Source organism: Nocardia sp. NPDC057272 (assembly GCF_042668615.1).
Lineage (GTDB): Bacteria > Actinomycetota > Actinomycetes > Mycobacteriales > Mycobacteriaceae > Nocardia.
Genome location: NZ_JBHUYK010000032.1, coordinates 1 through 54,971, shown reverse-complemented (window position 1 = coordinate 54,971; position 54,971 = coordinate 1). Strand labels below are relative to the sequence as shown.

Sequence of the window (54,971 nt, the reverse complement as noted above, 5' to 3'; positions counted from 1 at the left end):
ACTGAGTCAGACCGCGCCCGGAAATCCCAGCTGCCGCCAGGCCTCGTACACCGACACCGCCGCCGCGTTCGACAGGTTCATCGACCGTCGACCCGGCAGCATCGGAATGCGCACCTGCTCGGTGATCTGCGGATCGGCCAGTACTTCCGCGGGCAGACCGGTGGGCTCGGTGCCGAACAGCAGCGCGTCGTCGTCTCGATAGGCGATATCGGTGAAACGCGTGGTGGCCTGGGTGGTGAAGGCGAACACGCGGCCGGGCCGGATCGCCGCGAACGCCGTCGCCAGGTCGGGATGCACGGTCACCACCGCGAGGTCGTGGTAGTCCAGTCCGGCCCGGCGCAGCTTGGACTCCGAGAGGTCGAATCCGAGCGGTTCGATCAGGTGTAGCGCGCAGCCGGTCCCCGCGGCCAACCGGATCGCGTTGCCGGTATTGGGCGGAATCACGGGCTCGTGAAAGATCAGGTGCAGCACAGCGGACCACTCTGTCATGCGCCACCCCGTCCGCGCGCAGGCGGTATCTGGAACAATCGGGCTCGTGAACGAGGCGGAGACGACCGGCAAGCACCGGGTCGCGCGGTTGAGCGCGGGGGAGCAGTACCTGCGCAGTCATCTGCCGATGACCGTGGTGACCGCGCTGATCGTGATCGCGGTCGGCTTCGTCGCGTGGGATCGGTGGCGCCGCGGCGCGCTGATCTTCGGCAGCGCCGCCCTGGTGGCCGCCGCGTTCCGGCTGTGCCTGCCGACCGTGCAGGTGGGGTTGCTCGCCGTGCGCAGCCGCCCGTTCGACGTGGCCGCGCTCACCGCGCTCGGCAGCGCCATCGTCTTCCTGGCCGCCACGATCAACACCCTCGGCGTCAGCTGACGACGAAGGCCGACCACGGCATCGTTGACGTGGCCGGCCTCGACACCCCCGGATGTGGTGTCGTTCAGGCGGTTTCGGGGACTTTCGGTTCCCAGAGGCTGCGATGCCCCTGGCTGCCGTACAGGGCGCGCGCCCGTTCGGGCGTGATCGTCACCGGGTCGACCGGCACCGGCGCGGCGGCGTGCGCGGCGAAGACCTGCCCGGTCATCGGGGCGATGAACGGGGCAGCCTTGACGATCACCCAGTTGTCGCGCCGGGCGGCGACCCAGGCGATCACCTTCGCGGGAATCCGCACCGCGAGGTCGACCACGCGGGGCACCCGGTACCGGCCGAGCCTGCGCATCCACATCGGCAGCGTCGGGATGCTGGCCAGCGAGAGCAGCCTGCTCCCGATCGCGTATCCCCAGCCTTTGCTCGGCGGCGTCCACATCAGATAGTGCATGCCTTCGATGGCGCGCTCGGTGACGCACAGCTGCGGCCGGACTCGCTCGTAGTAGGCACGCACCTCCTCGCGCGAGCGCGGGACGTCCGCGGGCTTGCAGGTCTGCAATTCGGCGGCGATCGCGCATTCGGCCCAGAAGCGCCGCTCCTCCTCGGGGCTCAGCGGGCCGGGTCCGTACATCTCATAGGCTTTGAGCACCGAGTGCCAGCCGGTGATGTGGATCCACAGCTGGGTTTCCGGGCTGTTGGCGCTGTAGCGCTTGCCGCTGATCGGTTCGATGCCCGTCATCGGCGCGTGCACCTTCATCAGGTGCTCGGCGGCCTGGATGGCGGTGCGGCCATCGCCGACCGCGACGAGCACGAAGTACAGCAGGGTGTGGTCGAGCCGCGTGCGTGGGTTGCTGTAGATCCCCTGCGAATCGGCGACGGCGGCGGTGAGGAACGGATCGAAGTGTTCCAGGGCGACCGCGCGCTGGAATCCGATCAGGGCGGTCGGCGACGCCCAGACCTTCCAGCTGGGGGAGTCGGGTCCGAAGAAGCCGTAGTCGTCGCGGCGCAGGGAAGTGGGGTCGAAGGCCATTGCACGTGCTCCTTTGCAAGTGAATACAACACCACCGTAGCAATGGTGTGTGATGAATACAACGGCTGCGTAGGAATTGCGCTGACAAGTCGGCCGCGGGGTATCGTCCAGGGAGAGAAAGGCAGGTGGGCGTGTGACCGCGACGCAGGACCGACGACCGCGGCGCCGCTATGCCCCGCGGCTGCCGCCGCAGGAACGCCGGGCGCAACTGCTCGACGCCGCGTTCGCCGTGCTGGGCCGGGTGGAACTGCACGAGTTGAGCATGGAGGCGGTCGCGCAGGAGGCCGGGGTCGGAAAACCGGTGCTCTACACCGTGTTCAAAACCCGCGCCGAACTGGTCGAAGCGCTGCTGGAACGCGAAAGTGAACGCGGACTGGAACAGATCGCCGACACGCTGCCCGACGACCTGCTCGGCGCCGATCCGGTCGCCGTCGCCTCGTCGACGGTGGAAGCGTTCGTCGGTGTGGCACTGGCGAATCCGACGCGCTGGCGGCTGATCCTCGCCACGCCCGCGAGCGCCCCCGGCGAATACCGCGCGGCTCTTCGCACGTCGCGGGCCGATATCCTGGCGCGCGCGGAATCTCTTGTCCGCATGGGCATTTCGCTGTCACCGCGCTGGTCGGGCATGGATGCCGAACTGCTCGCGAACTCGACCCTGACCGTCGCCGAAATGCTCGGCAGGCTGGCCGTCAGCGAGCCGGAAGAGTATCCGCGCGAACGGCTTCAGGCCTACGTTCGCTCGATCGTCACCCTGCTGACCGGACCCTGACGGCTCAGCGGTTCTCCCGCGCCAAGCGCATTGTCTCGGTGAGCAGCTTCGACACCGCGGCCGCCTCGGTGAGGAACCCGTCGTGCCCGTCGCGTGAATGCACGATCTCCAGACCCGCGCAGCCCGGCAGCCCTTCGGCCAGCTCGGCCTGGGTGTGCAAGGGGTACAGGCGATCCGAGTCGACTCCGCCGACCACGCACGGCACCGATGTCGAGGCCAGCGCGGCAGCGATACCGCCGCGCCCGCGACCCACATCGTGGCGGTTCATGGCCTCGCTGAGCAGCACGTAGGTGGCCGGATCGAACCGCTGGACCAGCTTGTCGGCCTGGTGCTCGAGATAGCTCTGTACCGCGTAGCGCCCACCGGTCCATGGGTCTTCGTCGCCCTGGGGCTTGTTGGTGAAGCGGTGGTCGAGTTCGCCCTCGGTGCGGTAGGTCAGGTGCGCGATGCGCCGGGCCAGTCCCATGCCGGTCATCGGCGCGCGGCCGGTGCCGTGATAGTTGCCGCCCTGCCAGTCGGGATCGGCCGCGATGACGGCCATCTGGGTGGTCTGGGTACCGATCTGATCGGCGGTGGCGCGGGCGCCCACGGCCAGCACGAGCGCGGCGCTGACCCGCTCGGGCAGGCCGATGATCCACTCGAGCACCCGCATGCCACCCATCGAGCCGCCGACGACAGCGCCGAGCCGCTCGATCCCGAGCACCTCGAACAACTGCGCTTCGGCCTTTACCTGGTCACGGATGGTCAGCTCGGGAAACCGTGCGCCCCAAGGCTTTCCGTCGGAGGCGAGCGAGGACGGGCCGGTGCTGCCCTTGCAGCCGCCCAGCACGTTGGTCGCGATCACACACCACTCGTCGGTGTCGATCGGCGCGCCGGGCCCGACCATGCCCTCCCACCAGCCGGGCGCCCCGTCGGGCCCACCGACGACATGGGAGTCGCCGGTGAGCGCGTGTTCGACGAGCACCACATTGTCCAGCGTGGGCGAGAGCTCGCCCCAGCGTTGCACCGCCAGCCGCACATCGGGGACGACGGCGCCGTTCTCCAGCGCCACATCCCCGATGGCGACCACGCCGACGCGCCCGTCCGGCGGTGGCAGCAGGGCCACCCCGGTTCCGGGTCGGGCGATCGGCGATTCGGTGCTCACAGTCACGTCGTCGCCGCCGCGAACCCGGCCCGCAGATCGGCCAGAATGTCGTCGATTCCCTCGATGCCCACCGCGAGCCTGACCAGGCCGGGAGTGACGCCGGCCGCCAGCTGCTCGTCGGGCGTCAACTGCGAGTGCGTGGTCGACGCCGGGTGAATCACGAGTGAACGCACATCACCGATGTTAGCTACATGGCTGTGCAGGCTGAGCGCGTCCACGAACTTCTTGCCCGCATCGACACCGCCGGCCAGCTCGAAGGCCACGATCGCGCCCGCTCCCTTCGGCGCCAGCTCTTTGGCTCGCGCGTGCCAGGGCGAGGACTCGAGGCCCGCGTAGAACACCGCGTCGACGCCCGGCTGCTCGGCGACGAACTTCGCGACCGCCTCGGCATTGCTGACATGCCGTTCGACCCGCAGGCTCAGCGTCTCGATGCCCTGGGCGATGAGGAACGCGTTGAACGGCGAGACCGCGGCACCCAGATCGCGCAGCAACTGCACGCGAGCCTTCAGCGCGAACGCGGGCGCGCCCAGATCGGCGAATACCGCACCGTGGTAGCTGGGGTCGGGCTCGGTGAAGCCGGGGAAGCGCGCGTTGCCGTCGGCGTCGCGCACGGTCCAGTCGAAGGTGCCGCCGTCGACGATCACGCCCGCCACGGCCGCACCGTGACCACCCAGGTACTTCGTCGCCGAATGCACGACGATGTCGGCGCCGTGGGCCAGCGGCTGGATCAGGTAGGGGGTCGCGACGGTGTTGTCCACGATCAGCGGAAGGCCGTTCGCGTGCGCGACACCGGCGATACCGGGAATGTCGAACACCGCGCTGCTCGGGTTGGCGATGGTCTCGCCGTAGAACGCCTTGGTGTTCGGCTGGATCGCGGCTTCCCACTGCGCGAGGTCATCGGGATCCTCGACGAACGAGACCGTGATGCCCAGCTTGGGCAGCGAGTAGTGGAAGAGGTTGTAGGTGCCGCCGTAGAGGTGCGGGCTGGACACGATGTGGTCGCCCGCGCTCGCCAGGTTCAGGATCGCGTAGGTCTCCGCGGCCTGGCCCGAGGCCAGCAGCAGCGCCGCGACGCCACCTTCGAGCGCGGCCACGCGCTGCTCCACCGCGTCCTGGGTGGGGTTCATGATCCGGGTGTAGATGTTGCCCGGCTCGGCGAGACCGAACAGCGCGGCGGCGTGATCGGTGTCGCGGAAGGTGTAGGAGGTGGTCTGGTAGATCGGCAGGGCCCGCGCGTTGGTGCTCGCGTCGGGGGCCTGGCCCGCGTGGACCTGCTTGGTCTCGAAGGACCAGTTCTCGGGCAGGGAAGAGTCAGTCATGTCGTGCTCCAAATGGGTGTCAGCCGGGGGATCTCGTCAACTGGGTCGGATCGACTGGCAACAACACATGGGGGCCTCCTGCAGTGCGCGCTTGCTCTCGACTTTCGAGAGCCCGGTCATCACCCGGAGCACCCCACCGCAGCTGGAGGGTTGCCGACCAGCGAGCCGGGGCTTGGCGCTGGTACTCATGACCTTGCCGTCATGTTAACCGGAGATCTCCCGCGGGCGGAAACTTCCCCCGCATTTCCCGCCGAAGATCACTCGTTGGACGGTGTGCCGAAGCCTGGCGTGTCGTCCACCGGTGCGCCACAGACCTGCCGCAAGCCGTGGTAGGCGCGCAGCACGGCGTCCCGAGTGACCCGGACAGCTACCGCCGGTGACCCACTCAGCAAGGCTTGTTCGGTGTCGGCGACGGAGAGGTGGCACAGCATCTGCCAGATCCCGGCCACCAGCTTCACCGTGAAGTCGTCCGGTGACGTGCCCATCCGTTGCGCGAGCTCGGTGCACACCGCGACGTTCTTCTTCTCCGCGTATTCCAGCGCGCGCGCGTTGACCGACTGGCTGGTGCGCATGATGCGCTGCATCTGCAGGAATTGGCGGATGAACCGGATGCCGTCCGCGTCCGCCTCGGCCTGGACCACCGTCAGGTAGGCGCCACACAGTGCCTGGAGTTCGTTGCCGGTGTTCGGCTGGGAGCGCAGCGCGACGGCGACGGAGACCCCGAAGTCGTCGATCGGGGCCAGCACGATGTCTTCCTTGAGCGCGAAGTACCGGTTGACGGTGCGTGGGGACACATCGGCACCCGCGGCGATCTGCTCGACCGTCGTCGCGTCGAACCCTTGGCTGTCGCACAGGTCGAGTCCGACCGCCACGATCGCGGCCTTGGTCTGGAGCTTCTTGCGCTCGCGCAGGCCCAGCGGCGCGCCGGCAGCCGGTTCGGTCGTCCGGTCGGCGCTGATCGGAGTGGTCGAGTCCAGCATTCCCTCAGCCTACCGTGTCGGCGGCTCTATCTGTCCAAGTAGGCCAATTGGCGCATTCAGACATTTTTCTCTTGACGTCAATTGTCTTGCAGTGCCAGGATTGGTCCACGCCAATCGAGCGACGAGGAGTCCTGGTGACCGGCACCGAGATAATGACGAAACATGTTGATCAACAACAGAATTCGATGCGGTGGTGGGCGTTGGTCGTGCTCTCCGCCGCCCAGCTGATGGTGGTGCTCGACGCCACCGTGATCACGATCGCCCTGCCCTATGCCCAGCGCGACCTGGGGATCAGCGATGGCGACAAACAGTGGGCGCTCACCGCGTACACGCTCATCTTCGGCGGCCTACTGCTGCTCGGCGGACGGATGGCCGACTACCTGGGCCGCCGCCGGATCTTCCTGGTCGGCCTGGTCGGCTTCGCCGCCGCCTCGGCGCTGGCCGGGCTCGCGCAGACCGGGCCGCAGTTGTTCATCGGCCGAGGTCTACAGGGTGCGTTCGCCGCGCTGCTCGCCCCCGCGGCCTTGTCGCTGCTGTCGGTGATCTTCACCGATGTGCAGGAGCGGGCCCGCGCGTTCGCGGTCTTCGCCGGCATCACCGCCGGTGGCATCGCGTTCGGGCTGATCGTCGGCGGCGCGCTCACCGAGTTCGCGTCGTGGCGATGGACGCTGCTGATGAACACGCCGATCGCGCTCATCGCGGTAGCCGGTGCGGTGGCGGTGATCGCGCGCGATATCCCGGTGCCGAGAACCGGCGGCTACGACCTGCCCGGCGCCGTCACCGTGACATTCGGCTTGGTGTCGATCGTCTACGGATTCAGTCGCGCCGCCGAACACGGTTGGCTGGCTGGCAGCACGCTCGGCCTGCTCGGGGCGGGCTTCGCCTTGCTCATCGCGTTCGTTTTCATCGAGGCGCGCTCGGCGAATCCGCTGTTGCCACTGCGCATTCCGGGTGAGATCAATCGGGGCGGCGCCCTGCTGGCCGCGCTGCTGATCCCGATCGCGATGTTCGCGATGTTCTTGTTCCTGAGCTTCTACTACCAGAACACCCTGGGTTATTCGCCGCTGAAGGCCGGCATCGCGTTCCTGCCGTTCCCCGTGGGCATCGGGATCGCGGCGGGCATCACCAGTTCGTTGATGCCCAAGTTCGGGCCGCGTCCGCTCATGGTGGTCGGCGCGCTGCTCGGTGTCGTCGGACTGCTGTGGCTGGCGCAACTGAGTTACGGCGACGGGTACGCACTGAGCGTGCTGCCCGCGCAGCTGCTGATGGCGCTCGGGATGGGCCCGCTGTTCGTCGGGATGCAGGCCGTCGCGCTGCATCAGGTCGACGCCGAGGACTCCGGCGTCGCCAGCGCCCTGCTCAATGCCGCCCAGCAGGTCGGCGGCGCCGTCGGCACCGCCCTGCTGACCACGCTGTCGGTGCAGGCCGCCGAGAACTACGTCACCGACAACCCGACCGTCGACCACCTGATCGAACGCGCCTCGATCTACAGCTACGACGTCGCGTTCTATATCGGCGCCGGCTTCTTCCTCGCCGCCGCCGTGGTGATCGCGGTGATGGTCCGCGACAAGCCGGAGAACCTGATCGAAGGCGACGAACACGCGGCCGCGGTACCGATCGCGGTCTGACCTGGTGAACCGGGCCCGCGCCACCGTTCTCGGTGCGCGGGCCCCGCCGTGTTACTACTCAGTAGCCGGTCAAGGCCCGATCGGGTGCCGACGTGCGGCCGGAGCGGAGTAGCTTCGAGGAGTCCCGCACAGCGGGCCCTCCCATCGCGGTGAGGTGGGGGACAGCAGTACGCTCGTCTTGTTTGCACCACACGTCCCGCAGACAACGCGGGGCATATACGTTGTCTGTTGGAACTGCTGGGGTCCGCTCACAAGCGTGTTCGCCTAGCCGTGCAATAAGGGCACCCACCGAGGAGGACACGAAGATCCATGTCCAAGATCAAGGTTGAAGGCACCGTTGTAGAACTCGACGGCGACGAGATGACCCGGATCATCTGGCAGTTCATCAAGGACAAGCTGATCCATCCCTATCTCGACGTGAATCTCGAGTACTACGACCTCGGCATCGAGTACCGCGACAAGACAGACGACCAGGTCACCGTCGACGCGGCCAATGCCATCAAGAAGTACGGCGTCGGCGTGAAATGCGCCACCATCACCCCCGACGAAGCGCGGGTGAAAGAGTTCGGCCTCAAGAAGATGTGGCGCTCGCCCAACGGCACCATCCGTAACATCCTGGGTGGCACCATCTTCCGCGCGCCGATCATCATCTCCAACGTGCCCCGCCTGGTGCCCGGCTGGACCAAGCCGATCATCATCGGCCGTCACGCCTTCGGCGACCAGTACCGCGCCACCGACTTCAAGGTCTACGAGGCGGGCACCGTCACGCTGACCTTCACCCCGGAAGACGGCAGCGAGCCGATCGTCCACGAGGTCGTGAAGATGCCCGAGGACGGCGGCGTCGTCATGGGTATGTACAACTTCAAGAAGTCCATCGAGGACTTCGCGCGGGCCTCGTTCAACTACGGCCTGCAGCAGAACTACCCGGTGTACCTCTCCACGAAGAACACCATCCTCAAGGCTTACGACGGCATGTTCAAAGACACCTTCCAGGAAGTCTTCGACGCCGAGTTCAAGGCCGAGTTCGACGCGGCGGGCCTCACCTACGAGCACCGCCTGATCGACGACATGGTCGCCTCCTCCATGAAATGGGAGGGCGGCTACGTCTGGGCCTGCAAGAACTACGACGGCGACGTGCAGTCCGACACCGTGGCCCAGGGCTTCGGCTCGCTCGGCCTGATGACCTCGGTGCTGCTCACCCCGGACGGCAAGACCTGTGAGGCCGAGGCCGCGCACGGCACGGTCACCCGGCACTACCGCCAGCACCAGCAGGGCAAGCCGACCTCGACCAACCCGATCGCGTCGATCTTCGCCTGGACCCGTGGTCTCGAACACCGCGGCAAGCTGGACAACACCCCCGAGGTGATCGGCTTCGCGCAGGCGCTCGAGGACGTGGTCATCAAGACCGTCGAGGGTGGCCAGATGACGAAGGACCTCGCCGCGCTCGTCGGCGGCGACCAGGGTTACCTGAGCACCGAGGAATTCCTCGGCGCGCTGGACGTCAACCTGGCTCGTGCTCTGAAGTGATGTAGCCCCGGTTCGCGACCGCGAACCCGCACGGCTGTAAGAAAGCGCTCGCATCGAATCCGATGCGAGCGCTTTTGCGTCCGTACCCGGCGGTTGTTCCCACGGTGGGGTAACTCACGCTCGTTTCGGGTAGCTAAAGGGTAGTCGTGGCCGTTGCATGGAAGCGTGACTTCTTCCACTGCAGCCCCCGATCGCCTCGATGTGCCACGCACCAGCTGGCATGTCCCGGCGATGCTCGCGTTGGCGCTGGGTGGATTCGGGATCGGGACCACCGAGTTCGTGACCATGGGGTTGCTGCCCGATATCGCGCGGGCCTTCGATATCTCCGAGCCGTCGGCCGGGCACGCGGTGTCGGCGTACGCGCTGGGCGTCGTGGTCGGTGCGCCGTTGATCGCCGCGTTGTGCGCGCGGGTGGCGCGCAAGAAGTTGCTGATCGTGTTGATGGTCGCGTTCACCATCGGCAATATCGGGACCGTGCTCGCGCCGACCTTCGGCACGCTCGTGCTCGCGCGGTTCGTGTCCGGTCTGCCGCACGGCGCGTACTTCGGCGTCGCCTCGCTGGCCGCCGCCACGCTCGCACCCGTGGGGCAGCGAGCCAAGGCCGTGGCCGCGGTGATGCTCGGGCTCAGCGTGGCGAATGTGATCGGGGTGCCGGGCGCGACCTGGCTCGGTCAGCACCTGGGCTGGCGTGACGCCTATGTGGTCGTCGCCGTGATCGGCGTGGCGACGGTGGCCGCGCTGTGGCGCTATGTCCCCGCGCTGACCAGCATGAAGATCACCAACCCGATGACCGAACTCGGTGCGCTGCGACGCCCGCAGGTGCTGCTCACCCTGGCTGTGGGCGCGATCGGCTTCGGCGGCATGTTCGCGGTCTACACCTACATCGCCACCACCATGACCGATGTCGCGGGCATGCCCATCGGCGCGGTGCCGATCGTGCTGGCGCTGTTCGGTCTCGGCATGATCGTGGGCAATATCGGCGGCGGCATCCTCGCCGACCGTGGCGTCGACCGCTCGATCTTCGTCGCCATGATCGCGATGGTCGTGATCCTGGCCGGATTCGTCCTGGCGGCGCACAACCCCGTCACCGCCGCGATCGGCGCCTTCCTCGTCGGCGCCTCGGGCGCGGCCCTGGCCCCCGGCCTCCAAACCCGCCTCATGGACGTAGCCGCCGACGCCCAAACCCTCGCCGCCGCCCTCAACCACGCCGCCTTGAACATGGCCAACGCCGCGGGCGCCTGGCTCGGCGGCCTCGTCATCGCCGCGGGCCTCGGCTACACCGCCCCGGCCGTGGTCGGCGCCCTGCTGGCCGTCGCCGGTGTCCTCCTGTTCACCCTCACGGTTTTCCTGCAACGCCGGTCGGCGCGTAACACGCCGTAACCGATTGGTGCCCTTGCGCACCTCGTCCTACGTTGCCCACATGCCGAGCCACCTGCACGAGGGTTTGCTTGACCTGTTCCGCACGGATCTCCTGCTCGCCCCGTCGTTGCTGGCTGAGGAGTTCAGGATCCCGCTGCCCGGCTTGTCGCAGATGCGGGCTGAGCCGTGCGACTTCACTGACGTCGGGCCCAAGGAGTTCCGCGGTGACTTGGCCCTCAGCACCCACGACGATCGGGACATCCCGGTACTCGGTGTGTGCGTCGAGGTGCAGTTGTCCAAGGCGGACGTGCGTCGCTGGAAATGGCCGGTCTACCTGACCACCCTGCGATCGCGGCTGTGTTGCCCGGTAGTGCTGTTGGTGGTGACGCCCAGCAGAGCAGTCGCGAAGTGGGCCGAGCAGCCGATCGAGCTCGATACAGTCGGATCGGTCATCCAACCGCTGGTGCTGGGCCCGGACCGTTTCCCGGTCGTCACCGATCCGGTCGAGGCCGGAAAGTGCCCCGAGCGCGCGACGCTGTCGGCGATCGCCCACGGCGCAGGTCCGCATATGGAGGAAGTCCTTGCCGCGTTCCTGGCCGGGCTGATGAAAACCGACGATGAACATGCCAAAATGTATCTTGATCTGGTCGACGACGCGTTGACCGTCGCCGCAAGCCGACGCTTGGAGGAACTGATGGAGAGCTCGCCTCAATATCGCGGCCGCATCGCTACCAAGTACATGGCTAAGGGGCGAGAGGAGGGCCTCGCGGAGGTGGACGCGAAGGTCGCCGAGACTGCTGCGCACGCGGTGCTCACCGTGCTGACTGCCCGCGGGCTCGAGCTGTCCGCCGCGCAGCGCGCGCTGCTCGCCGCGTGTACCGATCTCGACCAGCTCGACGCATGGTTGACGCAGGCGGTCACCGCCACTCGTACCGACGAACTCTTCGGCTGACGCGCGACCGTCCCTACCTCAGTGGTCTAGTTGGCGGGCCGGGCCCAGCCGACGCTGAGTTGGACGGCTCGTTGCCAGCGTTCGTATTCTTCCTCGCGGATTCGACGGTCCGGCGACGGTATCCATTGGGCGGCGACCTTCCAATTGCGGCGTAGGCCTTGGAGATCGGGCCAGTAGCCGACGGCCAGACCCGCTGCGTAGGCGGCGCCGAGGGAGACTGTTTCGGTGACCAGCGGGCGCATGACCGGTGTGTCGAGGACGTCGGCGATGATCTGCATGAGCAGGTTGTTGGAGGCCATGCCGCCTGCTACCCGCAGGGACTTCGCCTGGAGGCCGGCGTCGGCGTTCATGGCTTCGACCACGTCGCGGGTCTGCCAGGCGGTGGCCTCCAGGACGGCGCGGGCCAGGTGGCCCTTGGTGACGTAGGAGGTCAGGCCGATGAGCAGGCCACGGGCATCGCTGCGCCAGTGCGGGGCGTAGAGGCCGGAGAAGGCGGGGACCAGGTAGCAGCCGCCGTTGTCGTCGACTGTGCTTGCGAGAGTTTCGATCTCGGGTGCGGTGGCGATCAGGCCGACGATATCGCGCAGCCACTGGACGAGAGATCCGGTGACCGCGATGGGCCCTTCGAGGGCGTAGACCGGTTCGGCGCCGACCTGGTAGCCGATGGTGGTGAGCAGGCCGTGCCGGGAGCGGATCAGTTCGGTGCCGGTGTTCATCATGAGGAAGCCGCCGGTGCCGTAGGTGCATTCGGTTTCGCCAGGGGCGAAGCAGGTTTGGCCGAACAGCGCCGCGTGCTGGTCGCCGAGGGCCGCGCCGATCCGGACGCCGGGGACGACGGTGCGGGCGGTGCCGAAATCGCCCGTCGACGGTTCGATGCGGGGCAGCATGGCGGGCGGAATGTCGAAGAACCGCAGCAGTTCCGCGTCCCACTGGCGGGTGGCGAGGTTCATCAGCAGGGTGCGTCCCGCGTTGGTCACGTCGGTGACGTGTTCGGCGCCGCCGGTCAGGTTCCAGATGAGCCAGGATTCCATGGTGCCGAAGAGAACGTCGCCGCGTTCGGCTCTTGCGCGAAGACCGTCGACATTGTCGAGGAGCCAGCGCAGGCGTGGTGCGGCGAAGTAGGTGGCCAACGGGAGCCCGCTCAACTCGGGAATACGCTGTGCCCCGGGCAATTCCTTCAGCTGCTCGACCAGCTCTTCGGTGCGCACGTCCTGCCAGACGATGGCCAGCCGCACCGGCAGCCCGGTGCGCCGATCCCACACCACGGTGGTCTCGCGCTGATTGGCGATGCCGATCGCGGCCACCTGGTCGACAGTGATCCCGGCATCGCGCAGTGCCGCGGGCACGATCCGCTCCACCGTCCGCCAGATCTCGAGCGCGTCCTGCTCCACCCACCCCGACTTGGGATAGTGCTGGCGATGGGTCCGCTGTGCCATGCCTGCCAGCCGGGCGTGCTGATCGAAGACGATGCACCGGCTCGAGGTGGTGCCCTGATCGATGGCGAGCACGAAGCGTGGGGTCATCGTCGTCTGCTCTCGTTGTCGGCCGCGGAGTATCGGTCGGTGGAGGTGGCGCTCGCGAAAGTACCGGCCCGGTTCATCGCGCTGCCGTCAGGTCGCGGTGCACGGCGAGAGCGGCGGCGCGAACCTGCTCGATCGCGGCCGCGCGCACCTGTAACCGGTTGTCGCACAGCCGATCCGTCGGCCCGGTGATGCCGATGGCCGCGACGACGAGGCCGCCTCTGGCCCGAATGGGCGCGGCGATCCCCGCTTCGCCCGAGCGGTGCTCGTCGACTTCGTCCGCCCAGCCCCGTCGGCGAACCTCGGCGATCACCCGGTCGAGCGCGTCGCGTTCGGTGATCGTCCGGTGGGTGAAACCCTGGAGCGCACCGGCTTGCGCCGCGGCGTCGTAAGCGAGCAGCACCTTGCCCAGCGCGGTCGCGTGGGCGGGAAGTACTTCGCCCACCGCCAGCGCCTGCTCGCTGTTGTCGGGCCGGAAGACGTGGTGGATCACCGTGATTCCGGTATCGCGCGCCACGGCGATGCGCACCGATTCCCCGGAACGGGAGGCCAGCGCGTCGGCCCGGTGGATCGCCCGTGAGCGCAACTCGTTCACGTCGAGCCGATCGGTTCCGAGCTCGCCGATCGCGGGGCCGAGCAGGTACTTGCCGGTGAGCGCGTCCTGGTCGACGAACCCGACCCCGAGCAGCGTCCGCAGGATGCCGTGCGCGGTGGGTTTGGCCAGGTCGAGCGCGGTCGCGATCTCGCCGACACCCAGTGGCCCCGGTCCACGCGCCAGCAACCGCAGCACGGCGGCGGCGCGTTCGATCGACTGGATCGGGCCAGGCATGGGCCCGAACCTACCACCGTTCAGCATTGTCGAACGGTGCTTGTGGTGCCCGCGTGCCCGCGTTCCTAGCGTGGGTTTCGGGCACAGGTGCCCGATCGGCGGACTCGACGACGAGGTCCGGGAAGGCGAGAAGATGAACCGGTACGTGGGCGCGATCGACCAGGGCACGACGTCGACGCGATTCATGGTTTTCGACCACAAGGGCACCGTGGTCGCCCGCCACCAGCTCGAACACTCGCAGATCATGCCGCGCCCCGGCTGGGTCGAACACAATCCGGACGAGATCTGGGAACGCACCCGCACCGTCGTCAAGACCGCCCTCTCGCTCGCCGATCTCACGGCCGACGACCTCGCCGCCATCGGCGTGACCAACCAGCGAGAGACCACCGTGGTCTGGAACCGCCACACCGGCCGCCCCTACGGCAACGCCATCGTCTGGCAGGACACCCGCACCGACCGCATCATCGCCGACCTCGACGCCGCCGGGCACAGCGCGCTCATCCGCGAGAAGACCGGCCTGCCGCCCGCGCCGTACTTCTCCGGCGGCAAGCTGAAGTGGATCCTGGACAACATCGCGGGCGTGCGCGCCGATGCCGAGCGCGGTGACGCCCTGTTCGGCACCCTCGACAGCTGGCTGATCTGGAACCTCACCGGCGGCGTGCACGTCACCGACCCGACCAATGCCTCGCGCACCATGCTGATGGATCTCGAAACCCTCGACTGGGACGACGACCTCCTCGCGATCTTCGGCATCCCGCGCGCCATGCTGCCCACCATCGCGCCGTCGGCGAACCCGCGACTGTTCGGGACGACGAAGCCCGACGGCCCGTTCAAAGGCTCGGTGCCCATCGCGGGCGTGCTCGGCGATCAGCAGGCCGCCGGCGTCGGGCAGGTGTGTTTCCAGCCCGGCGAGGCCAAGAACACCTATGGCACAGGCAATTTCCTGATGCTCAACACCGGCACGGAGATCGTGCGCTCGAACCACGGCTTGATCACCACCGTCGCCTATCAGTTCGGCGACGACAAGCCCGCCTACGCGCTGGAGGGGTCGATCGCCGTCACCGGGTCGGCGGTGCAGTGGTTGCGCGACCAGATGGGCATCATCGCGGGTGCGGCGCAGATCGAAGACCTCGCCGGGCAGGTGGCCGATTCCGGCGGCGTGTACTTCGTGCCGGCCTTCTCCGGACTGTTCGCGCCGTACTGGCGACCCGATGCCCGCGGCGCGGTCGTCGGCCTGTCGCGCTACAGCAACAACGCCCACCTGGCGAGGGCCACCCTGGAATCCATCGCCTACCAGACCCGCGACGTGGTCGAGGCCATGCAGCGCGACGCCGGTGTCCGACTGGCGACGCTGCGGGTGGACGGCGGCGTCACTGTGAACCAGCTGGCCATGCAGATCCAGGCCGACCTGCTCGGCGTCCCGGTCTCGCGCCCGGTCGTCGCCGAGACCACCGCGCTCGGCGCCGCCTACGCAGCCGGACTTGCTGTGGGCTTCTGGAGCGGCACCGGCGAACTGCTCGACAACTGGTCCGAAGACGTCCGCTGGTACCCCTCCTGGTCCGCGGAGCAACGCGAACACGGCTACCGCCGCTGGCTCAAGGCCGTCGAACGCACCCTCGACTGGGCCGAAATCTGAGTCACCCCCGATACTTTCGAGAAGGAGATCATCGTGTCTGTGCAACTGGACCCCACCTACCGTGAGCAGGCTGTCGGCACGCTCGACACCGCCGAGGTCGATGTCCTGGTCATCGGTGGTGGCGTCACCGGCGCCGGCGCCGCACTCGACGCCGCCTCGCGCGGCCTGTCCGTAACCCTGGTCGAGGCACGCGATTTCGCGGCGGGCACCTCTAGCCGTTCCTCCAAGCTCATCCACGGCGGCCTGCGCTACCTGGAGCAGATGGACTTCGCGTTGGTGCGCGAGGCGCTCAAAGAGCGTGGGCTGTTGCTGAATACGCTCGCGCCGCATCTGGTGCACCCGGTGCCGTTCCTGTTCCCGCTCCAGCACCGGGTGTGGGAGCGCGCCTACATCGGCGCCGGCATCGCCCTCTACGACACGCTCGGTGGCGCGCGTACCGTTCCGATGCACAAGCACCTGACCCGTTCCGGCGCACTGGAACTCGCGCCCGCGCTGCGTGACGACGCGCTGACCGGCGCCATCCGCTACTACGACGCCCAGGTCGACGACGCCCGCCACACGATGATGATCGCCAGGACCGCCGCCGAGAACGGCGCCACGGTGCTGACCCGCACCAAGGTGATCGGGCTGGAACGTGACGGGGAGAAGGTCGTCGGTGCGCGGGTCGAAGACCTGGAAACCGGTCTGACACACACCATTCGGGCCCGTACCGTGATCAGCGCGACCGGCGTCTGGACCGACGACATGATCAAGATGACCGGCGTGGACTTCCCGTTCCACGTCCAGATGTCGAAGGGCGTGCACATCCTCGTGCCGCGCGACCGGCTGAACCTGCACACCGGCATGATCATGCGCACCGAGAAGTCGGTCCTGTTCGTCATCCCGTGGGCCGAACACTGGATCATCGGCACCACCGACACCGAATGGGCGCTGGACAAGAACCACCCGACGGCCACCGCCGCCGACGTGCAATACATTCTCGACCACGTCAACGCGCTGCTGCGTGAGCCGCTGACCAGGGCAGACATCGTCGGCACCTACGCCGGCCTTCGGCCGCTGATGACCGGCGCCACGAAGGAGACCGCGAAGCTCTCGCGCGAACACGCCGTCGCCGAACCCGCGCCGGGCCTGTTCGTGATCGCGGGCGGCAAGTACACGACCTACCGGGTGATGGCCGCCGATGTCGTCGACGCCGCCGCCGCGCGCCTCGGCGGGGAGATCCCCGCCTCCGCTACCGCGCAGTTGCCGATCGTCGGCGCGGCAGGCTACTTCGACATGCTCGCCGAGGTGACCGACCTGTCGGTGTCACAGCGACTGCCCGTCGACGTGGTCGAGCACCTGCTGGGCCGCTACGGCTCCCTGAGCACCGATATCTTCGGCCTCATCGCCGCCGACCCCGCCCTGCGCCACCCGATTCCGGGCGCCTCGGACTACATCGCCGCCGAGATCGTCTACGCCGTCACCCACGAGGGCGCCCTGCATCTCGACGACATCCTCACCCGCCGCACCCGGATCTCGATCGAAGTTCCCGATCGCGGTCTCGCCGCCGCACCGGAAGTCGCCCGCCTGATCGCACCGCTGCTCGGCTGGAACGAGGAGACCACCAACGCCGAGATCAACCGCTACTACGACCGGGTCCACGCGGAGCTGGCCGCCAACGAAGCGGGCGACGACGCCGCCGCCAACGCCGCCAGACTGGTCGCAGCCCGCTGAAACTCCGCCGACAGCACCGCGGCACCGCAGCCCTCGCACGCGCGAAGGAGTGCGTCACCGCGGTGCTGTGGCGCATCGGCCAGGCGAACGTAGTCGCCGATCCTCGACCTCCGTGCCGCGTGGTGGCTAGCGTGGGCACATGGAATCGCGAATCACCCCCCGACGAACCCCGGCGCTGTCGTGAGCCGGGGCACCATCCTGATCACCGGCGCCAGCTCCGGGCTCGGCGCCGAGATGGCGCGCCAGTTCGCCGCGCTCGGGTACGACCTGGGCCTGTGTGCTCGCCGGACCGAGCGTCTCGACGAACTGCGTACGCAGATCCTCGCCGAGCACCCCGACCGTGTCGTGTCGGTGAAGCAACTCGATGTCACCGATGACACAGCGGTGTTCACCGTCTTCGACGAGTTCGCCGAGGAATTCGGCACCGTCGACCGCGTGATCGTCAACGCGGGCCTGGGTAAGGGCGCGCCGCTGGGCACCGGCCATCACAAGGCCAATCGCGAGACCGCGGTGGTGAACTTCCTTGCCGCCCTGGCCCAGAGTGAGGCGGCGTTGAAGATCTTCCGCGCGCAGGGTCGCGGTCACCTGGTGATGATCTCCTCGATTTCCGGCCTGCGCGGCATGCCCAAGACGCTCACCACCTACGCGGCGACCAAAGCGGGCGTCGCGGCGCTGGCCGAAGGCGTTCGCGCGGAGGCGATTCCGGGCGTGGACGTCTCGGTGATCTATCCCGGCTACATCCGCTCGGAGATGAACGATCGCGTCAAGCATCAGCCGAAGTTCATGGTGGACACCGAAACCGGCGTGCACGCCATGGTCGCCGCGATCGAGAAGCGCCGGGCCAACGCCTATGTGCCCGGCTGGCCATGGGTGCCACTGGGCTTCGCGCTGCGCGTCCTGCCGCTGCCGGTTGTCCGAAGATTGATCTGAAACCAGCCCCGCACCCCCGACCTCGAGGAGGGGCCGCCGCGCAGCGGCGGTTCGCGGCCGTCCCGTCGATCAGGTGCCGTTGCGTAGGCGACGAAGGAGCAAGCAACGGTGCCTGATCGACGGGACACAAGGGGCCGCGAACGCGAGCGCGCCAGCGCTCCGATATCACTGCCTGGGGAGCAGGTGCCTGCCGTCCTTGTCCGTGGACAGCGCCAGCGAGCTGATGTACTGGATCTCGCCCTCGGGACCCGGCACCGCCGAGGCGATCATGTCCGGGCGCTCGAAGTCCATGCCGGTGACGTGGCACGTGAGCAGGTCGCCCGACGGGTTGCCGTGTTCGTCGAACATCGGCGCCTCGATGCCGTCGTCGGCGCGTCGCAGATAATACTTGCCCTTGGTGGCGATCGCGGTGAGGGGGGTCGCGATAAAGGCGACCAGCACCGCGACCAGCGGCGAGTACGGCTTCAGCAGCTCACCGAACAGGCCGAAGAAGGTCATGATCGACAGCACCGCCGACAGCCCGAAGCCGACCAGACCCACCGGGTTGAAGTCGTAGAGCATGCCGCGCCGGAACTCCGGCACCTTCGGCGAGATCTTCAGCAGGTACTTGTTCACCGCGATATCGGTGGCCACGGTGACGATCCAGGCGATGCCGCAGTTGGCGTAGAAGCCGAGGATGTTGTTGAGGAAGTCGAACATGTTCGCTTCCATCAGCACCAGTGCGACGGCGAGGTTGACCACCAGGAACACCAGCCGACCCGGGTAGGTCTTGGTGACACGGGTGTAGGAGTTGGTCCAGGCCAGCGAGCCTGAGTAGGCGTTGGTCACGTTGATCTTGACCTGGCTGATGACCACCAGCACCACGGCCAGCGTCATGGCCAGCCACCCCGGCACCATGTCCTTGTAGATCTCCAGGAACTGGTGCACCGGCTGGTTGGCGATGCCCTGCGCGGCGGGCAGGTTCGCGATCAGGTACACCGCGAGGAACAGGCCGACAACCTGCTTGGCCGCGCCGAACAGCACCCAGCCGGGACCGGCGAGCAGCATCCAGCCCCACCACTTGGCCCGGTTCTCCGGAGTACGCGGCGGCATGAAGCGCAGGTAGTCGATCTGCTCGGCGATCTGGGCGATCAGCGACAGGCACACACCGGCGGCCAGCAGCGCGCCCGACACGCTCACGCCCTCACCGTTCTCGCCGCCGTAGGCGAAGAACGAACCCACCGAATCGGGGTGGCGCACCAGCAGGAAGCCGAACGGCGCCACCATCAGCAGCAGCCACAGGGGCGTGGTCCACACCTGGAGTTTGGCCAGGGTGTTCATCCCGTAGATGACCAGCGGGAAGATGATGATCGTGGAGGCGAGATAGCCGAGCCACAGCGGAATTCCGAGGCCTAATAACAGGCCCTGCGCCATGATCGAACCTTCGAGCGCGAAGAAGATGAAAGTGAACGACGCGAACACGATATTGGTGATCACGGAGCCGTAGTAGCCGAATCCGCTGCCGCGCGTGATCAGGTCGAGATCGATGTTGTAGCGAGCCGCGTAATAGGCGAGCGGAAATCCGGTGAGCATCACGACCACGGCGAAGATACCGATGCCGATCAGGGCGTTTCCGGTGCCGTGGGCGATGCCGATATTCGCGCCGATCGCGAAATCGGCGAGGTAGGCGATGCCGCCGAGTGCGGAGATGCCGACGACGGCGGGGCTCCATTTGCGGTAGCTCCGCGGGGCGAAACGCAGCGTGTAGTCCTCGAGTGTTTCTTTGGCGGCAGTATCTGCTCCGGCCATTTCCCTCTCTCCTTCATCCGCTGCCGCACGTAACCGGCGACTCACAGACGGTCCTGCATAGATGTAGACGCGAATTTTCCGATCCGTTACGCCGCTGTTACGCGGGCAGATGGTGACCGGGGTCACCGAAACGGCTCCGCAAAAACAAGCACGCGTGTATGTTTTTGGACGGAGCGAGCGTCAGGAGACGGCAGTGTTCGAATGGTCCGAGACCGATCTGATGATCCGCGACGCCGTGCGGGCGTTCATCGACAAGGAGGTCCGGCCGAACCTCGATGCCCTCGACAGCGGTGAGATGCTGCCGTATCCGATCCTGCGCAAGCTGTTCAGCCAGTTCGGGATCGATGCGATGGGCGAGGACGCCGTCGCGAAGATGCTCGCCAAGGAAGCGGCGGGTCCGAGCGAAGGTGGCAAGAAGCCGGGCAGCCCGTTCGGCGATCAGCAGTCGATGATGGCGGTGCTGATCAGTGAATTGTCCGGCGTCTGTATGGGTCTGGTGTCCGCCCTCGGCGTGAGCATCGGCCTCGGCGCCACCACCATCATGTCGAGGGGCACCCTCGCGCAGAAGCAGCGCTGGCTGGCCGACATCGTCACCCTGCGCAAGGTGGCGTCCTGGGCGATCACCGAACCCGATTCCGGCTCGGACGCGTTCGGCGGCATGAAGACTCGCGTCGAACGCGACGGTGAGGACTACATCCTCAACGGCCAGAAGACCTTCATCACCAACGGGCCGTGCGCCGACGTGATGATCGTCTACGCCAAGCTCGACGAGGGTGACGGCGCCGGCAAACGCGACCGCAAGGTGCTCACGTTCGTGCTCGACAAGGGCATGGAAGGCCTCACCCAGGGCAAGCCGTTCAAGAAGATGGGCCTGCACTCCTCACCCACCGGCGAGTTGTTCTTCGACAATGTCCGGCTCGGCAAGGACCGGCTGCTCGGCGAGACCGAGGAACACCAGGGCGGTGACGGAAGAGAAAGCGCCAGAGCCAGTTTCACCGCCGAGCGGATCGGCGTCGGGTTCATGGCGCTGGGCGTGATCGACGAATGTCACCGGCTCTGTGTCGATTACGCGCGCAATCGCACGTTGTGGGGGCAGGAGATCGGGCGCTTCCAGCTGATCCAGCTCAAGCTGGCCAAGATGGAAGTGGCGCGAATCAATGTGCAGAACATGGTGTTCAACGTGCTCGAGCGCGCTCGCGCGGGCAAGCCACCGAGCCTCGCCGAGGCCTCGGCGATGAAGCTGTACTGCTCCGAGGCCGCCACCGAGGTGGCGATGGAGGCCGTGCAGTTGTTCGGCGGCAACGGCTATATGAGCGAATACCGGGTCGAGCAGCTGGCCCGTGACGCGAAGTCGCTGATGATCTACGCGGGCAGCAACGAGATCCAGGTGACCCACATCGCGAAGGGTCTGCTCGGGAAGTGAACCGGCCCCGGCCGCGAACAGTGTTGTCGCGGCCGGGATCTCGTCACACGGCGCGCAGGTGTCCGCGGCTGGCGTAGATGTGCTCGGCGATCAGCGTGGCGATCCGGTCCGGCGCCTCCAGCATCGGCACATGCCCCACCCCGTGCACCAGGATCCGATCCGCCGACTCGGGCAGTTCGCGCAGGTAGTGGGTGGCGTACACGCTGTTGGGGATGATCCGGTCGTACTCGGCGAGCAGCATCCGCACCGGGGTGCTCAGCTCACCCAGGTCGTCCATGCCCGGCGCCCGCAGGCTGCCGAGGATCAGCGGGATCATCGCGTCACAGTGCAGGACCGCGGTGAGCGTGGTCGCGAGGTCGCGGCGGGCGACGGCGCCGGTGTGCTTGGTGACCAGCAATGCGGCCACCTGCTGCACCAGTGGGTTGTTGATCGCCACACCGCCGAGGCGCTTGCCGATCTCGATGAAGGGAATCATCGACGTGAACTTGATGCCGACCCTGACCTGGCTCAGCGACGGCGACGCCCAACCCCCCGCCGCGGCGATCGTGGTGAGCGTGCGAGCCCGGCCGCGTCGAGCGAGCTCGAGTCCCACCCAGCCACCGAGCGAATTGCCCGCGATGTGACAGGTTCGCCAGCCCAGCTCGTCGAGCTGGTCCTCGATCTGATCGGCCAGGGCGTACACATCCAGTGCCCACCCTTCGACCTTCGGACCACCCCAGTGCCCGGCGAACGCGGGCGCGTACACCTCGCAATGTGCCGACATCCGCTGCGCGACCTGCTCCCAGCAGTGTGGCGACAGCAGGAATCCGTGCAAAAGCAAGACCGGGTCGCCGGACCCGATGTGCAACGCCGCGACGGGCGTGGGGCGGGCGGTGGACTTGGCGGTGCGTGACGTCATCGTCATCACCCCTTCCTGGACGACGGTGTCCGGGGGAGCATCCCTGCCTGCATTGTACGGTCGTACGGTGCCGATAATCCTCTCGACTGTGAACGTTAACGGGGTCCGTGCCGCTTCGACCAAGGGCATGACAGCCTGGTTGGCGGCGACCGAAGCCGACATCGTCTGCCTACAGGAGACCAGGGCGACCGATGCGCAGACCGCGACGGCGTTGGCCCCCGCGCTCGACACGGGTTGGGTGCTCTCCCATGCCGAGCCGGAATCCAAGGGTCGCGCGGGCGTGGGAATCCTGTCGCGGCGCGCGCCCGATGCCGTGCGCGTCGGGTTCGGCAGCACCGAGTTCGCGGCGTCGGGCCGCTATATCGAAGCCGATTTCGACGACGTCACCGTGGCGAGCGTCTACGTGCACTCGGGGGAGGAGAACACCCCCAAGCAGGACGAGAAGTACCGGTTCATGGCCGAGCTCGGCGCGTACCTGAAGTCGCGCACCGGCGAGTTCGTGGTGAGCGGCGACTGGAACATCGCCCCCGCCGAGGTCGACCTGAAGAACTGGAAGGGCAACCAGAAGTCGGCGGGCTTCCTGCCCGAGGAGCGCGCCTGGATCGCCGAACTGCTCGCCGCGGGCTACGTCGACGTGGTGCGCGCCCTGCATCCCGACGTCGCCGGCCCCTACAGCTGGTGGTCCTACCGCGGCCGCGCCTTCGACAACGACTCCGGCTGGCGCATCGATTACCAGCTGGCCCTCGGTGAGCTGACCGGTCGCGCCAAGCAGGCCGTCGTCGAACGGGCTGACGCCTACGACCAGCGGTGGTCCGACCACGCGCCCGTTACTGTCCAGTATCGATGAAACTCTCACGCAAGACTCTCAGCCTGCTCGGTGGGCTCGTCCTAGTCCTGGCGGCCATCGGCCTCACCGTGTTCGGCGGTCGCGGTAGCGACAGCACCACCGTCACGTCGACCACGCGTGCCGTCGCCGGGATCACCACCACCGCGTCCGCGCCGAAGCCTGGTCCGCCCGCCGGGAATTCGTCGGCCTCGCCGGTCACCAAGACCGCGGGTGTGCCCGACCGTGCCTATGTCACCCTCGTCGAGATCGACGCGGGGCGTTGGCCCGGTTCGGCCAACGCGCAGGGCACCAAGGGCGGCGAGCAGTTCATGAACCGGGGAACCAAACTGCCGCCCAAGGATTCGGCGGGCAATCCGGTGAAATACCAGGAGTGGGATGTGAATCCCAAGCAGCGCAATCGCGGTCGCGACGCCGAACGTATCGTCACCGGCAGCGACGGTTCGGCCTGGTACACCGGCGACCACTACGAAACCTTCACGAGGATGCGCTGATGACTCCGCGAATGACGCTGTCGCAGTTCCTTGCTCGCCCCACCCCCGAAGCACCGGCCGCGACCACGCCGCCGGTGCTCGGTGCGCTGCCGGTGGACGCCAACCAGTTCAGCGGCGTCCGCTACGACGCCCCCGCCGACTACCGCGTGCGCGAACTGCGCGGCACCAAGATGCGCACCATGGCAGAGCTGTTCGACGAGTTCGCCGCCGCCTTCCAGTTCCCGTACTACTTCGGCGCCAACAAGGACGCCTTCGACGAATGCCTGCGCGACCTCGACGATTTCGTGGGCGACGCCCCGGGCTATGTCGCGGTGATCCGTACCGCTGACGACATGCTCGGCGAGCAACCCGCCGAACGCGCCTGGTTCGACGCCACCATGCGCGACTGCGCTGCCTATTGGGCGCGCCGCGATGTCGTGTTCCGCGTGGTTCTGCAAGGCGACGCGGACACCTTCGGCGCGGTCGGACTGACCGACTGACGCGAATCCGCGTCCACGGTGGACGACGGTCCGCTGGATCGGCGCACCGGTGCCCGGGTTTCGATGCCACTGCTATTGGTGTCTGTCGCAGTCTGATCAGTCCGCTTACTGTCTTCGCCGTGCGGCCACCCGAGGCTGCCGGCAAGGAGAACCTGATGAAGCGAATACTGTTGAGCGCGAGTATTTTCGGCGCGATCATCGCGGCGGCCACCGGTCCGGCGACAGCTGATGCCGTGGCGGGCGCCGACACCGCGCAGGCGAAGATTCAGCTGGTCGCCGAGGCGTCCCCGGGATCGAGCGACCTGGTCGGCAACCTGCTGCGCGCGCTGTCGAGCGGTTCCGCCGCGGAATGCGACGGCGTCATGCTCGATGTGTGCGTGCCCCTTCCGTCCCAGCCTGCGAACGGTGCGCAGATCGCGGACAGCGGTTCCGGTACCGGCTCGGTGCAAAACGTGGACATCCAGTTCTGGCGCCTGATCGGCTGGCTGAGCAACGGGTCGTCGGAGCCGTGCACCGGCGCGTGCTTCCCCCTGTAGCGGGATCGTTCAGCGGTAACGACCGGCGAGGTCGTCGCCGAGCAGGACGAAAACGTCGGTGATCTGGTCGATCAGTTCCTCGCGGGTGAGATCGAGGTCTCCCGCGAGCCAGGTCGTGAGGGTCTGGGTCAGGCCGCCGACCAGGTAGATCGCCCGGAAGTCGACCAGGTTCTGTGGGACGTCGCCGCCGTAGAAGCCGGTGCCCTCGGCGGCGACCAGCCGGGCGAACGCCCGCACCGTCCTGGCAGTACGGGCGCGAAGCTCCGGGGTGGCCATCCCGGCGATCAGCGCGGCCCTGGCCTTGCGCGGGTCGTCGGTGAGCACCGAGATGCCCGCGTCGATCGCGGCGTGGGCCTGGACGCGGCTGTCGGCGGGCGCGGTGGCCAGTGCGGTCGCGATCGCCGCGGTGAGTTCGTCGGCGATGCGGTCGAGCAGGGCTTCCAGGACGTCGTCGCGCTTGTCGAAACTCTCGTAGTAGTACCGCTCGTTCAGGCCCGCGCGCGCACAGAGGCCGGCGACGGTGAGTTTGGCATCGGCGGCGACCAGATCCAGCGCCGCGTCCAGCAGTGCGGTCCGCCGCTGGGATTGCCGATCCTGCGCCGAAACGCCACCGTATGTCCGTTGTGCTGCCACAGCGTCCATTGTGCGTGCTGCCGTCCACTCGCGCTGTTTTGGTAGAGACTCTTGCCAGAATATCAATTCTGGAGGATTCTATTGCCAGATGCACTCGACGAGGAGGCGCAACATGGCCACACGGCAGGGCGAACCCGGATATTTCGCCGACGATTCGATGATCCGGCGGGTGATGAGCAAGCGCGCGGTCGGTCTCACCTACGGCGTGCGGGCGCTGGTGATCGGCGCGGTGCATCCGCTGCTGTTCGTCGGCACCAGTGAACACACCGCGCATCGGGAAACCCCCTACACCCGCCTGGCCATCACCGGAGCCCTGTTCGAAGCGGTGTTCCTCGGCAGCTTGGCCGAGGCCGATCGCGCGCTGGCCTTCACCCGGCGCAAGCACGACGCGGTGGTCGGCACCCTGCCCGAAGACGCGGGCGCCCACCATCCGGCCGGCACCGCCTACGCGGCCCACGATCCGCACCTGATGTTCATGACCATGGCCTTCACCTTCGATTCGGCCGAGGTGATGTACGACCGCCTCGTCCGCGAACTCACGGCCACCGAGCGCGAAGACCTCTACCAGGACTACGTCCGGTGGGGCGAACTGTTCGGCATGCCGCGCGACGCCGCACCCGCCGACTACCCGGCCTTCCGTCGCTACTTCGACAGCTATCTGAACTCGACCGAACTGTTCCTCACCGATGAGGCCGAACTGGTCGGCTCCTATCTCGCGGGCCACCGCAAGGCGTACCGGCTGCGCCCACCGGCCGAACAGGTCGGGACCGCGCTGTATCTGCTGGTCCAGGGCAGTCTTCCGCCGCGGATCCGGCAGATGTACGGCATCGAGTGGGGGATCTCCGACGAACTGGCCCACCGCGCGCTGTGCCGCAGCATCCGCACCGCCCATGTCGTCCCGCCGCTGGCGCCCCGGGTTCTGGCGGGCACGCTCGCTGGGCCCAGCGCCCCGTCCTATCAGCTACTCGCCCGTCGCGAACAGCGCATGGTCAAGACGGGCCACCCGAGCATGCCCGGTGTCGATCCGCGCAACTGGGTGCAGCGAAATTCCGCTTGAGTGCCATGGAAAGATCGGGGGCATGTCCAGTCCTGCCCCGGCCGAGACGGCCGAACGTAAGCAGCGGGTGCTGTCGGGCATCCAGCCCACCAGCGACTCCTTCCACCTCGGCAACTACCTGGGTGCGCTGCAGTACTGGGTGACGATGCAGGACGAGTACGACGCGCTGTACTTCATTCCGGATATGCACGCGATCACCGTCAGCCAGGATCCCAAGGCGCTGCGGGCGCGCACCAAGTCCGCCGCCGCCCAGCTGCTCGCGCTCGGCATCGACCCCGCCAAGTCCACGCTGTTCGTGCAGAGTCAGGTGCCCGAGCACGCCGAGCTGTCATGGGTGTTGAGCTGCATCACCGGTTTCGGTGAAGCGGGCCGGATGACCCAGTTCAAGGACAAGTCGGTCAAGCAGGGCGCCGAGAACGCGACCGTCGGCCTGTTCACCTACCCGGTGCTGATGGCCGCCGACATCCTGCTCTACCGCCCGCACCAGGTGCCGGTCGGCGAGGACCAGCGTCAGCATCTCGAGTTGACCCGGAACCTGGCCCAGCGCTTCAACACTCGCTACAAGAAGACCTTCGTCGTGCCGGAACCCCACATCGTCAAGGGCACCGCGAAGATCTTCGATCTGCAGGACCCGACCTCGAAGATGAGCAAGTCGGCCTCCAGCGACGCCGGGCTGATCAACCTGCTCGACGACCCGAAGGTCACCGCCAAGCGGGTGCGTTCGGCGGTCACCGACACCGGACGCGAGATCCGCTACGACCCGGAGAACAAGGCGGGCGTGAGCAACCTGCTGGTGATCCTGAGCTCGCTGCGCGAAACCCCGATCGTCGACCTCGAGGTGAATTTCGAGGGTAAGGGCTACGGTGATCTCAAGGCCGAGGTGGCCGACGCGCTGGTCGAATTCGTGACACCCGTGCAGAAGAAGGTGCAGGAATACCTGTCCGATCAGGCAGAACTGGACCGGATTCTGGCCGCGGGTGCCGAGCGGGCGCGTGAGATCGCAGGCAACACACTTGCTCAGGTGTACGACCGGGTTGGCTTCCTCGCTCGCTGACCCGTTGCGCACCTGAGGTTTTCGCTGAAGGGGCGCGTGTCATGCAGTTGATCGACAACATCTCGACAGCCGTCGAGAAGCAGATCGGGCGCAGGCCCTGGCTGGATCATCTGGTCAGGGCCGGTGGGCGGTTCCAGAGCCAGCGCGGTGACTTCTTCGCGGCTGGCATCACGTATTTCACTGTGCTGTCGCTGTTTCCGCTGCTGATGGTGGCTTTCTCGGTGGCCGGTTTCATTCTGGCCGGACACCCCGACCTGCTGACCGAGTTGCAGGACAAGGTCGTCGAGAAGATTCCCAGCTCCTTCGGCACCCAGATCAACGACCTCATCGAACAGGCGATCAATTCCCGCGGCACGGTCGGCGTCATCGGCTTGCTGGTCGGGCTCTATACCGGGCTCGGCTGGATCGCCAACCTGCGGGCCGCGCTCACCGAGCAGTGGGCCAGTCACAGCCCCGACAAGCCGTGGTGGCTGGCCAAACTGTCGGATATCGGTGCGTTGATCGGTCTCGGCTTGGCCTTCGTGGTGTCGCTCGGTTTGTCGGCGGTCTCGGCGAGCGGGTTGGGCAAAGGGGTGCTCGAGCTGCTGGGGGCGGATCATCTGCCCGGGGCGGGTCTGGTGTTGCGGCTGGTTTCCATCGCGCTCGGATTGCTCGCGTCGTGGGCGGTGTTCGCGTGGATGATCGCGCGGCTGCCGCGCGAGCCGGTGTCGTTGCGCAGCGCGGCGCGGGCGGCGGTGCTGGCGGCGGTGGCCTTCGAGATCTTCAAGATCATCGCTGCGATCTATCTGCGGACGGTGCTGTCCAGCCCGGTGGGGGCGACGTTCGGGTCGATCATCGGCCTGATGGTCTTCAGCTACATGTCCTATCGGATCCTGCTGTTCGCGACGGCGTGGGCGGCGACGTCGTCGGACAACGAGCGTGCTGCCGCGGTCGAGCCGCCGGACGCGGTGGTCATCCGGCCTCGGGTGGTCGAGCACGGGATGTCGACTGGCGCCGGCGCCGCCTACTTCGGGGCGGGAGCTGTGGCGGCGCTCGCCTTGATGCTGGCCGGTAAACGGCGGTAGCGCCCGGCTTTCGGTGTCAGCGCCTGCGCCGGAAAGCCCTGCGCGCCCAGAGCAGCAGCACGAGGATCAGCACCGGGCCGCCGATCAGGGTGGCGATGCGGGCGCCCTGGTGTGCCGGTCGGACCGGGTCGGCCTGGGTACCGTCGGCGCGCGGTGGGGGTGACGCCAGGGGGACGCTGGGTTGCACTGCCTCGCTGCCTGATTCGGGCAGCTTGCCGATCCTGGCGTCGGTGTCGAGGGCGAAACCGTAGTCCAGCAGTCGTGCGGCCTGCTCCCAGGGCCGGATCGGGCGCACGTCGGCCTTGAGCAGGGTGACGACCAGGCGATGGCCGTCGCGTTCGGCGGCGGCGACGAAGGTTTGACGGGCGTCGTCGGTGAATCCGGTCTTGCCGCCGATCGCGCCCGCGTAGTTGTAGAGCAGCTGGTTGTCGTTGGCGATCGGGAAGCCGGGGTGGTCTGCTTTGTCAAAGTTGTCGTCGGGGATCTTGGGGTCGGCGGGGAATCCGGGGAAGTCCACCTGCTCGGTGTGGATCAGTTCGGCGAACAGCGGGATGTTCATCGCCTCGCGGAACAGCACCGACAGGTCGTAGGCCGAGGTACTCATGCCGGGTCCGTCGAGGCCGGACGGGGTTGCGGCGCGAGTATCCAACGCGCGCAACGACTTCGCCACCTCGTTCATCTTCGCCACGGCCGCCTTGTCGCCGCCGAGCTGGGTGGCTATGGCGTGCGCGGCGTCGTTGCCCGAGCACATGATCAGGGCCTGCATGAGCTGGCGGTTGGTGTAGCGGCCACCGGGTCCGATGCCGACCCTGGTGCCGTCGACATCGGCGTCGGCCTGGGTGCCGACCACGACCTTGTCCAGATCCAGGCTGCGCAGCGCGACGATGGCCAGGGCGACCTTGATGGTGCTGGCGGGGCGGTAGCGACCGTGCGGATCCTTGGCGGCGAGCACGCGACCGGTGTCGAGGTCGGAGACCATCCACGCGGTCGCCGAGATCTCGGCGGGCACCGGGGGTGCGCCGTCGGGCACGAGCACGCCGCAATCGCCCATCCGCTGACCGCCGATGGCGGGGGAGGGGACGGGGAGCTGGGTCGGTGTCGGCTCGCCGGGCGCAGGCACCTCCGAGGTGTCGATCGGCGCGGGCGGCTGCGTCTTCTGTGGGCAGTCGTCGGTGTTCGGCGTGGTGAACGGGGGTGTGGTGGTCGTACTCGAGCCGCCGACCGGTGGCCCGTCGGTGGCGGGGACGGCGAAGGCGGGAGCGCCTGCGAGTGCGGTGACGGTGACGGCAGCACCGAGAAGGCATGCGGCGCGCAGGCCGACTTCACGAATCCTCATCGCCTCGCAGCCTAATAGTCGCTGCGGTGACGCGTTCGCCGGTCCACGAGCTGACAGGTCTGGACTGGACAGGGTATTGACATGAACTCTCAAATGAGAGTTACTATCAAAAAGTAGTAGCTATCATTTTGGAGGAGATATGCGGACGGAAGACACCCGCCGCTGGCTCGCGCTCGGCGCGCTTGCCGTGGCGATGCTCACCATCGGACTCGACGTCACCGTGCTCACGGTCGCCATCCCGACGCTCGCGGTGGACCTGGATGCGAATACCGCTGCGCTGCAATGGTTCAGCAGCGCTTACACGCTGGCACTGGCCGCGCTGATGCTGCCCGCGGGCGCGCTCGGCGACCGGTACGGACGCAAGAAGATCCTGCTGGCCGCGCTGGTGCTGTTCGGTGTGGCCTCGGTGGGCTGCGCGTTCGCCGCCTCCGCCGGCCAGCTGATCGTGGCGCGGGTGGTGCTCGGCGTCGCCGCCGCCGCGCTGGTGCCGCTGTCGATGTCGGTGCTGCCGGTGCTGTTCACCGAGCCCGCCGAGCGGCAACGCGCGCTGACGATCTGGGTCACCTCGACCGCCATCGGCCTGCCGCTGGGCCCGATCCTCGGCGGCTGGCTGCTGCAGCACTTCTGGTGGGGTTCGGTGTTCCTGATCAATGTGCCGCTGGTCGTCATCGGAGCGTTGGCCGTGGCCACACTGGTGCCGGAATCGCGCAGTGACAGCGTTTTTCGCGTCGATCTCCTCGGCGCGCTGCTCTCGGCGGCGGGCATGCTCGGGCTGACCTACGGTTTCATCCGGATCGGCGAACGCGGCTGGGGCGACCTGCTCGGCTGGCTCGTCGTCGCGGCCGGGGCGGCGACGCTGGCCGTGTTCCTGTGGTGGCAACGCCGCACCGAGCATCCGCTGATCGACCTCGCGCTGTTCGCCGCACCCGGCTTCCGCTGGGGCACCGCGATCTCGATCCTGGTCAGCTTCGCCATGTTCGGCATGTTCTTCACCGTCCCGCAGTACTTCCAGGCCGTGCTCGGCGTCGACGCGCTTGGCAGCGGGCTGCGGCTGCTGCCCTTGATCGGTGGGCTCGTGATCGGCAGCAGACTGGTCGACGTGGCGCTGCCCCGGCTGGGCGTGCGGGTGGTGATCACCGCCGGACTGCTCGTGCTCGCGAGTGGCCTCGGACTGGGCGCGTTCACCACGGTCGAGAGCGGCTACTGGCTCACGGCGCTGTGGACGACGGTGCTCGGCGCCGGGATGGGCATGGTGATGCCCGCCGCGGTCGGTCTGGCGATGGGCGAGCTGACCGCGCAACGCTCGGGCTCGGGTTCGGCACTGCTGCAAGCCCTTCGGCAGGCGGGCGGCACCATCGGCGTCGCGGTGCTCGGTACCGTGCTGGCCACCCGGTACCGGGCCGACCTCGGCGCGCTCGACCGCGCGCCGATCTCCGACGGTGTCAACGCGGGTGTGGCGGTCGCGCGGGAGACCGGTGATCCGGCGATGCTGGCGCAGGTCCAGCAGGCCTTCGTGGCGGGCATGGACACCATGCTCGGGCTGTGCGCGGCGGTGTGCCTGATCGCCGGACTCGGCACCGCGCTGTGGCTACGGCAACAGACGGCACCGGCGACCGACGCGGATGCGGCAGAATCGATCCATGTCGGTTGAGATGTCGCTGCGCGAGCGGAAGAAGGAGCGGACCCGCCGAACCATCAGGGTCGAGGCGTTCCGGCTGTTCCGGGAACAGGGCTACACCGAGACCACGGTGGAGCAGATCGCGGCGGCGGCCGAGGTATCCCCGAGCACCTTCTTCCGCTACTTCCCCACCAAGGAACAGCTGGTCATCGCCGACGACCAGGATGCGGTGATGATCGAGGAGATGGCCTCGCTCCCGCGCGGCCTGAACCCGGTCACCGCCATCCGCAACGCGACCATGGCCGTGTTCGGCCGGATGTCGCCCGCCGATCTCGCCTTCGAACAGGAACGCCAGGCGTTGCTGTTCCATGTGCCGGAACTGCGCTCGGCCATCGGTCTGGAATTTCTGCGCAGTATCGAACTCGCCGCCCAGATGCTGGCCGACTACACCGGCCGGTCCGCCGACGACTTCGAAGTGCGGGTGGCCGCGGGCGCGATGATCGGCTCCATGCTCGCCATCGCGCCCGCCACCCCGATGAACGTCACCAACGTCAGTGACGCGCTGGCATTCCTGCAAGCAGGGCTGCCGTTCGGGGAGAAGGCCTGATCACTCCGGCTTGCCGTGCTGCACGGGGCAGCCGTGTGCCAGCGGGCCCAGCAGCTTGTTGTTGTCGTAGAAGTGCTCCAGCTCGAGGATGCGCAGGTCCTCGCTGACGCGGGCGATGGTCACACCGAACATCTCGATCTGCTCACCGGTGGGCTGGTGGCCCTTGTACTCGCCCTCGAACTTGCCCCAGTGCCGCCAGCGGAAGCTCACCGACGGCGGACCCGACAGTACTTCCTGGACCTCCCAGAAGAAGCCGCCAGGGAAAGCGGTGTGGAAGATGTGGTGCGAGGAATCGAAGGTCTCGTTCTCGGCGTCGTAGTAGGGGTTGTCGCCGATCAGGATGTTGTAGCTGCCGATACGAGCGAACTCCTCGGCGTCCTGCCACGCTCCGCCGTTGACCCGGCCGCGATACTGGTCGGCCACCACCGACAGCCACGTCGCGGGGTCGGCCTTGTGCGAGACCTCCATCTCGAAGACCTTCACCAGGTCCTCGACGATCGCCTCGAGCGAACCGGGCGCGTGCTCGACGCTGCGCTCGCGCGGGATCACCTCGTGGCTCAGTTCGTAGTCGGGAACATTGCCGCGCCATTCCTCCGGCGCCGCGGCGGCGATCACGGCTTCCCGGCCCTGTAGCCACAGGGGCGCTTCCGGTTCCGGGTTCTGCTCGGCCTGCGTATCTGTCGCGTCCACAGTCATTTTCGGTCTACCCGACCCTTTCAAAAAGCTCGAAGAACGGGTCGAAGGTAACAGTCGCGCATCGGTCGCGCGTGTCGGGTCCCAACAAGTGAGAAACACAAAATGTTGAACTGTGTTCTGTAGCAACGTTTTCGGAGATAGCTATGAAACAGCCTGGGTGGGGTGACCGAGCCTGGCCGGCGTTTCGTCATCCATGGTCGCGAAGAATTCGCCGAGCACGCCGACGATCTGGTCCACCGAATCCGCACAGAACAGCACCGGCTGGTAATGGGTGATGTCGTAGGCGATGGTGCCCATCTCCGCGACATCGAGCGGACGGAGCCGGGCATGCCGGAATTCGTCGATCTCGCCATAGGACGACAGCAGTCCGGCGCCGTAACAACGGATTTCGTCGTTCTCCCTGACCACGCCGAACTCGAGCGAGAACCAGAAGACGTCGGCGAGGAATTTCAGCGCGCTGTCGGTCTCCAGCCGCGCCACCGCGGCGCCGACCGTCTCGTACAGCGCCGCGAAACGCGGGCTGGCGATCTGGTTGGCGTGGCCGATGATCTCGTGGATCGCGTCGGGTTCCGGGGTGTACAGCGGGGCGGAATGATGGCGGATGTACTGGGTGGAGTGGAAGGTGCGCTCGGCGAAGGAACCGAAGAATTCGCGCAGCGGGACGAGGCCGGCGGCGGGCACGTACCGAAAGCCCGACAGGGGGGTGAGCAGCCGTGACACCTCGTCGAGTTGCGGGATGTGATCGTGCGGGAGAGCGAGGTTGCCTGCTGCCTCCCTGACCTCACGGCAGGCATAGACCTCGTGCTTGCGGGCCAGCTCGGCCGAGGCGATCCGCCACACCCGCTGCTCGTCATCGGTGTAGTCGATGTGGGGTACGGGGGCGCCGGGGGAGTAGTCGAGTGCGAGCGCGGCGATGGCGTTGCGGCGCGCGCGGTAGTGCTCGTCGTGCACGCCGGGGTGGTCATCGCTCAGATGCACCGTCACATCGCCGTCACGCTCGCGCGTCACCGGCGAGTAGAGCTGGGCCTCGGTGAACATGACTCCAGGCAATCACCGCATTCCCGTCACGACAACAACCACGCCGGCAACTACGCAAACTGCACAGTTGCAGGGGTGGTCGCTGTCGGATTCCGGCGGTGAACTGTGTTTTCTGTGTGCTTGCTGTCCGATGCCGACGGCCGCTGTGTGGACTTGCGAACGCGTGGTTTCGGTAACGACGCGGTGAATTAGCGGACGAGCCGAGCCGCCATCACGCAAGATTGCGATCGTAGAAGAGGAGGATGCGTGCGCAACCTGCGAATAGATCTCGATCAGCGCCTGCTGGCCGCTGCCGCCGACATCATGGGCACCGCCGACAGCAATGCCACCGTCAACGAGGCGCTGCGCCGCATCGTGGTGCACGAACGCCAGCTACGCAATTTGGAACGGCTGATGGCCGATTCGGTTTTCAGCGCGGAGCCCACCTAGCGGGTGGATCCGGGTTCGGGTTTCGTCACCCACGTGGTGGCCGAGGGGTAGCCCGGACTTGTCGGTACCCCCTGCGATCATCGGCAGTCAGTCACCGATCCGCAGGGGGAAACGATGTCGGTTCCGATCGCGAGTTTGCCTGTCGCCCAACGTCCGCGCGAGCGGCTGCTCCTGCTCGGCCCGCACGCGCTCAGCGACGGCGAGCTGCTGGCGCTGCTGCTCGGCCAGGGGACTCGCGGCCGATCCGCGTTGGAGGTCGCCGCCCAATTGATCGGCGACTACGGCGGATTGGCCGAACTCTCCGCCGCTCGCCCTGAAGAACTGGCCGCCCGCGCGGGCATCGGCCCGGCCAAAGCAGCCACGGTCGTCGCGGCTTTCCACCTCGGCACCCGCTCACGCACGCCCACCGATTCGCTACCTCAGCTCACCACGCCCGAAGACATCGCGGCAGCGGCGATCCCGCTCTTCGCGGGCGCCCGGGTGGAGCGACTTCTCGTGCTCGTCTGCGACACCCAGAACCGCCTGCGCCACCGGGCTTTCGTCGCCGAGGGCGCCATCGACCACGTAGCCGTCCCCGTCCGGGAAATCCTCAACACCGTCCTGCGCCACGACGGCCGAGCTTTCGCCGTGGTCCACAACCACCCCTCTGGCGATCCCGCCCCCAGCCCCGACGATCGCCGAGCCAGCACCCTGCTCCACCAAGCGGCCCGCACGGTAGGTCTGCGCTACCTCGACCACATCGTGGTCGCGGGCGAAACCTGGTCCACCGCGCCACCTCTGCCTTGACGGCCGGGACGCGCCTCAGCCTGCGAAACCGGTGGTGCGAGCCAGATCCGCGAGCATGGCGTCGAACATGATCTCCGGATCGGCCAGGGGGATCGGATAATTGCCGAACACCTCGAGAGTGACGTGGCCGAACAGCCGGGCCCAGATCTGCACCATCAGGTACGTCACGCCCAGGTCCAGCTTCTCGGCGGGGAACTTCTGTCCCGACTCCGAGAGCATGGCCAGCAGTTCGGTCTGGAAGCCGATGAGGTCCTCGCGCAGCGCGGCCGGGATGGTCTCGCCCGGTGGGGTGGCGATCTCGAAGTTCGCCAGCAGCCTGCCCGCCGCGGCCAGGAAGATCCGGCCGAAGGGTTCGTCGAAGCGGCGCATCATCGGTCGCCCCGAGGTGGGCGAGGCGAACACCAGGGTGAATTCCCGCGGGTTCGCCAGCGCCCAGTGCCGGAACCCCCGGCAGATGGCCAGGAACTGCACCGCGCCGTCGTCGGGCAGCGGCTCGATCTCGGTCGAGAGGAACTCGGCCAGATCGGCGCAGAACTCCACCCGCATCCGCTCGATCAACTCGTCGCGCGAGGAATAGTGCCGGTACAGCGCGGGCGCGGTGACGCCGAGTTCGCGCGCGATCGCCCGCAGGGTGACCGAATCGGGGCCTTGCTCGGCCAGTAGCGCCCGCGTGACCCGCCGGATATCGGCGTCGGTCACCACAGGCACACGGCCACGTGCCTTGCCCGTCAAGCGGCCACCCCTTCGGTCATGTGTCGGTTCAAGCGTATTCGACTTCCCACCGCTTGATGCCGTTCAGCCAGCCGCTGCGCAGCCGCACCGGATCGGAGACCTGGCGCAGGTTCGGCATCGCGTCGGCAATGGCATTGAACATCAGGTCGATCTCCAGGCGGGCCAGATTCGCGCCGACACAGTAGTGCGTACCGGTGCCGCCGAAGCCGACGTGCGGGTTGGGATCGCGCAGCACGTCGAACCGGAACGGGTCGGCGAAGGCGTCCTCGTCGAAATTGGCCGAGCTGTAGAACAATCCGATCCGCTGGCCCTTCTTGATCTGCTGCCCGCCCAGTTCCAGGTCACGCGTCGCGGTGCGCTGGAACGCGGTCACCGGCGTCGCCCAGCGCACGATCTCGTCCGGTGCGGTGCGCGGGCGCTGCTGCTTGTAGAGCTCCCACTGGTCCGGGTTGTCGACGAAGGCCTTCATCCCGTGGGTGATCGAGTTGCGGGTGGTCTCGTTGCCCGCCACCGCGAGCAGGATGACGAAGAACGCGAACTCGTCGGAACCGAGGTGCTCGCCGTCGACGTCGGCGTTGACCAGCTGGGTGACGATGTCGGAGGCCGGGCAGCCGCGACGCTGTTCGGCCATGTTCCAGGCGTAGCCCATCACCTCGGCGGTCGCGGTGTGGTGATTGCCCTCGAACTCCGGATCGTCGTAGGAGATCATCTGATTGGTCCAGTCGAACAGCTTCATGCGGTCCTCCTGCGGCACGCCGATCAGTTCGGCGATGGCCTGCAGCGGCAGCTCACACGCGATCTGCTCGACGAAGTCGCCGCGACCGGACTTCTTGGCCTCCCACACGATCTTCTCGGCCCGCTCGGTGAGCGCGGCCCGCAGGTTCTCCACCGCGCGCGGGGTGAAGCCCTTCGACACGATGCGCCGGATCTTGGTGTGCTGCGGCGGATCCAGGTTCAGCATGAGCATGTTGCCGAGCATGTCGATCTGCTCGCGCGTGGTCTCCTCGTTGAACCGGATGATCGCCGTGTTCTCGTGCGAGGAGAAGTCCTCCGGATTCTTCGAGATCTCCTTGATGTCGGCCAGCTTGGACACCACCCAGTACCCGCCGTCGTCGAACCCGCTGGCGCGGTCGGGCTGCGCGCACCACCAGACCGGCGCGGTGCGTCGCAATTGCGCGAACTCCTCGATCGGCAATCGGCTGGCGAGGAGGTCGGGATCGGTGAAATCGAATCCCGCGGGGATGTTTGTGCTGGTCACGGCAGTCTCCTTCGATCCGGTGCGCGGACTTCGCACCGTGATGTGGAACACGTTCACCACGATGAAACCACGTCGGCACCGTTTATGAACAGTGTTTAGTAATACCTGTTCACAAACTGGTTCGATGGGCTCGGGACGCGTGGTCCGGGCCTGGGATCCCCCGATTCGCTGACCACCACCGGCCGTCCTGGGCAAGATGGCGGCGTGGACCTGCCGTTTCTGCGTGCGCACCCGCACCTGCTTCCGACGTTCCTCGCTCACCAGCGGCTGCGCACGACGCCCGTAGCGGGTGGGTCGATCAGCGTCGCCGAGCGGATCGCGCTCGACGATGGGACGCATCTGTTCCTGAAGACCTGGCCCGGCGGGGTGTCCGCCGCCCCGACCGCCGAGCGGGCGCCCGCTCCGTCCGGACTCTTCGCGGCGGAAGCGCAGGGGCTGCGCTGGCTGCGAGAGGCCGGTGGTGTCGCGGTGCCGGAGTTGTACGCGCAGACCGATGAACTGCTGTTGATGCAGTGGGTCGACCACGCCGAGCCGACCGCCGTCGCCGCCGAACGATTCGGTGCGGGATTAGCGGTGACCCACAATGCGGGCGCCCCCGAATTCGGCGCTGCCGCCACGGGTTTCCTCGCCGGTCTGCCTCTCGACAACACCCCTGGCGAGGACTGGCCCACCTGGTACCGCGAACGCCGAATCCTGCCGTATCTGAAGCTCGCCGTCGACGCGGGTGCTCTCGACCCCGCCGACGCCACCGGCATCGAATCGATTCACATCGAAGCCCCCGACGAAGCCCCTGCCCGAATCCACGGCGACCTCTGGCCGGGCAACATCCTCTGGGGCCCCTCCGACACCCCCTGGCTGATCGACCCCGCCGCCCATGGAGGCCACCCCGAAACGGACCTGTCCACCCTGTCCCTCTTCGGCGGCGCCCCCTACCTTTCCCGAATCGTCGCCGCCTACAACGACGTCCACCCCTTGGCCCCCGATTGGCAAACCCGCATCCCCCTCCATCAGCTCCACCTCCTCCTGGCCCACGCCGTCCTCTTCGGCCGTTCCTATCGAACCGCCGTCTTGGACGCGGCTTCCCATTACCGCTAGTGCGTATGACGGGACATGTTGCGTCAGCACGAGGTAGGGGTACTGGTTGTCAATGACTAAGGCCACCAACATCATTCGATGCTGATGGCCTTTGTCGGTCAGGTGTTCAGATCGGCGACGGCTCCTGTCGCCGTATTGCGGGCAGGACTCGGGGTGCCGATCGGGTCGCCCATACCGCGAACCCGATGTAGAGCGCTTGTTCCGGGATTCGCTGCCACAGGGGCGATGCGGGCTCACCCGCGAACGGGATGTCGTTGAGGGCCGCGTAGATGTTGGCGGGCAGGAGCAACAGGAACAGCGGCACCAGGGCCCAGCCCGCGATCCACCTCGTGCGGGTGAGGATCAGGCCGAGCGCGGCGAGAAGTTCCAGGACGCCGCTGGCCAGGACCATGAAGCCGGGGAACGGGACGAAGGGCGGGATCATGGCGACCATGTCGGCGTAGTTGGGCATCACGGTGACGCTCGCGGGCCTGAAGTGCGCGGTGCCCGTCATCACCAGCATGACGGCCAGCGCGTGGGCGGCGCTGACGGACCACGAGGCGAATCGGGTCACGCCGAGCGCTCCGAGCGTGCGAAAGACGACGAGCGAGCCGACCAGGGCGACGAGGGTGATCATAAGTACTCCCAGAATGGATACTGACACTATCTACTATGGATAGTAACACTATCCACCCTGTCGTCATTCCCCGCAAGTGCCGACGAACGACAAAGGCCGCCCACACCTTTCGGTGCGGACGGCCTGTGTAGCGGGAAAGGTCAGCGGGTGAAGAGCAGGGCCCGCTTGACTTCCTGGATCGCCTTGGTGACCTCGATGCCACGAGGGCACGCGTCGGTGCAGTTGAAGGTGGTGCGGCAGCGCCAGACACCTTCGACGTCGTTGAGGATGGGGCCTGGCTATTCGCCACCGCTGATATCCAGTACCCAGACGGTGTCGTTTGTCGGGTAGCCGCGCTCAATAGCGCGCGGTGTCACAGTCGCGGTAGGTGTCGAGAACGCACCACTTGTCGCTCCGTTGCGGGGTTGCTGATCGTTGAATGCGTAGACCACCTTCCCATTGCTGACGAAGACGTGCATAGTGACGTCAGTGCTGCGTGAGCGGTTCACCCATTCTATATCGCCAATTCCAACAGTATCATTTACGCGTTCTGGAGAGGCGTCGCCGGTGAAACTGTACAGTTTATCCCATTCTTCGACGGGCACGCCCGTATTTCGAACGACGTCACCCAGTTTCGAACTGTTATGTGATGCCAGCAGTTGGGAGAATGGTGCATCCCAGCCGGTTGGCTCCGAAGCGACCTCAACTGATTCTCCCGCATTCAACGAATCGCAGCCGGTAAGCGTTGTTGCGCTTGTGCCCAGCACAAGCGTGGAAACAGCCATCCACCTCATCGCCATCGCTTTAATCTCCACTCTATGCTCAGGAATTCGGCCTGTTCGGGGAAGGGTTGCTGTTCGGCAAGGGCGTTCCTGGTAAGAAGATTGGATTCCGATCGAATTCTTCGGAAACAACCGAGGAGCCTGGTTTTACATCGCCGGTCCAGGCCAGATTTTGATCGCGATCGATGAGGACCGTATCGCCACCATCTACTGCCTGCTGGACCAACTCCCGCATCTCGGCGGAGCTTGCCTGTGGGTTTGCCGCGCCGATCTTACGTCCGACTTCGTTATTGTGCAGGTCCATCGCTTCGCGAACTGCAGCGTTGTCTGCTCGTCCCTCGTGTTTGGTCGCGTATTCTTGGGTCCACTCTGCACCGAACTCCTGGGTCATCATTGCATTCCAGTATGTGTGCCTGTACGCGTCGACATGACTGTCCTGTGTAGCTATGCCGGGATAAGCTTCCTCGGCGGCTGCCGATGCTTCATCGGAAAGAATGAGAAAACGCGCCTGATCTGCGAGACTGAGATTGTTCAGCATCTCGGCTTCGCTTTGTGTGACATCCTTGGGATCGATTGATCCCAACGTGAGGACTTGAAGCGTCGCGGCCAATGCGCCGTCTGGCCACTTTGTCATACCGGCCGGATCTACGCCTGTCTGGTAGCTGAATTTGATCTGATCTAGCTCGGCGTTCGGTGGAATCGGAACCTCGGAAAAGATTTTGTCGATCGCCGTCCGCGCGTCTTCCGCTGACTGCGCTGCATTGGCAAGCGTCGTCTTCACTGAGACTTCATGCTGCCATGCCAGCTTCCGTGCGATCGCGAGGGCGGTCGTGAGGTTCTGCTTGTCCTCGTTTATCAGCCAAGCTATGAGCTCTTCAGAATAGTCAACGGAGCCATCTTCGCTCACTGTGAGTTTCAAATCCTCTGCGGCCGATATTGCGTCGACGGCCGCAGCTTTGGCAAAACTGAGAATTTGGGCGATGGATCGCGTGGCTTTGTGTGAGTCTTCGAATGCTCCGACCACCTTAGAAAGAGAGGTCCGCGCTTCGTCGCCTTTGGCTCGCATCGCGTCACCGGCGGGTCCTTGCCAGAAGCCAGGCGAATTGGACATTTGTGTGGTTATCGTCGAATGCTCATCAGTGATCAATCGAGTGCTGGCCGCCCACTCGTCCGCCTGACTGGTCAAGGCATCGAACGACCAACTCTTGATTTGTGACACGGTGGGTGGGGTCGAGGTCATCGTGGACCGTTTTCAAGGTTCTGGAAATCAGCGACCTGGCGTTGCTGCTGAGCTTGATACTCAGCCAGACTGTGCGTCGCGGAATTATTGATCTCCACAAGCTGTCCTCCGACACCACGAAGGCTTGCGCCCCCACGCCACCCGGCCTTCATGTACGTGTGACCGAGTCCGGATCCTGGAAGCGCTGCCTCTATCGCTGCGATGAAGCCGCTGGTAGGCACCCTTCCGAGGGCTTCTTGTGATGCTGTGAGCGCGCCGATCATTTCGTTGATTCCATCAGTGTCGACATATAGGTCGGACAAGTTGCGATCCTCTCCCCTGCGGACGGGTTGCTACGCTAGCACAACTGTATCGATGGATGGGAAGGCGGTTTTGTGACTTTGTCGGGGTCTGATGTTGATCCGATCAATGGAAGGATGGAGGCTGTTCATCGCGCATTGATGACTGACCGGGCGGGCGCGGAGCGTCACGGCGTTTCGGTAGAGGTTTCCGCAGACGGCACGCTCGAGTCTCTTCGTATCGCCGAATCAGTCACCCCGTATGGGAAAGAACTTGCGGCGCTTATCGTGCAGCTGGCAAAGGAAGCCCTGGTCGAGTCCAGGCAGAACGTTCGTGACCGAATGGCGGAGTTGAAAGCCGATCCCAGGATCGAAGACGTGCTCGAATCCATTTCCCGGGCAGCCGACAAGAAAATGCCTTCGTCGCAGGTAGAGCGGGTGCGGGCGGCTCATCCTGATGACGACCTGACAGAGGATGAGCTGATCGAGATGAACGAGCGGCGAAACCAGTCGTACTTTCGTTAGCCCATAACAGCAGTAGCTGGAAATAGCACTGGCCGCCCGCATCTCGGATGCAGGCGGCCAGTGACGTAAAGACGAGAAGGGTCAGCGGGTGAAGAGCAGGGCCCGCTTGACTTCCTGGATCGCCTTGGTGACCTCGATGCCACGAGGGCACGCGTCGGTGCAGTTGAAGGTGGTGCGGCAGCGCCAGACACCTTCGACGTCGTTGAGGATGTCGAGGCGCTCGCGGGCGCCTTCGTCACGGCTGTCGAAGATGAAGCGGTGGGCGTTCACGATCGCGGCCGGGCCGAAGTAGCTGCCGTCGGTCCAGTACACAGGGCACGACGTGGTGCAGCAGGCGCACAGGATGCACTTGGTGGTGTCATCGAAGCGGGCCCGGTCGGCCTGGCTCTGGATCTGTTCACGGGTGGGCTCGTTACCCGAGGTCATCAGGTACGGCTTCACCGCGCGGAACGCGTCGAAGAACGGCTCCATGTCGACCACGAGGTCCTTCTCCACGGGCAGGCCGCGGATCGGCTCGACGGTCATGGTGAGGGTCTTGTCGCCCTTGGGCAGCATGTCCTTCATCAGCACCTTGCAGGCCAGCCGGTTCACACCGTTGATCCGCATGGCGTCGGAGCCACACACACCGTGGGCGCAGGAGCGCCGGAAGGTGAGGGTGCCGTCCAGGTAGGACTTGATGTAGATGAGCACGTTGAGGAAGCGGTCGGTCGGCAGGACCGGCACCTGGAACGTGTCCCAGTGCGCGCCCTTGTCGTCCTCGGTGCTGAACCGGGCGATCTTGACGGTGACCATGACCGAGCCCTCGGGGACCGGCGCCGGCTTCTGCTTGGTGGGTTCGATAACAGCAGTCATCAGTACTTACGCTCCATCGGCTCGTAGCGGGTCTGCACCACCGGCTTGAAGTCGAGGCGGATCTCGGAGATGAGCTCCGGGCCCTCCTTGTACGCCATCGTGTGCCGCATGAAGTTCACGTCGTCGCGGTCCGGGTAGTCCTCGCGAGCGTGGCCGCCACGCGATTCCTTGCGGTTGAGCGCACCGACGACGGTGACCTCGGCCAGCTCGAGCAGGAAGCCCAGCTCGACGGCCTCGAGCAGGTCGCTGTTGTAGCGCTTGCCCTTGTCCTGCACCGTGATCCGGGTGTAGCGCTCCTTGAGCGTGTGGATGTCGGTGAGGACCTTCTTGAGGGTTTCCTCGGTGCGGAACACGCCCGCGTTCGCATCCATCGTGGCCTGCAGCTCGGTGCGGATGTCGGCCACGCGCTCGTTGCCGTGGTCGGACAGGATCAGCTCGAGCCAGTCCATCACCATCTGCGACGGGTTCTCCGGCATCTCGGTGAACTCGGTGCGGTTGGCGTACTCGGCGGCCGCGATGCCGGCGCGACGGCCGAACACGTTGATGTCGAGCAGCGAGTTGGTGCCGAGACGGTTCGCGCCGTGCACCGACACGCACGCGCACTCACCGGCGGCGTAGAGGCCGGGGACCACGTCGGTGTTGTTGCGCAGCACCTCGCCACGGATGCGGGTGGGGATACCGCCCATCACGTAGTGGCAGGTCGGCATGACGGGCACGAGCTCGGAGACCGGGTCGACGCCGAGGTAGGTGCGCGCGAACTCGGTGATGTCGGGCAGCTTCTCCTCGAGCACGTCGGCGCCGAGGTGGGTCACGTCGATGTAGACGTAGTCCTTGTTCGGACCGGCGCCGCGGCCCTCGGCCACCTCGAGCACCATCGAGCGGGCGACGATGTCACGCGGCGCGAGGTCCTTGATGGTGGGGGCGTAGCGCTCCATGAAGCGCTCACCGGAGGCGTTGCGCAGGATGCCGCCCTCACCACGCACAGCCTCGGAGATGAGGATGCCCAGGCCCGCGAGGCCTGTCGGGTGGAACTGGTGGAACTCCATGTCCTCGAGCGGCAGGCCCTTGCGGAACACGATCGCCATGCCGTCGCCGGTCAGCGTGTGCGCGTTCGAGGTGGTCTTGTACATGCGGCCCGAGCCGCCGGTGGCGAACACGATCGACTTCGCGTGGAAGATGTGGATGTCGCCGGTCGACAGCTCGTAGGCGACGACGCCGGTGGCGACGGGGCCACGATCGGACTCGGTCATCACCAGGTCGAGCACGTAGAACTCGTTGTAGAACTCGACGTCGTGCTTGACGCAGTTCTGGTAGAGCGTCTGCAGGATCATGTGACCGGTGCGGTCGGCGGCATAACACGCGCGACGCACGGGCGCCTTGCCGTGGTCACGGGTGTGGCCACCGAAACGACGCTGGTCGATCTTGCCCTCGGGCGTGCGGTTGAACGGCAGGCCCATCTTCTCCAGGTCCATGACCGCGTCGATGGCCTCTTTGGCCATGATCTCCGCGGCGTCCTGGTCGACGAGGTAGTCGCCACCCTTGACGGTGTCGAAGGTGTGCCATTCCCAGTTGTCTTCTTCGACGTTGGCCAGTGCGGCGCACATGCCACCCTGGGCCGCGCCGGTGTGGCTACGGGTCGGGTACAGCTTGGTCAGGACCGCGGTGCGAGCGCGCGGGCCGGCCTCGATCGCCGCGCGCATGCCCGCGCCACCGGCGCCGACGATGACCACGTCGTAGCGATGCTCCTGAATCGGACGGGATTCACTCATGCGAGGTGGCCTGTTCCTAACCTGTGATGTTGGGGTCGAAGGTGAAGATGACGTACGTGCCGACAGCGACGACCAGGACCATCGAAACCACGAGAATGGTCTTGAGCCAGAACCGGGTGGAGTCCTTGCGCGAGTAGTCGTCGATGATGACACGCAGACCGTTGCCGCCGTGCAGCTGAGCCAGCCACAGCATGGACAGGTCCCAGAACTGCCAGAACGGGCTGGACCAGCGGCCGGCCACGAACGCGAAGTTCAGGCGGTTCACGCCACCGTCGATCATCAGCATGATGAACATGTGGCCGAGCACCAGCACGATCAGGAACAGGCCCGAGATGCGCATGAACAGCCATGCGTACTTCTCGAAGTTGCCGTTCGACTTGCCACGCGGCGAACGCGGGGAGTCGAGGCTGGCCGGGCGATCGTAGGACTTGCCGAGGACAGGTGCAGACATATCAGTGCTCCGTCAGCAGGTAGAAGAACTGGCGGCCGACGCCGGCGGCGGAGACCAGAACCCAGATGGCGAGCACGATCCACAGCATCTGCTTCTGGAATCGCGGACCCTGGGACCAGAAGTCGACCAGAATGACCCGGACGCCGTTGAGGGCGTGGAACAGGACGGCGACGACGAGACCCATCTCCATCAACGCCACGATCGGGTTCTTGTAGATCGCGATCGAGTGGTCGTAGGTGTCCGGGTTGACCCGGACCAGTGCCGTGTCCAGCACATGGACGAAGAGGAAGAAGAACAGCGTGACACCGGTGATCCGGTGCAGCGCCCAGGACCACATGCCGGGGTCGCCGCGGTACAGCGTCTTCCGCTTCGGCTGGGCCGGAGCCGGAGCTTCTATCGTGGTCATAGAGTGCGGTGCCTCCAACGTCGTTGATGGACCCGGTCACAGATCCGACGCCGGCATGCGTGGAGAGGCAAATGCCCAGGTGGCTGCGCTGTATTCTCGAGCGCTGGCCCGCCGCCGGGAACCTGAACCGATCTTCGGTGAACTCTAATCCCCTCTGTTTCGCGGAACTAATTCGGCGTGCCGTGCGTTGCGCGTAAAACAGGCGAGTTAGGTTTACCTTTCTCGATGCCGGATACTGGGGTTCCGGCCTCTGTTTCCCGGTGTTCGGCGGGATCGGCTGGAGGTTATCGATGCCCGAAATCGACTGGAATACGTTGCATGACATGGCAATTCGGGCAATGGGGTCGGCGTACGCCCCGTACTCGGGTTTCCCCGTCGGCGCCGCTGCTCTCAGCGCGGATGGCCGAATTGTGAGCGGATGCAATGTGGAAAATGTCTCATATGGGCTAACCCTGTGTGCCGAATGTGTACTCGTCGGTAACTTATTCGCGTCGGGCGGCGGCCGTCTCATCGCCGTCTCGGTGACCGATTCTCGCGGCGAAATCCTGATGCCGTGTGGGCGCTGTCGTCAGCTGCTGTTCGAACACGGCGGCGGCGAACTACTGGTGGACCACGCCGACGGCCCGAAGCCGCTGTCTGAGCTCCTGCCCTACGCCTTCGGGCTGGATGATCTGGCGGCCGGGAAGCAGTAGTCGGTCGGCAGTGCCAGACTGGGCGCCATGACGGCACTGGATGCGGTTTCGGTCATTACTACCAAGCGCGACGGCGGCGAGCTGTCCGACGCACAGATCGACTGGGTGGTGGACGCGTTCACCCGGGGGATCGTCGCCGACGAGCAGATGTCGGCGCTGGCCATGGCGATCGTGTGGCGGGGGATGACCCGGCGCGAGACCGCCCGGTGGACGACGGCGATGATCGGGTCGGGTACCCGGATGGACTTCACCGACCTGCCGCGACCGACCGTCGACAAGCATTCGACCGGTGGGGTCGGCGACAAGATCACCCTCCCGTTGGCTCCGCTGGTGGCCGCGTGTGGGGCTGCGGTGCCGCAGTTGTCCGGGCGAGGGCTCGGGCACACCGGTGGGACGCTGGACAAGCTCGAGTCGATTCCCGGGTGGCAGGCCGATGTGACGGTGCCCCGGATGCGCGAGATCCTGACCGACCCGGCGATCGGCGCGGTGATCTGCGCCGCGGGCGCCGATCTCGCCCCCGCCGACAAGCGGCTCTACGCGCTGCGGGATGTGACCGGGACGGTCGAGTCGATTCCGTTGATCGCGAGTTCGATCATGAGCAAGAAGATCGCCGAGGGGACAGCGGCGCTGGTGCTGGATGTGAAGGTCGGCTCGGGTGCCTTCCTCAAGACGCTCGACGGCGCTCGGGAACTCGCCACCGCGATGGTCGAGCTCGGGCGCGATGCGGGTGTGAAGACCGTCGCGCTGCTCACCGCGATGGATACACCGCTCGGGCGCACCGCGGGCAATGCGCTGGAAGTGGCCGAGTCGGTGGAAGTTCTCGCTGGTGGGGGGCCTGCGGATGTGGTCGAGCTGACGTTGACGCTGGCGCGGGAGATGGTCGCGCAGGCGGGGTTGCGGGTCGATCCCGCCGATGTTCTCGCTGACGGTCGGGCGATGGATCACTGGCGCACGATGATTCAGGCGCAGGGCGGTGACCCGGACGCCGCGCTGCCGGTCGCGCGGCACAGCGAGATCGTGCGGGCGGAATCGAGCGGGGTGCTGACCCGGCTCGACGCGATGGGGGTGGGACTCGCCGCGTGGCGGCTCGGTGCGGGGCGTGCTCGGCAAGGGGAGAAGGTGCAGGCGGGGGCCGGCATCGAGATGCATGCCAAACCAGGGGACTCGGTGGTGGCGGGTCAGCCCTTGTTGACGCTGCACACCGATACGCCGGAGGCGTTCGCCGGGGCTTCGGCTGCTCTCGCCGATGCTGTGACGATCGATTCCGCGCCCGACGGTAAGCCAGGGGAGCTGGTGCTCGGGCGGATCGAGTAGGTGCGAGCCGCTGGGGTCGCGCACGCGGATGGCCCGCAACAGTCCTTTGCGGGACGGACAATCAACGAGACGGTTGCCACGTGGGGACTTCGCTGCCGGGATCGGCGCGGGCCGCTACCGTCTATACATGACTGGACCGGCGCCCCTTGACCTTGCTTCGATCCGACGCGCACCGAAGGCCTTGCTGCACGATCACCTCGATGGTGGTCTGCGGCCCTCGACGGTGCTAGAGCTGGCCGCTGATTGCGGTTATGACGAATTACCCGCTTCCGATGCCGAGAGTCTGGGGGCGTGGTTTCGTGACGCCGCCGACAGCGGATCGCTCGAGCGGTATCTGGAGACGTTCGCGCACACGGTCGCGGTGATGCAGACCCCGGAGGGTTTGCGCAGGGTGGCGCGGGAGTGCGCGATCGATCTCGCCGCTGACGGGGTCGTGTACGCGGAGGTGCGGTTCGCGCCCGAGCAGCACCTCGAAAAGGGCCTCACGCTCGACGAGGTTGTCGAGCACACCCTCGCGGGGTTCCGGGAGGGTGAGGCGATCGCGGGGGAACAGGGCAACGTCGTTCGGGTGACGTGCCTGCTCACGGCGATGCGGCATGCGGCGAGGTCGCGGGAGATCGCGGAATTGACCGTGCGGTTCCGGGACGCCGGGGTGGGCGGGTTCGACATCGCGGGCGCCGAGGCGGGATTCCCTCCCACCCGGCACCTGGACGCGTTCGAGTATCTGCGAGCCAACCACGCGCACTTCACGATTCACGCGGGTGAGGCGTTCGGCCTGCCGTCGATTCACGAGGCGCTGGCGTTCTGTGGCTGTGATCGGCTGGGCCATGGAGTGCGCATCACCGACGACATCAGCGTCCCGGGCGACATCGAGGACGCCCGGCTCGGCCTGGTCGCGAACTATGTGCGCGATATGCGGGTGCCGCTGGAACTGTGTCCCTCGTCGAATGTGCAGACCGGCGCGGTGCCCTCGCTGGACAAGCATCCGTTCGACCTGCTGGCCCGCCTGCGCTTCCGGGTCACCGTCAACACCGACAACCGCCTGATGAGCGACACCTCCATGAGCGAGGAGATGCTCAAGCTGGTGGACACCTTCGGCTACGGCTGGAGCGACCTGGAACGCTTCACCATCAACGCCATGAAGTCGGCCTTCATCCCGTTCCCGGACCGGCTGAAGATCATCGACGAAGTGATCAAGCCGGGTTACGCGGTCCTGCTCGGCTAGGCTGTCCCGCCTCTCCGCGACTTCTAGCCAGACTCGGGTGCGTTACCGGTAGCGACGCGGCTACCGGTAACGCTGGGGGTCGGGTTCGCTCGTCCCCGATGAGTTACCCATGTCCTCACTGCCGACTGCGGGACCTCTTATTCGCTGACGAGCCGCGCTTCGAACGCACGCTGCAAGTCGCGGAACTGCTGGGCCTCCGACGCGTACGGCGGGTTCGGCGCCATCCGGTTCGGATCCGGGTTGAGCAGGTACGAGACGTACCAGCCGAGCGGGTTCGACTGCGCGAGAGCCGTTTCCACGCTGTCGTCATCGGCGTAGTCGGCCGCGTCGCTGAACAGTTCGACCGCGAGATCGAGCTGTTCGATATCGACCGCCTCGGGGCCCTCGGCCAGATCGTCGACCAGACCGGTGAGCACGTAGACGTTCTCGTCGGTCACCTCGACCTCGAGCGAACCGTCCACCGCCGCGGTCTGCACCTCGGCGTAGGTCGACACCCGCGACAGCTCGTGCTCGTGATCGTCGGCCAGGTAGCGGGCCAGTGCGCGCTCGGAACCGAAGACGGTGATGGTGCGGCCGTCACCGAGGAAGATCGGCTCGTCGTCGAGGTAGCAGCGCAGGGTGAACTGCTCGCCGTCGGAGGTGACGATCTTGACAGGGTCGATGCCGACCTCGTCCCAGAAGGATTCCTCTTCGTCCTCGTCGGCGGCGGAGAGGTCGACGTTCTCGAACTCTTCCTCCTCCTCGGCGACATCGTCGGCGTCGACCTCGTTCTCCTCGGCCGCCAGCAGCTCCGCCTCGGCGACGGCCACCGCGGCCGCGTCGACGTCGGGTGTGCTGACGACGCTGTCGATCGCGTCGAGCACGTCGTCCCAGCCCTTGACGATCGCGGCACCGACCTGGTCCCACAGCTCTTCACCGTCGCGGCCGACGAAGGTGCTCGCCCCGCTGGCCAGCGCACCGAGTACCGGGTTGTTGCCGAAGAACTTGGTCACCACGTCGAGCTCGCACACCTCGGCGATATTGCGCACCATCGCCAGGGTGTCCTCGAGCTCGCCGACGACGTCGACGTCCGGGTCGCCCGCCGCCAGTTCCGGCACGGAGACCAGATCGAAGCTGAAATTCTCCTCCGGCTCCAGCTCAGCGGCCGAAAGTCCGGCGATGACCGCCCAGGACGGGTGGTCGACGAGGTCGTTGTCGGAGTTGGTGCGGATGAACGCCGCCAGCTCCGCAACGGACTCGAATCCGTAGAGGTCGTCCTCGTGACCGAGGAACGCCTCCCACTCGTCGTCACCGTCGCGCCAGCGCGGTGCCCACAGGGTGACGAGATCGCCATCGGTCAGACCGAGCTCGATCGGGACGATGTCTCCAGAAGCCATGACGCGAAGCCTAGCTAGCTCGAGCGCCGGGCACTATCCGGCCCGGGTGCTAATTGCCCGTCGGACTGTGCACTCGGGCCGGCGAGCGATTCGTTCAGTGTCGCAATGATGTTGGAACGTGCCTCACCGGCGGTCTCGGTGGCCTGTTTGCAGGCCGACAGGATGAGTGCGGCGGCCTCGGTGGGCGCCAGCGTGGTGATGGCTTCGTCCAGCGTCAGGGCGACGAGAGCGCCGTCGCTGTTCACCTCGGCGGTGACCAGCCCGTCCTCGGTGGTGAACCGCCCGTTGACCTGCTTCAACCCGTACAGCGCGGCCTCGAGCGCCTCGAGCTTTCCGGTGACGCCCGCGACCAGGGCATCCATTTCCGCACTCACAGTGGCCTCATCCAGCTCGTCTGACCGGTGTCTGCGTCATCGATGCGATCGAGCTCGTCGACCGCCTGACGCCGGGTGGGCAGGTTCATCTTGTCGAGCAGTTCATCGGGAATCTGCGCCTGCTCGCTGTAGACCTCGCGCAGCCGAGCCGCGGCGGCGATGGTCGAGCGCCGGGTCAGGCGCAGGATCTCGTCGGCCAGCGCCTGAGCGCCGAACTGGTATTCGCTGCGTTCGAACTTGAGCGCGATCGGCAGACCCATGCTGGTCGCGCGGACCGAGATCGTGCCGGAGCGGTTGGTGCTGACCGCGGACTCCACATTGGGGACCTCGGGGATCGGCGTGCCGCTCATTCGGTAGGCCTGTAGAAGCCGTAGAACTCCATGCCACTGTTCTCCGTTCGGATGGAACTGATCGAAACCGGATCGCCCGCCTCGACGAGCTGCCCGTTGCCGACGACCATGGCGACATGGCCGTCCCACACCGCCAGATCGCCCGGCATCAGGTCACCGGGGGACACCTGAGGATTGCCGATGTGCTGTTCCTGCGCCAGCCGCGGCAGTTCGACCCCGGCCTCGCCGTAGGCGTACTTGGTGAGCCCGCTGCAGTCGATGCCCGACTGGGGGTCGTTGCCGCCCCAGACGTACGGGGTGCCGACGGCGCCGATGGCCGAGCGGACCGCGGTCGCGGCCTTCTCGTTGGGCGCCTCGACGGTGCTGCCGTCGGGCAGGGTGATCTTGACTCCGGTACCGGACCCTGTCGACGAACCGGCCGATGACCCCGTCGATCCGCCCGTGCCCGCCGAGGTCCCACCGGTAGTGGTCGACTTCGAGGTACTGCTGCTGCTGTTGCTGCCGCCCATGGCGGTCGACAGGCCGGAACCCATGGCGCTGAGCACTGTGCTGCCGGTGCTCGCCGCGGTGGAGAGCAGGCCGGAACTCGACGCCGAGGACACGAGGTTGCTCGCGCCGGACGAGACGCTCGCCAGCGACGTGCTCGACGGGGCGGGGGTGAGTTCCTGGATCGCGGCGGTCTGGGTGCCGAGTTCGTCCTGCACCCGGCCGACGACGCCCATGCCCTGACCGATGTGGTCGATCGCCGAGCTCACCACGGCGGTCAGACCGGCCGGGGTGCCCAGGGTGGGGCTGAGCGCGGACACTTGCGACAGGAACGAGTTGACGATTCCGTCGAGCTCTTTCTGCCCGGTCTCCACATAGGCCGCGGCCTGGTCGACGACGGTGGCCATCTCGGTGCCGTTGTCGCTCAGGGTGGCCGAGGAGGTCTGCACGCGCAGCGCCTTGGCGGTGGCCGCGTCGACGGCCTGGCCGTCCCACGCGGTGTTCACGTTGTTGATGCTGTTGCGGCCCTGTTGATAGATCTGGTCGAGGTTGGTCGAGGTCGAGCGCAAGCCGTCGGACGCGCCGCCGGTGCCGAGTACGCCGGTGCCGAAGCTCGACAGCAGATCGAGGAGGGGCTGAGCCAGGCCGGTGAGGTCGATCATGCTTCGGCACCGATGTCGCCCGCGGCGGCGGTGAGCCCGGCCGCGTTGTTCAGGTCGGTCTCGACGAGGGTGGTCGCGGCGCTGGCGGTGGCCAGCCCCATGCTCCCCATGACCGCCGACAGCTGGGCGATCGACGCCACGTGACCGGCGTGCGCGGCAGAGTAGGCGGCGGTGAAGTCGCCGCCGATGAGGCCCATGATGGGGCCGAGCAGGGTGGGGTCGGAGGCAGCCGAACCAGCCGCCGCCGTGGCCAGTTCCGTGGCCATCACCTCAGCAGCTGCGCTGTACGCGACGATGCCTTCGGCATCGGCCGACATTTTTTTCGTCATCGAACTTCCCCCAATCCTCGAGTTCCCGGGCAGAGTACGTCACTCAGTATCTTGGACGCACCGACTCCGCATTCGGTTCCCTACTACCGCGAAAATTTCCCCAGCGGTCGTAGGCGCGAAGCGCCAAGCGACCCTATCGTCTTTTCATGCGCACCGACACCGTCGATCATCCACTCGCCGCGGCCCTGCTCAGCACCATGCGGGACGCCCGGACCGACAACGCCACTTTCCGCAATGCTCTGGCCGATCTCACCGGCATCCTCATGTACGAGGCGCTGCGCGACGCGCCGGTGGTGCGCGAGCCCATCGACACGCCGGTCGCGGTCACCGAGGGCGTCCGCCTGGCGGCGCCCCCACTGCTCGTTCCGGTGCTGCGCGCCGGGCTCGGCATGGTCTACGCCGCAGCCGAACTCGTGCCGGAAGCCCGCGTCGGCTTCGTCGGCATCGCCCGCGACGAGCAGACCCACGAGCCGGTGCCGTACCTCGAGTCGCTGCCCGCCGACCTCACCGGTCTGCCCGTCTTCGTCCTCGATCCGATGCTGGCGACCGGCGGTTCCATGCGCCACACGATCGAACTGCTCGTCGCCCGCGGCGCGACCGACATCACCGCCATCTGCGTCGTCTCGGCCCCCGAAGGCGTTGCCGCCCTCGCGGACTCGGGCCTCCCGGTCCGCCTGATCACCGCCGCCATCGACGAGAAACTCAACGAGAACGCCTACATCGTCCCCGGCCTCGGCGACGCGGGCGACCGCCAGTTCGGCCCCCGCTGAACTATTCCTCGCCCGCTGCCAGCGACCGGCAGAACGTGGTGAGCTGGGAGAGACGCTGAGCGGTGAGCTGTTTCGCGTCGCTCAGGTCGTCTCGGTCGGCGACCGGGGCGAATACCTCCAGGTAGCACTTGAGCTTGGGTTCGGTGCCCGAGGGGCGGACGACGATGCGGAAGTCGTCGGCGTCGAAGATCAGTGCGTCGGTGCGGAGTCGGCCGCGGACCTGCGCCTGGTCGGTGAATTTCACCGGGGTGCCGGCGATGTCGCTGGGTGGGTTCGCGCGCAGGGCGGCGACCAGCACGCTCGCGGCGGCCTGGTCGGGTAGACGCAGGGAGACCTGGCCGCCGGCGTGCAGACCGAATTCGACAGCGTAGGAGTCGAGTTCGGCTTGCAGCGTGGTGCTCTGAGCCTTCAGCAGGGCGACGAGATCGGCGGCGGCCACCGCGGCCGAGATGCCGTCCTTGTCGCGGACCTTGGACGGGTCGACGCAGTGTCCGATGGCCTCCTCGTAGGCGTAGACGAGTCCGTCGCCCGCCCTGGCCAGCCATTTGAAGCCGGTGAGGGTCTCGGCGTAGCGGGCCGAGCGCGCGGCGGCCAGCTTCGACAGCAGGCGTGAGGACACGATGGTCGTGGCGACCAGTGGGTCGGTGGGGTGCGTGCGCAGCACGTAGTCGGCCAGCAGCACACCGGTTTCGTCGCCGCGCAGCATGTGCCAACCATCCGGGCCCGGCACTCCGAGCGCGCACCGATCGGCATCGGGATCCAGGGCGATCGCCACGTCGGCATCGACCCGCTCGGCCAGCGCGAGCAACAGATCGGCGGCGCCCGGCTCCTCCGGATTGGGGAAGGAGACGGTGGGGAAGTCGGGGTCGGGAGCGAACTGCTCCTCGACCACCCGCACATCGGTGAACCCGGCCGCGGCCAGCGCGCGCACCGCGAGCTCACCGCCGACCCCGTGCAGCGCGGTCAGCGCGATCCGCACATCCGCCCGTTCGCCGGGACCGCCCAGCAGCCGGGGCAATTCCGCGACGCGCTCGAGATAGCGATCGACCAGGTCGGCACCGGAGGTCGAGACAGCTTCCCGTGCGACAGGTTCGACAACCGCCTCGATGCGCTGCTCGATCTCGCTGTCGGCGGGCGCGATCAATTGCGACCCACCGTCGAGGTACACCTTGTAACCGTTGTCGGAAGGCGGATTGTGCGAGGCGGTGATCTGCACCCCCGCCACCGCACCCAGCTCACGCACCGCGAACGCCACCACCGGAGTCGGCACCGGATCCGGCAGCACCGTGACGGGAAAGCCCGCGGCAGTGAAGATCTCAGCGGTCGCCGTGGCGAACTCCGCCGACCCGTGCCGCGCGTCGCGCCCGACCACTACCGCGCCACCGCCGAGGCAGCGTTCGCGCAGCCAGTCGGCCAGCCCGGCGGTGGCCCGCGACACCGTCGTCACGTTCATCCCGTTCGGGCCCTCACGCAACGGTCCACGCAGGCCCGCGGTTCCGAAGCGCAGCATCTACACGCGCTCCAGAATGCCGCGCAGCAGCTTGCCCAACCGGGGCGCCGCGGCTTGCCCCTCGGCCAGCACCTCCGCGTGCGAAAGATGTTCGCCGGTAACGCCCGCGGCCAAATTGGTGACCAGTGAGATGCCGAGCACCTTCGCGCCCAGTGAACGTGCCTCGATCGCCTCGAGTACGGTCGACATACCGACCAGGTCGGCGCCGATGGTCGCGAGCATGCGGATCTCGGCGGGCGTCTCGTACTGCGGGCCGATGAGCCCGGCGTACACACCCTCGGTCAGACTCGGATCGATTTCCCGTGTCAGCGCCCGCAATTCGGGATCCCAGGCATCGACCAGGTCGACGAATCGCGCGCCTACCAGCGGGGTGCGCGCGGTGAGGTTGATGTGGTCGGCGATCAGCACCGGCTCACCCACCTGCAGGCCCGCCCTGAGCCCGCCCGCGGCATTGGTGAGCAGCACGATCTCGGCGCCCGCCGCGATCGCCGCGGTCACCGGGTGCACCACCTGCTGCGGTGTGTAGCCCTCGTAGAGGTGCTGACGGCCCATCAGCAGCAGCACGTTGTTGTCGTTCACGGTGACCGAATGCACCATGCCGCCGTGCCCTTGAGCACTGGGTTTGCCGAAGCCGGGTAGCTCCGTCATGGGGATCGAGGCACGCGGCGCGCCGATCTCGGCTGCTGCCTCCTGCCACCCCGATCCCAGCACCACGGCCACGCGATGACGCGGCACTCCCGTACGTTCGGCAATCGCCGCAGCGGCCTGTTCGGCAGTCATGAGCTGAGTTTATTGGAGCGCTGGCGCGCTCGAGTTCGCGGCCGAGGGTGTCCCGACGATCAGGTGCCGTTGCTTGCTCCTTCGTCGCCTACGCAACGGCACCAGATCGTCGGGGCGGCCGCCCACCCCCGCAGCGCGGCGGACCCACCGC

The 54,971-nt window shown here is 66.8% G+C and carries 57 protein-coding genes, 1 pseudogene and 1 riboswitch (1 of these 59 running past the window's edge); of the genes and pseudogenes, 28 read left to right on the top strand and 30 right to left on the bottom strand.

Features of this window, described 5'->3' with window-relative positions; translation table 11 throughout:
- Window positions 1–5, top strand: the 3' portion of a protein-coding gene (locus ACFULV_RS30265) for a DUF167 domain-containing protein (protein WP_378635378.1). 220 nt of this gene lie to the left of the window's left edge; only the last 5 of its 225 coding nucleotides appear in the window; the start codon falls outside the window, past its left edge; its stop codon occupies window positions 3–5.
- Window position 6: 1 nt separating this feature from the next.
- Here ACFULV_RS30265 and ACFULV_RS30260 read toward each other — a convergent pair whose 3' ends face one another.
- Window positions 7–489 (bottom strand): tRNA (cytidine(34)-2'-O)-methyltransferase, encoded by a 483-nt coding sequence (locus ACFULV_RS30260; protein WP_378635380.1) that lies wholly within the window; start codon window positions 487–489, stop codon window positions 7–9.
- Between the two features lie 46 nt (window positions 490–535).
- Here ACFULV_RS30260 and ACFULV_RS30255 point away from each other — a divergent pair, with 46 nt between their 5' ends.
- Window positions 536–862: a DUF3017 domain-containing protein gene (locus ACFULV_RS30255; RefSeq protein WP_235569656.1), complete on the top strand. Its 327-nt coding sequence runs from the start codon at window positions 536–538 to the stop codon at window positions 860–862.
- Between the two features lie 64 nt (window positions 863–926).
- On the opposite strand, the gene ACFULV_RS30250 is transcribed toward ACFULV_RS30255, so the two are convergent.
- Window positions 927–1,883 carry an oxygenase MpaB family protein gene (locus ACFULV_RS30250; protein WP_378662600.1) on the bottom strand — a complete coding sequence of 319 codons (957 nt, stop codon included), beginning with the start codon at window positions 1,881–1,883 and terminating at the stop codon, window positions 927–929.
- Between the two features lie 133 nt (window positions 1,884–2,016).
- Here ACFULV_RS30250 and ACFULV_RS30245 point away from each other — a divergent pair, with 133 nt between their 5' ends.
- The gene (locus ACFULV_RS30245; protein WP_378662597.1) at window positions 2,017–2,652 is read left to right on the top strand and encodes a TetR/AcrR family transcriptional regulator; all 636 of its coding nucleotides are present in this window, start codon (window positions 2,017–2,019) and stop codon (window positions 2,650–2,652) included.
- A gap of 4 nt (window positions 2,653–2,656) precedes the next feature.
- Here ACFULV_RS30245 and ACFULV_RS30240 read toward each other — a convergent pair whose 3' ends face one another.
- From ACFULV_RS30240 to ACFULV_RS30230, 3 genes are all read right to left on the bottom strand, one after another.
- A complete protein-coding gene (locus ACFULV_RS30240) occupies window positions 2,657–3,802 on the bottom strand; it encodes a homoserine O-acetyltransferase (RefSeq protein WP_378662594.1) in 1,146 nt (381 codons plus the stop codon).
- Complete coding sequence (locus tag ACFULV_RS30235) at window positions 3,799–5,115, bottom strand: bifunctional o-acetylhomoserine/o-acetylserine sulfhydrylase (RefSeq protein WP_378635419.1); 1,317 nt, start codon at window positions 5,113–5,115, stop codon at window positions 3,799–3,801. Before ACFULV_RS30235 ends, ACFULV_RS30240 begins: the two co-directional genes overlap by 4 nt.
- 82 nt (window positions 5,116–5,197) lie before the next feature.
- Window positions 5,198–5,308, bottom strand: a riboswitch (SAM riboswitch).
- Window positions 5,309–5,372: 64 nt separating this feature from the next.
- Window positions 5,373–6,095, bottom strand: coding sequence for a TetR family transcriptional regulator (locus ACFULV_RS30230; RefSeq protein WP_378635422.1), 723 nt, complete (start codon window positions 6,093–6,095; stop codon window positions 5,373–5,375).
- Window positions 6,096–6,229: 134 nt separating this feature from the next.
- On the opposite strand from ACFULV_RS30230, the gene ACFULV_RS30225 reads away from it, so the two are divergent.
- From ACFULV_RS30225 to ACFULV_RS30210, 4 genes are all read left to right on the top strand, one after another.
- Complete coding sequence (locus ACFULV_RS30225) at window positions 6,230–7,723, top strand: MFS transporter (protein WP_378662591.1); 1,494 nt, start codon at window positions 6,230–6,232, stop codon at window positions 7,721–7,723.
- Window positions 7,724–8,032: 309 nt separating this feature from the next.
- A complete protein-coding gene (locus tag ACFULV_RS30220) occupies window positions 8,033–9,250 on the top strand; it encodes an NADP-dependent isocitrate dehydrogenase (RefSeq protein WP_101464322.1) in 1,218 nt (405 codons plus the stop codon).
- Window positions 9,251–9,481: 231 nt separating this feature from the next.
- Complete coding sequence (locus tag ACFULV_RS30215; protein WP_378662626.1) at window positions 9,482–10,630, top strand: MFS transporter; 1,149 nt, start codon at window positions 9,482–9,484, stop codon at window positions 10,628–10,630.
- 40 nt (window positions 10,631–10,670) lie between these two features.
- A complete protein-coding gene (locus tag ACFULV_RS30210; RefSeq protein ID WP_378662588.1) occupies window positions 10,671–11,561 on the top strand; it encodes a hypothetical protein in 891 nt (296 codons plus the stop codon).
- Window positions 11,562–11,587: 26 nt separating this feature from the next.
- On the opposite strand, the gene glpK (ACFULV_RS30205) is transcribed toward ACFULV_RS30210, so the two are convergent.
- The gene (gene glpK / locus ACFULV_RS30205; protein WP_378662585.1) at window positions 11,588–13,084 is read right to left on the bottom strand and encodes a glycerol kinase GlpK; all 1,497 of its coding nucleotides are present in this window, start codon (window positions 13,082–13,084) and stop codon (window positions 11,588–11,590) included.
- Window positions 13,085–13,157: 73 nt separating this feature from the next.
- A complete protein-coding gene (locus ACFULV_RS30200; protein WP_378662583.1) occupies window positions 13,158–13,910 on the bottom strand; it encodes an IclR family transcriptional regulator in 753 nt (250 codons plus the stop codon).
- A gap of 133 nt (window positions 13,911–14,043) precedes the next feature.
- On the opposite strand from ACFULV_RS30200, the gene glpK (ACFULV_RS30195) reads away from it, so the two are divergent.
- The 3 genes from glpK (ACFULV_RS30195) to ACFULV_RS30185 all read left to right on the top strand — a co-directional run bounded on the left by glpK (ACFULV_RS30195) (window position 14,044) and on the right by ACFULV_RS30185 (window position 18,189).
- The gene (gene glpK / locus ACFULV_RS30195) at window positions 14,044–15,546 is read left to right on the top strand and encodes a glycerol kinase GlpK (protein WP_378662580.1); all 1,503 of its coding nucleotides are present in this window, start codon (window positions 14,044–14,046) and stop codon (window positions 15,544–15,546) included.
- A 33-nt stretch (window positions 15,547–15,579) separates the two neighbouring features.
- Window positions 15,580–17,259: a glycerol-3-phosphate dehydrogenase gene (gene glpD, locus ACFULV_RS30190; RefSeq protein WP_378662578.1), complete on the top strand. Its 1,680-nt coding sequence runs from the start codon at window positions 15,580–15,582 to the stop codon at window positions 17,257–17,259.
- Window positions 17,260–17,439: 180 nt separating this feature from the next.
- The gene (locus tag ACFULV_RS30185) at window positions 17,440–18,189 is read left to right on the top strand and encodes an SDR family oxidoreductase (RefSeq protein WP_378662575.1); all 750 of its coding nucleotides are present in this window, start codon (window positions 17,440–17,442) and stop codon (window positions 18,187–18,189) included.
- A gap of 165 nt (window positions 18,190–18,354) precedes the next feature.
- On the opposite strand, the gene ACFULV_RS30180 is transcribed toward ACFULV_RS30185, so the two are convergent.
- The gene (locus ACFULV_RS30180; protein ID WP_378662573.1) at window positions 18,355–19,977 is read right to left on the bottom strand and encodes a purine-cytosine permease family protein; all 1,623 of its coding nucleotides are present in this window, start codon (window positions 19,975–19,977) and stop codon (window positions 18,355–18,357) included.
- 193 nt (window positions 19,978–20,170) lie between these two features.
- Between ACFULV_RS30180 and ACFULV_RS30175 the strand changes: the two genes are divergently transcribed.
- Complete coding sequence (locus tag ACFULV_RS30175) at window positions 20,171–21,400, top strand: acyl-CoA dehydrogenase family protein (protein ID WP_378662570.1); 1,230 nt, start codon at window positions 20,171–20,173, stop codon at window positions 21,398–21,400.
- Window positions 21,401–21,443: 43 nt separating this feature from the next.
- Here ACFULV_RS30175 and ACFULV_RS30170 read toward each other — a convergent pair whose 3' ends face one another.
- A complete protein-coding gene (locus ACFULV_RS30170) occupies window positions 21,444–22,298 on the bottom strand; it encodes an alpha/beta fold hydrolase (RefSeq protein ID WP_378662567.1) in 855 nt (284 codons plus the stop codon).
- A 67-nt stretch (window positions 22,299–22,365) separates the two neighbouring features.
- On the opposite strand from ACFULV_RS30170, the gene ACFULV_RS30165 reads away from it, so the two are divergent.
- From ACFULV_RS30165 to ACFULV_RS30150, 4 genes are all read left to right on the top strand, one after another.
- Window positions 22,366–23,145, top strand: a complete 780-nt coding sequence (locus ACFULV_RS30165; RefSeq protein ID WP_378662565.1) for an exodeoxyribonuclease III — start codon at window positions 22,366–22,368, stop codon at window positions 23,143–23,145.
- A complete protein-coding gene (locus ACFULV_RS30160) occupies window positions 23,142–23,636 on the top strand; it encodes a ribonuclease domain-containing protein (RefSeq protein ID WP_378662563.1) in 495 nt (164 codons plus the stop codon). The genes ACFULV_RS30165 and ACFULV_RS30160 overlap by 4 nt, the downstream gene beginning before the upstream one ends.
- Complete coding sequence (locus ACFULV_RS30155) at window positions 23,636–24,115, top strand: barstar family protein (protein ID WP_378635455.1); 480 nt, start codon at window positions 23,636–23,638, stop codon at window positions 24,113–24,115. The genes ACFULV_RS30160 and ACFULV_RS30155 overlap by 1 nt, the downstream gene beginning before the upstream one ends.
- Before the next feature lie 155 nt (window positions 24,116–24,270).
- Window positions 24,271–24,651: a hypothetical protein gene (locus ACFULV_RS30150; RefSeq protein ID WP_378635457.1), complete on the top strand. Its 381-nt coding sequence runs from the start codon at window positions 24,271–24,273 to the stop codon at window positions 24,649–24,651.
- 9 nt (window positions 24,652–24,660) lie between these two features.
- Here ACFULV_RS30150 and ACFULV_RS30145 read toward each other — a convergent pair whose 3' ends face one another.
- On the bottom strand, window positions 24,661–25,293 hold the full coding sequence (locus ACFULV_RS30145) for a TetR/AcrR family transcriptional regulator (RefSeq protein WP_378635460.1): 633 nt from the start codon (window positions 25,291–25,293) through the stop codon (window positions 24,661–24,663).
- A gap of 103 nt (window positions 25,294–25,396) precedes the next feature.
- Here ACFULV_RS30145 and ACFULV_RS30140 point away from each other — a divergent pair, with 103 nt between their 5' ends.
- From ACFULV_RS30140 to yhjD, 3 genes are read left to right on the top strand one after another with little or no spacing between them, the layout of a single operon-like run.
- Window positions 25,397–26,341: an oxygenase MpaB family protein gene (locus ACFULV_RS30140; RefSeq protein ID WP_378662560.1), complete on the top strand. Its 945-nt coding sequence runs from the start codon at window positions 25,397–25,399 to the stop codon at window positions 26,339–26,341.
- 22 nt (window positions 26,342–26,363) lie between these two features.
- Window positions 26,364–27,395, top strand: coding sequence for a tryptophan--tRNA ligase (gene trpS, locus ACFULV_RS30135; RefSeq protein WP_378635465.1), 1,032 nt, complete (start codon window positions 26,364–26,366; stop codon window positions 27,393–27,395).
- A gap of 41 nt (window positions 27,396–27,436) precedes the next feature.
- Entirely contained in the window at window positions 27,437–28,459 is a 1,023-nt protein-coding gene (gene yhjD, locus ACFULV_RS30130; RefSeq protein WP_378662557.1) for an inner membrane protein YhjD, read from the top strand.
- 16 nt (window positions 28,460–28,475) lie between these two features.
- Here the strand turns inward: yhjD and ACFULV_RS30125 are convergent, their stop codons facing one another.
- A complete protein-coding gene (locus tag ACFULV_RS30125) occupies window positions 28,476–29,795 on the bottom strand; it encodes a D-alanyl-D-alanine carboxypeptidase family protein (RefSeq protein WP_378662556.1) in 1,320 nt (439 codons plus the stop codon).
- Window positions 29,796–29,934: 139 nt separating this feature from the next.
- Here ACFULV_RS30125 and ACFULV_RS30120 point away from each other — a divergent pair, with 139 nt between their 5' ends.
- Window positions 29,935–31,446 (top strand): MFS transporter, encoded by a 1,512-nt coding sequence (locus ACFULV_RS30120; protein ID WP_378662553.1) that lies wholly within the window; start codon window positions 29,935–29,937, stop codon window positions 31,444–31,446.
- Window positions 31,436–32,020 carry a TetR family transcriptional regulator gene (locus ACFULV_RS30115; RefSeq protein ID WP_378635475.1) on the top strand — a complete coding sequence of 195 codons (585 nt, stop codon included), beginning with the start codon at window positions 31,436–31,438 and terminating at the stop codon, window positions 32,018–32,020. Before ACFULV_RS30120 ends, ACFULV_RS30115 begins: the two co-directional genes overlap by 11 nt.
- Here the strand turns inward: ACFULV_RS30115 and ACFULV_RS30110 are convergent, their stop codons facing one another.
- Both ACFULV_RS30110 and ACFULV_RS30105 read right to left on the bottom strand, forming a co-directional pair.
- Window positions 32,021–32,716, bottom strand: coding sequence for an ester cyclase (locus ACFULV_RS30110; RefSeq protein WP_378662550.1), 696 nt, complete (start codon window positions 32,714–32,716; stop codon window positions 32,021–32,023).
- A gap of 141 nt (window positions 32,717–32,857) precedes the next feature.
- Window positions 32,858–33,754, bottom strand: a complete 897-nt coding sequence (locus ACFULV_RS30105) for a phenylalanine 4-monooxygenase (RefSeq protein WP_378662547.1) — start codon at window positions 33,752–33,754, stop codon at window positions 32,858–32,860.
- 246 nt (window positions 33,755–34,000) lie between these two features.
- Here ACFULV_RS30105 and ACFULV_RS30100 point away from each other — a divergent pair, with 246 nt between their 5' ends.
- Complete coding sequence (locus tag ACFULV_RS30100; protein WP_378635482.1) at window positions 34,001–34,183, top strand: type II toxin-antitoxin system VapB family antitoxin; 183 nt, start codon at window positions 34,001–34,003, stop codon at window positions 34,181–34,183.
- 114 nt (window positions 34,184–34,297) lie between these two features.
- Entirely contained in the window at window positions 34,298–34,969 is a 672-nt protein-coding gene (locus ACFULV_RS30095; RefSeq protein WP_378635484.1) for a RadC family protein, read from the top strand.
- 15 nt (window positions 34,970–34,984) lie between these two features.
- Here ACFULV_RS30095 and ACFULV_RS30090 read toward each other — a convergent pair whose 3' ends face one another.
- On the bottom strand, window positions 34,985–35,701 hold the full coding sequence (locus ACFULV_RS30090; RefSeq protein WP_378635486.1) for a TetR/AcrR family transcriptional regulator: 717 nt from the start codon (window positions 35,699–35,701) through the stop codon (window positions 34,985–34,987).
- Between the two features lie 28 nt (window positions 35,702–35,729).
- Entirely contained in the window at window positions 35,730–36,959 is a 1,230-nt protein-coding gene (locus ACFULV_RS30085; protein WP_378635489.1) for a cytochrome P450, read from the bottom strand.
- A 204-nt stretch (window positions 36,960–37,163) separates the two neighbouring features.
- Here ACFULV_RS30085 and ACFULV_RS30080 point away from each other — a divergent pair, with 204 nt between their 5' ends.
- Complete coding sequence (locus tag ACFULV_RS30080) at window positions 37,164–38,054, top strand: fructosamine kinase family protein (protein WP_378662545.1); 891 nt, start codon at window positions 37,164–37,166, stop codon at window positions 38,052–38,054.
- 106 nt (window positions 38,055–38,160) lie between these two features.
- Here ACFULV_RS30080 and ACFULV_RS30075 read toward each other — a convergent pair whose 3' ends face one another.
- From ACFULV_RS30075 to ACFULV_RS30060, 4 genes and pseudogenes are all read right to left on the bottom strand, one after another.
- Entirely contained in the window at window positions 38,161–38,670 is a 510-nt protein-coding gene (locus ACFULV_RS30075) for a hypothetical protein (RefSeq protein ID WP_378662543.1), read from the bottom strand.
- A 140-nt stretch (window positions 38,671–38,810) separates the two neighbouring features.
- Window positions 38,811–38,939, bottom strand: a pseudogene (locus ACFULV_RS30070) (succinate dehydrogenase iron-sulfur subunit); the annotation flags it as partial.
- Between the two features lie 9 nt (window positions 38,940–38,948).
- Window positions 38,949–39,464: a hypothetical protein gene (locus ACFULV_RS30065; protein WP_378662541.1), complete on the bottom strand. Its 516-nt coding sequence runs from the start codon at window positions 39,462–39,464 to the stop codon at window positions 38,949–38,951.
- A 7-nt stretch (window positions 39,465–39,471) separates the two neighbouring features.
- On the bottom strand, window positions 39,472–40,671 hold the full coding sequence (locus ACFULV_RS30060; RefSeq protein WP_378662538.1) for a DUF6973 domain-containing protein: 1,200 nt from the start codon (window positions 40,669–40,671) through the stop codon (window positions 39,472–39,474).
- Window positions 40,672–41,045: 374 nt separating this feature from the next.
- Between ACFULV_RS30060 and ACFULV_RS30055 the strand changes: the two genes are divergently transcribed.
- Window positions 41,046–41,474 carry a YbaB/EbfC family nucleoid-associated protein gene (locus ACFULV_RS30055; RefSeq protein WP_378662535.1) on the top strand — a complete coding sequence of 143 codons (429 nt, stop codon included), beginning with the start codon at window positions 41,046–41,048 and terminating at the stop codon, window positions 41,472–41,474.
- 81 nt (window positions 41,475–41,555) lie between these two features.
- On the opposite strand, the gene ACFULV_RS30050 is transcribed toward ACFULV_RS30055, so the two are convergent.
- Genes ACFULV_RS30050 through sdhC form a run of 4 tightly spaced genes read right to left on the bottom strand, consistent with a single transcriptional unit; the run spans window position 41,556 to window position 44,952 of the window.
- On the bottom strand, window positions 41,556–42,326 hold the full coding sequence (locus tag ACFULV_RS30050; RefSeq protein WP_378635503.1) for a succinate dehydrogenase iron-sulfur subunit: 771 nt from the start codon (window positions 42,324–42,326) through the stop codon (window positions 41,556–41,558).
- Entirely contained in the window at window positions 42,326–44,077 is a 1,752-nt protein-coding gene (gene sdhA / locus ACFULV_RS30045; RefSeq protein ID WP_378635801.1) for a succinate dehydrogenase flavoprotein subunit, read from the bottom strand. Before sdhA ends, ACFULV_RS30050 begins: the two co-directional genes overlap by 1 nt.
- Before the next feature lie 34 nt (window positions 44,078–44,111).
- Window positions 44,112–44,546 (bottom strand): succinate dehydrogenase hydrophobic membrane anchor subunit, encoded by a 435-nt coding sequence (locus ACFULV_RS30040; RefSeq protein ID WP_194826025.1) that lies wholly within the window; start codon window positions 44,544–44,546, stop codon window positions 44,112–44,114.
- 1 nt (window position 44,547) lies between these two features.
- A complete protein-coding gene (gene sdhC, locus ACFULV_RS30035; protein WP_266296386.1) occupies window positions 44,548–44,952 on the bottom strand; it encodes a succinate dehydrogenase, cytochrome b556 subunit in 405 nt (134 codons plus the stop codon).
- Between the two features lie 290 nt (window positions 44,953–45,242).
- Here sdhC and ACFULV_RS30030 point away from each other — a divergent pair, with 290 nt between their 5' ends.
- The 3 genes from ACFULV_RS30030 (at window position 45,243) to ACFULV_RS30020 (ending at window position 48,183) form a co-directional block, all read left to right on the top strand.
- A complete protein-coding gene (locus tag ACFULV_RS30030) occupies window positions 45,243–45,644 on the top strand; it encodes a cytidine deaminase (protein WP_378662532.1) in 402 nt (133 codons plus the stop codon).
- Between the two features lie 27 nt (window positions 45,645–45,671).
- The gene (locus tag ACFULV_RS30025) at window positions 45,672–46,958 is read left to right on the top strand and encodes a thymidine phosphorylase (RefSeq protein ID WP_378662529.1); all 1,287 of its coding nucleotides are present in this window, start codon (window positions 45,672–45,674) and stop codon (window positions 46,956–46,958) included.
- A 127-nt stretch (window positions 46,959–47,085) separates the two neighbouring features.
- Entirely contained in the window at window positions 47,086–48,183 is a 1,098-nt protein-coding gene (locus tag ACFULV_RS30020) for an adenosine deaminase (RefSeq protein WP_378662526.1), read from the top strand.
- A gap of 137 nt (window positions 48,184–48,320) precedes the next feature.
- Here ACFULV_RS30020 and ACFULV_RS30015 read toward each other — a convergent pair whose 3' ends face one another.
- From ACFULV_RS30015 to ACFULV_RS29995, 5 genes are read right to left on the bottom strand one after another with little or no spacing between them, the layout of a single operon-like run.
- The gene (locus ACFULV_RS30015) at window positions 48,321–49,559 is read right to left on the bottom strand and encodes a primosomal protein (RefSeq protein WP_378635515.1); all 1,239 of its coding nucleotides are present in this window, start codon (window positions 49,557–49,559) and stop codon (window positions 48,321–48,323) included.
- A 14-nt stretch (window positions 49,560–49,573) separates the two neighbouring features.
- The gene (locus ACFULV_RS30010; RefSeq protein WP_378662523.1) at window positions 49,574–49,933 is read right to left on the bottom strand and encodes a YbaB/EbfC family nucleoid-associated protein; all 360 of its coding nucleotides are present in this window, start codon (window positions 49,931–49,933) and stop codon (window positions 49,574–49,576) included.
- On the bottom strand, window positions 49,930–50,283 hold the full coding sequence (locus ACFULV_RS30005; protein WP_101464284.1) for a hypothetical protein: 354 nt from the start codon (window positions 50,281–50,283) through the stop codon (window positions 49,930–49,932). The genes ACFULV_RS30010 and ACFULV_RS30005 overlap by 4 nt, the downstream gene beginning before the upstream one ends.
- Window positions 50,280–51,431, bottom strand: coding sequence for an NlpC/P60 family protein (locus ACFULV_RS30000; RefSeq protein ID WP_378662521.1), 1,152 nt, complete (start codon window positions 51,429–51,431; stop codon window positions 50,280–50,282). Before ACFULV_RS30000 ends, ACFULV_RS30005 begins: the two co-directional genes overlap by 4 nt.
- The gene (locus ACFULV_RS29995) at window positions 51,428–51,760 is read right to left on the bottom strand and encodes a hypothetical protein (RefSeq protein WP_378662518.1); all 333 of its coding nucleotides are present in this window, start codon (window positions 51,758–51,760) and stop codon (window positions 51,428–51,430) included. Before ACFULV_RS29995 ends, ACFULV_RS30000 begins: the two co-directional genes overlap by 4 nt.
- Window positions 51,761–51,906: 146 nt before the next feature.
- Here ACFULV_RS29995 and upp point away from each other — a divergent pair, with 146 nt between their 5' ends.
- Window positions 51,907–52,530, top strand: a complete 624-nt coding sequence (upp, locus tag ACFULV_RS29990; protein ID WP_378635525.1) for a uracil phosphoribosyltransferase — start codon at window positions 51,907–51,909, stop codon at window positions 52,528–52,530.
- Between the two features lies 1 nt (window position 52,531).
- On the opposite strand, the gene ACFULV_RS29985 is transcribed toward upp, so the two are convergent.
- Window positions 52,532–54,040: a phospho-sugar mutase gene (locus tag ACFULV_RS29985; protein WP_378662515.1), complete on the bottom strand. Its 1,509-nt coding sequence runs from the start codon at window positions 54,038–54,040 to the stop codon at window positions 52,532–52,534.
- Entirely contained in the window at window positions 54,041–54,820 is a 780-nt protein-coding gene (locus ACFULV_RS29980; RefSeq protein ID WP_378635530.1) for a purine-nucleoside phosphorylase, read from the bottom strand.
- Between the last annotated feature and the right edge of the window lie 151 nt (window positions 54,821–54,971).

What these genes read in the sequence shown, in the direction of transcription:
- ACFULV_RS30235 (WP_378635419.1), bottom strand. Translation starts at nt 5,115, where the DNA reads ATGACTGACTCTTCCCTGCCCGAGAACTGGTCCTTCGAGACCAAGCAG.
- ACFULV_RS30030 (WP_378662532.1), top strand. Translation starts at nt 45,243, where the DNA reads ATGCCCGAAATCGACTGGAATACGTTGCATGACATGGCAATTCGGGCA.
- ACFULV_RS30140 (WP_378662560.1), top strand. Translation starts at nt 25,397, where the DNA reads ATGGCCACACGGCAGGGCGAACCCGGATATTTCGCCGACGATTCGATG.
- ACFULV_RS30105 (WP_378662547.1), bottom strand. Translation starts at nt 33,754, where the DNA reads ATGTTCACCGAGGCCCAGCTCTACTCGCCGGTGACGCGCGAGCGTGAC.
- glpK (WP_378662585.1), bottom strand. Translation starts at nt 13,084, where the DNA reads ATGACCCCACGCTTCGTGCTCGCCATCGATCAGGGCACCACCTCGAGC.
- ACFULV_RS30075 (WP_378662543.1), bottom strand. Translation starts at nt 38,670, where the DNA reads ATGATCACCCTCGTCGCCCTGGTCGGCTCGCTCGTCGTCTTTCGCACG.
- ACFULV_RS30210 (WP_378662588.1), top strand. Translation starts at nt 10,671, where the DNA reads ATGCCGAGCCACCTGCACGAGGGTTTGCTTGACCTGTTCCGCACGGAT.
- ACFULV_RS30060 (WP_378662538.1), bottom strand. Translation starts at nt 40,671, where the DNA reads ATGACCTCGACCCCACCCACCGTGTCACAAATCAAGAGTTGGTCGTTC.
- ACFULV_RS30120 (WP_378662553.1), top strand. Translation starts at nt 29,935, where the DNA reads ATGCGGACGGAAGACACCCGCCGCTGGCTCGCGCTCGGCGCGCTTGCC.
- ACFULV_RS30020 (WP_378662526.1), top strand. Translation starts at nt 47,086, where the DNA reads ATGACTGGACCGGCGCCCCTTGACCTTGCTTCGATCCGACGCGCACCG.
- ACFULV_RS30005 (WP_101464284.1), bottom strand. Translation starts at nt 50,283, where the DNA reads ATGAGCGGCACGCCGATCCCCGAGGTCCCCAATGTGGAGTCCGCGGTC.
- ACFULV_RS30050 (WP_378635503.1), bottom strand. Translation starts at nt 42,326, where the DNA reads ATGACTGCTGTTATCGAACCCACCAAGCAGAAGCCGGCGCCGGTCCCC.
- ACFULV_RS29980 (WP_378635530.1), bottom strand. Translation starts at nt 54,820, where the DNA reads ATGACTGCCGAACAGGCCGCTGCGGCGATTGCCGAACGTACGGGAGTG.
- ACFULV_RS30180 (WP_378662573.1), bottom strand. Translation starts at nt 19,977, where the DNA reads ATGGCCGGAGCAGATACTGCCGCCAAAGAAACACTCGAGGACTACACG.
- ACFULV_RS30040 (WP_194826025.1), bottom strand. Translation starts at nt 44,546, where the DNA reads ATGTCTGCACCTGTCCTCGGCAAGTCCTACGATCGCCCGGCCAGCCTC.
- yhjD (WP_378662557.1), top strand. Translation starts at nt 27,437, where the DNA reads ATGCAGTTGATCGACAACATCTCGACAGCCGTCGAGAAGCAGATCGGG.
- ACFULV_RS30170 (WP_378662567.1), bottom strand. Translation starts at nt 22,298, where the DNA reads ATGACGTCACGCACCGCCAAGTCCACCGCCCGCCCCACGCCCGTCGCG.
- ACFULV_RS30200 (WP_378662583.1), bottom strand. Translation starts at nt 13,910, where the DNA reads ATGCCTGGCCCGATCCAGTCGATCGAACGCGCCGCCGCCGTGCTGCGG.
- ACFULV_RS30110 (WP_378662550.1), bottom strand. Translation starts at nt 32,716, where the DNA reads ATGACTGTGGACGCGACAGATACGCAGGCCGAGCAGAACCCGGAACCG.
- ACFULV_RS30160 (WP_378662563.1), top strand. Translation starts at nt 23,142, where the DNA reads ATGAAACTCTCACGCAAGACTCTCAGCCTGCTCGGTGGGCTCGTCCTA.
- trpS (WP_378635465.1), top strand. Translation starts at nt 26,364, where the DNA reads ATGTCCAGTCCTGCCCCGGCCGAGACGGCCGAACGTAAGCAGCGGGTG.
- ACFULV_RS30000 (WP_378662521.1), bottom strand. Translation starts at nt 51,431, where the DNA reads ATGATCGACCTCACCGGCCTGGCTCAGCCCCTCCTCGATCTGCTGTCG.
- ACFULV_RS30150 (WP_378635457.1), top strand. Translation starts at nt 24,271, where the DNA reads ATGAAGCGAATACTGTTGAGCGCGAGTATTTTCGGCGCGATCATCGCG.
- ACFULV_RS30115 (WP_378635475.1), top strand. Translation starts at nt 31,436, where the DNA reads ATGTCGGTTGAGATGTCGCTGCGCGAGCGGAAGAAGGAGCGGACCCGC.
- ACFULV_RS30125 (WP_378662556.1), bottom strand. Translation starts at nt 29,795, where the DNA reads ATGAGGATTCGTGAAGTCGGCCTGCGCGCCGCATGCCTTCTCGGTGCT.
- sdhC (WP_266296386.1), bottom strand. Translation starts at nt 44,952, where the DNA reads ATGACCACGATAGAAGCTCCGGCTCCGGCCCAGCCGAAGCGGAAGACG.
- ACFULV_RS30095 (WP_378635484.1), top strand. Translation starts at nt 34,298, where the DNA reads ATGTCGGTTCCGATCGCGAGTTTGCCTGTCGCCCAACGTCCGCGCGAG.
- ACFULV_RS30155 (WP_378635455.1), top strand. Translation starts at nt 23,636, where the DNA reads ATGACTCCGCGAATGACGCTGTCGCAGTTCCTTGCTCGCCCCACCCCC.
- ACFULV_RS30145 (WP_378635460.1), bottom strand. Translation starts at nt 25,293, where the DNA reads ATGGACGCTGTGGCAGCACAACGGACATACGGTGGCGTTTCGGCGCAG.
- upp (WP_378635525.1), top strand. Translation starts at nt 51,907, where the DNA reads ATGCGCACCGACACCGTCGATCATCCACTCGCCGCGGCCCTGCTCAGC.
- ACFULV_RS30215 (WP_378662626.1), top strand. Translation starts at nt 9,482, where the DNA reads ATGCTCGCGTTGGCGCTGGGTGGATTCGGGATCGGGACCACCGAGTTC.
- ACFULV_RS29985 (WP_378662515.1), bottom strand. Translation starts at nt 54,040, where the DNA reads ATGCTGCGCTTCGGAACCGCGGGCCTGCGTGGACCGTTGCGTGAGGGC.
- ACFULV_RS30250 (WP_378662600.1), bottom strand. Translation starts at nt 1,883, where the DNA reads ATGGCCTTCGACCCCACTTCCCTGCGCCGCGACGACTACGGCTTCTTC.
- glpK (WP_378662580.1), top strand. Translation starts at nt 14,044, where the DNA reads ATGAACCGGTACGTGGGCGCGATCGACCAGGGCACGACGTCGACGCGA.
- ACFULV_RS29995 (WP_378662518.1), bottom strand. Translation starts at nt 51,760, where the DNA reads ATGACGAAAAAAATGTCGGCCGATGCCGAAGGCATCGTCGCGTACAGC.
- ACFULV_RS30260 (WP_378635380.1), bottom strand. Translation starts at nt 489, where the DNA reads ATGACAGAGTGGTCCGCTGTGCTGCACCTGATCTTTCACGAGCCCGTG.
- ACFULV_RS30015 (WP_378635515.1), bottom strand. Translation starts at nt 49,559, where the DNA reads ATGGCTTCTGGAGACATCGTCCCGATCGAGCTCGGTCTGACCGATGGC.
- ACFULV_RS30220 (WP_101464322.1), top strand. Translation starts at nt 8,033, where the DNA reads ATGTCCAAGATCAAGGTTGAAGGCACCGTTGTAGAACTCGACGGCGAC.
- ACFULV_RS30025 (WP_378662529.1), top strand. Translation starts at nt 45,672, where the DNA reads ATGACGGCACTGGATGCGGTTTCGGTCATTACTACCAAGCGCGACGGC.
- ACFULV_RS30230 (WP_378635422.1), bottom strand. Translation starts at nt 6,095, where the DNA reads ATGCTGGACTCGACCACTCCGATCAGCGCCGACCGGACGACCGAACCG.